The 45,782-nt window shown below is 37.7% G+C and carries 34 protein-coding genes and 2 pseudogenes (1 of these 36 cut by a window edge); 21 read left to right on the top strand and 15 right to left on the bottom strand.

Annotated elements, in window-relative coordinates; genetic code table 11:
- Positions 1–190: pseudogene (locus tag AC1M84_RS10540) on the bottom strand (NAD(P)(+) transhydrogenase (Re/Si-specific) subunit alpha); the annotation flags it as partial.
- A 46-nt stretch (positions 191–236) separates the two neighbouring features.
- On the bottom strand, positions 237–1,979 hold the full coding sequence (locus AC1M84_RS10535) for an FAD-dependent monooxygenase (protein ID WP_481594964.1): 1,743 nt from the start codon (positions 1,977–1,979) through the stop codon (positions 237–239).
- A gap of 198 nt (positions 1,980–2,177) precedes the next feature.
- Here AC1M84_RS10535 and AC1M84_RS10530 point away from each other — a divergent pair, with 198 nt between their 5' ends.
- From AC1M84_RS10530 to AC1M84_RS10500, 7 genes and pseudogenes are all read left to right on the top strand, one after another.
- Entirely contained in the window at positions 2,178–3,122 is a 945-nt protein-coding gene (locus tag AC1M84_RS10530; protein WP_481594963.1) for a 3-carboxyethylcatechol 2,3-dioxygenase, read from the top strand.
- 85 nt (positions 3,123–3,207) lie between these two features.
- A complete protein-coding gene (locus AC1M84_RS10525) occupies positions 3,208–4,089 on the top strand; it encodes a LysR family transcriptional regulator (RefSeq protein WP_481594962.1) in 882 nt (293 codons plus the stop codon).
- 127 nt (positions 4,090–4,216) lie between these two features.
- Positions 4,217–5,347, top strand: a complete 1,131-nt coding sequence (locus AC1M84_RS10520) for an alcohol dehydrogenase catalytic domain-containing protein (RefSeq protein WP_481594961.1) — start codon at positions 4,217–4,219, stop codon at positions 5,345–5,347.
- 8 nt (positions 5,348–5,355) lie between these two features.
- On the top strand, positions 5,356–5,877 hold the full coding sequence (locus AC1M84_RS10515; protein ID WP_481594960.1) for a cupin domain-containing protein: 522 nt from the start codon (positions 5,356–5,358) through the stop codon (positions 5,875–5,877).
- A 43-nt stretch (positions 5,878–5,920) separates the two neighbouring features.
- The gene (locus AC1M84_RS10510; RefSeq protein WP_481594959.1) at positions 5,921–6,562 is read left to right on the top strand and encodes an OmpW/AlkL family protein; all 642 of its coding nucleotides are present in this window, start codon (positions 5,921–5,923) and stop codon (positions 6,560–6,562) included.
- 414 nt (positions 6,563–6,976) lie between these two features.
- A pseudogene (locus AC1M84_RS10505) lies at positions 6,977–7,907 on the top strand (IS5-like element IS17 family transposase).
- A 276-nt stretch (positions 7,908–8,183) separates the two neighbouring features.
- Positions 8,184–8,471 carry a pyocin activator PrtN family protein gene (locus AC1M84_RS10500; RefSeq protein ID WP_481594958.1) on the top strand — a complete coding sequence of 96 codons (288 nt, stop codon included), beginning with the start codon at positions 8,184–8,186 and terminating at the stop codon, positions 8,469–8,471.
- On the opposite strand, the gene AC1M84_RS10495 is transcribed toward AC1M84_RS10500, so the two are convergent.
- The gene (locus tag AC1M84_RS10495; protein ID WP_481594957.1) at positions 8,468–9,649 is read right to left on the bottom strand and encodes a tyrosine-type recombinase/integrase; all 1,182 of its coding nucleotides are present in this window, start codon (positions 9,647–9,649) and stop codon (positions 8,468–8,470) included. The two genes, AC1M84_RS10500 and AC1M84_RS10495, sit on opposite strands and share 4 nt — an antisense overlap.
- Positions 9,650–9,768: 119 nt before the next feature.
- Between AC1M84_RS10495 and dusA the strand changes: the two genes are divergently transcribed.
- Complete coding sequence (gene dusA, locus AC1M84_RS10490) at positions 9,769–10,794, top strand: tRNA dihydrouridine(20/20a) synthase DusA (RefSeq protein WP_481594956.1); 1,026 nt, start codon at positions 9,769–9,771, stop codon at positions 10,792–10,794.
- A gap of 55 nt (positions 10,795–10,849) precedes the next feature.
- Here dusA and AC1M84_RS10485 read toward each other — a convergent pair whose 3' ends face one another.
- The 7 genes from AC1M84_RS10485 to AC1M84_RS10455 all read right to left on the bottom strand — a co-directional run bounded on the left by AC1M84_RS10485 (position 10,850) and on the right by AC1M84_RS10455 (position 20,695).
- Positions 10,850–11,623: a tRNA threonylcarbamoyladenosine dehydratase gene (locus tag AC1M84_RS10485; protein ID WP_481593314.1), complete on the bottom strand. Its 774-nt coding sequence runs from the start codon at positions 11,621–11,623 to the stop codon at positions 10,850–10,852.
- A gap of 67 nt (positions 11,624–11,690) precedes the next feature.
- The gene (locus tag AC1M84_RS10480) at positions 11,691–12,524 is read right to left on the bottom strand and encodes a TatD family hydrolase (RefSeq protein WP_481590402.1); all 834 of its coding nucleotides are present in this window, start codon (positions 12,522–12,524) and stop codon (positions 11,691–11,693) included.
- Positions 12,525–12,531: 7 nt separating this feature from the next.
- Positions 12,532–13,479: an RsiV family protein gene (locus tag AC1M84_RS10475; protein WP_035265380.1), complete on the bottom strand. Its 948-nt coding sequence runs from the start codon at positions 13,477–13,479 to the stop codon at positions 12,532–12,534.
- A gap of 130 nt (positions 13,480–13,609) precedes the next feature.
- Positions 13,610–14,434, bottom strand: coding sequence for a hypothetical protein (locus AC1M84_RS10470; protein ID WP_481593312.1), 825 nt, complete (start codon positions 14,432–14,434; stop codon positions 13,610–13,612).
- Between the two features lie 83 nt (positions 14,435–14,517).
- Complete coding sequence (locus AC1M84_RS10465) at positions 14,518–16,110, bottom strand: peptide chain release factor 3 (protein WP_035265298.1); 1,593 nt, start codon at positions 16,108–16,110, stop codon at positions 14,518–14,520.
- Between the two features lie 120 nt (positions 16,111–16,230).
- Positions 16,231–18,297: a putative bifunctional diguanylate cyclase/phosphodiesterase gene (locus AC1M84_RS10460; RefSeq protein WP_481590365.1), complete on the bottom strand. Its 2,067-nt coding sequence runs from the start codon at positions 18,295–18,297 to the stop codon at positions 16,231–16,233.
- 214 nt (positions 18,298–18,511) lie between these two features.
- On the bottom strand, positions 18,512–20,695 hold the full coding sequence (locus AC1M84_RS10455; protein WP_481594955.1) for a carboxy terminal-processing peptidase: 2,184 nt from the start codon (positions 20,693–20,695) through the stop codon (positions 18,512–18,514).
- Positions 20,696–20,891: 196 nt separating this feature from the next.
- On the opposite strand from AC1M84_RS10455, the gene nagZ reads away from it, so the two are divergent.
- On the top strand, positions 20,892–21,911 hold the full coding sequence (nagZ, locus tag AC1M84_RS10450; protein WP_481594954.1) for a beta-N-acetylhexosaminidase: 1,020 nt from the start codon (positions 20,892–20,894) through the stop codon (positions 21,909–21,911).
- Between the two features lie 70 nt (positions 21,912–21,981).
- A complete protein-coding gene (locus AC1M84_RS10445) occupies positions 21,982–22,827 on the top strand; it encodes a class I SAM-dependent methyltransferase (RefSeq protein ID WP_481594953.1) in 846 nt (281 codons plus the stop codon).
- Between the two features lie 63 nt (positions 22,828–22,890).
- Here the strand turns inward: AC1M84_RS10445 and AC1M84_RS10440 are convergent, their stop codons facing one another.
- Positions 22,891–24,213, bottom strand: coding sequence for an alpha/beta fold hydrolase (locus tag AC1M84_RS10440; RefSeq protein WP_481594952.1), 1,323 nt, complete (start codon positions 24,211–24,213; stop codon positions 22,891–22,893).
- 287 nt (positions 24,214–24,500) lie between these two features.
- Between AC1M84_RS10440 and AC1M84_RS10435 the strand changes: the two genes are divergently transcribed.
- The 6 genes from AC1M84_RS10435 (at position 24,501) to AC1M84_RS10410 (ending at position 32,747) form a co-directional block, all read left to right on the top strand.
- Positions 24,501–25,766, top strand: coding sequence for a glutamate-5-semialdehyde dehydrogenase (locus AC1M84_RS10435; protein ID WP_481594951.1), 1,266 nt, complete (start codon positions 24,501–24,503; stop codon positions 25,764–25,766).
- A 384-nt stretch (positions 25,767–26,150) separates the two neighbouring features.
- The gene (locus AC1M84_RS10430; protein ID WP_481591557.1) at positions 26,151–27,374 is read left to right on the top strand and encodes an acetate/propionate family kinase; all 1,224 of its coding nucleotides are present in this window, start codon (positions 26,151–26,153) and stop codon (positions 27,372–27,374) included.
- Between the two features lie 64 nt (positions 27,375–27,438).
- Positions 27,439–29,583 (top strand): phosphate acetyltransferase, encoded by a 2,145-nt coding sequence (pta, locus tag AC1M84_RS10425; protein WP_481593309.1) that lies wholly within the window; start codon positions 27,439–27,441, stop codon positions 29,581–29,583.
- Positions 29,584–29,944: 361 nt separating this feature from the next.
- Complete coding sequence (locus AC1M84_RS10420) at positions 29,945–30,286, top strand: hypothetical protein (RefSeq protein ID WP_481593308.1); 342 nt, start codon at positions 29,945–29,947, stop codon at positions 30,284–30,286.
- 320 nt (positions 30,287–30,606) lie between these two features.
- On the top strand, positions 30,607–32,133 hold the full coding sequence (locus tag AC1M84_RS10415) for a fumarate hydratase (protein ID WP_035265279.1): 1,527 nt from the start codon (positions 30,607–30,609) through the stop codon (positions 32,131–32,133).
- 71 nt (positions 32,134–32,204) lie between these two features.
- Positions 32,205–32,747, top strand: a complete 543-nt coding sequence (locus AC1M84_RS10410) for a DUF2059 domain-containing protein (protein WP_035265277.1) — start codon at positions 32,205–32,207, stop codon at positions 32,745–32,747.
- Between the two features lie 27 nt (positions 32,748–32,774).
- Here the strand turns inward: AC1M84_RS10410 and AC1M84_RS10405 are convergent, their stop codons facing one another.
- The 4 genes from AC1M84_RS10405 to tig form a co-directional block, all read right to left on the bottom strand.
- Positions 32,775–33,527, bottom strand: coding sequence for a DUF2846 domain-containing protein (locus AC1M84_RS10405; RefSeq protein WP_481593307.1), 753 nt, complete (start codon positions 33,525–33,527; stop codon positions 32,775–32,777).
- 138 nt (positions 33,528–33,665) lie between these two features.
- Positions 33,666–34,976: an ATP-dependent protease ATP-binding subunit ClpX gene (gene clpX, locus AC1M84_RS10400; RefSeq protein ID WP_179998657.1), complete on the bottom strand. Its 1,311-nt coding sequence runs from the start codon at positions 34,974–34,976 to the stop codon at positions 33,666–33,668.
- A gap of 33 nt (positions 34,977–35,009) precedes the next feature.
- Complete coding sequence (gene clpP, locus AC1M84_RS10395) at positions 35,010–35,621, bottom strand: ATP-dependent Clp endopeptidase proteolytic subunit ClpP (RefSeq protein WP_035265270.1); 612 nt, start codon at positions 35,619–35,621, stop codon at positions 35,010–35,012.
- Positions 35,622–35,813: 192 nt separating this feature from the next.
- Positions 35,814–37,145, bottom strand: coding sequence for a trigger factor (tig, locus tag AC1M84_RS10390; protein WP_481587580.1), 1,332 nt, complete (start codon positions 37,143–37,145; stop codon positions 35,814–35,816).
- Positions 37,146–37,411: 266 nt separating this feature from the next.
- Here tig and AC1M84_RS10385 point away from each other — a divergent pair, with 266 nt between their 5' ends.
- The 5 genes from AC1M84_RS10385 to metX form a co-directional block, all read left to right on the top strand.
- Positions 37,412–39,670, top strand: a complete 2,259-nt coding sequence (locus AC1M84_RS10385) for a TonB-dependent receptor domain-containing protein (protein ID WP_481594950.1) — start codon at positions 37,412–37,414, stop codon at positions 39,668–39,670.
- Between the two features lie 272 nt (positions 39,671–39,942).
- Positions 39,943–42,234, top strand: coding sequence for a TonB-dependent receptor (locus AC1M84_RS10380; protein WP_481594949.1), 2,292 nt, complete (start codon positions 39,943–39,945; stop codon positions 42,232–42,234).
- A gap of 64 nt (positions 42,235–42,298) precedes the next feature.
- Complete coding sequence (locus AC1M84_RS10375) at positions 42,299–42,982, top strand: Fe2+-dependent dioxygenase (protein WP_481594966.1); 684 nt, start codon at positions 42,299–42,301, stop codon at positions 42,980–42,982.
- A gap of 317 nt (positions 42,983–43,299) precedes the next feature.
- Entirely contained in the window at positions 43,300–44,997 is a 1,698-nt protein-coding gene (gene leuA / locus AC1M84_RS10370; RefSeq protein ID WP_481594948.1) for a 2-isopropylmalate synthase, read from the top strand.
- A 101-nt stretch (positions 44,998–45,098) separates the two neighbouring features.
- Positions 45,099–45,782, top strand: the 5' portion of a protein-coding gene (gene metX / locus AC1M84_RS10365; RefSeq protein WP_035265259.1) for a homoserine O-succinyltransferase MetX. Its footprint extends 477 nt past the window's final position; 684 of the gene's 1,161 nt are visible here — the first part of the coding sequence; its start codon is at positions 45,099–45,101; its stop codon lies off the right edge, out of view.

Here is a 45,782-nt window from a genome sequence, read left to right as displayed (position 1 = left end):
CGGTATAAGCATCATCAACAATTTTTGCACCAACCTGTTCATAGGCACTATCAATATAAGCAGCTTTAACACCTGCATTACGTTGGATAACAACACTGTGACCAGCACCAATTAACTTCTTTACTGTTTCTGGTGTCGCAGCTACACGACTTTCACCAACTACAGTTTCGGTAGGGATTCCGATCTGCATAACTAAAAATCCTTGTTTTAATAATCCATATTTCAATACGCATGTACTACTTAAGATTTAATTTTGAAATAACTGCATTTAGAGTCTCTTTCGGAGATATGCAAGAATCTATATCAAATTGACGCCATGCTATATATCCATCTGGTCTTACAAGCAAAATTCCTGAATCATGAATTTGAGACTTTTTAAACCAGCTCCCATAAATATCTCTAAATTCCTTTGAACCTATTTGAACACATCGTATATAACTTTTATTGATGGCTCTAGCAGCATCAATCCAAGCCTGACCAGATAAACCTGTAATCACTGTAAATTTGCCTTTACCTACAGCATCTAATGTAGAAAATTTGTAGCCTTTAGAATCAATTAGCCAAGCATGTGGAATTTTTGAACCTGGTCTCGTTGTTTCATTAAGGTACAATGAGGGATCTTTAAAAAAATGTTCATCTAATTTTTCATTAATCACTGCATTTGAGTAATACCGCTGATTTAATTCAATACCTTGTGCATTGAATTCGTAATTTTTTATATTGAGAGCTTCGAAAAGTTTTGCTCTAATTGCTGCACTAGATTTATCACAAGAGAAGATGTGGCTTAGTAATTTATCCTGATTTGAAATTCCTTGATCGAAACCAAATACTTCTTTTAAATGTCTATAGTCAAATCTCGATTGATTTGCTCTTTCAACGATTTGCTTTCCAATCGGTGCTCTTTCGAATGTATATGAATCTAAAATAACAGTATTAGCCCAATTTTTTATAACAAAAGCTAATTTCCACGCCAAGTTAAATGCGTCTTGTATACATGTATTAGAACCTAAACCACTGGATGGAGGGTGTCTATGGACTGCATCACCCCCACAAAAAACACGACCCAATGAGTATTCTTTGGCATATAACTGGTTTACATACCAAGTTGAAACCTTAAGAATCTCAATTTCAACATCCTCCTCCCCAATAAATTGTTTAATTCTATTTAATATCTCCTCGTTTGTGTATTTAGGCTCCCCTTGTGATATATCAAACCCCCATCCTGCAATCCATTGATCCCATGGTTCTATAGCCCTCAACAAACCCATGCCAATTTCACCAAAACCAGCTTGCGGATTAACTATCCAATTTAAAATGCTTGGTCTATGAGTAACATACTTAGAAAGATCAGCTTTAAAGTTAACATAAACAGTACCAGCTCTAGCTAGCTCACCCTCCAATGGTAAATTCAATTGCTCTACTATTTTTGATCTAGCTCCATCCATTCCAATAAGATATTTAGCTCTAACTTCAAAAAAATTACCATTTAAAAGATTCTTTAATTTAACTGTAACTCCACTTTCATCTTGTGTATGAGAAATATATTCTGTATTAAAGTTATAGACAGCCCCCCTCTCTGCTGCATTAGTCACTAATAATTTTTCCATTTTAGGCTGTATTAGATCAACTAACGGACAAGGGCTACCTGTAAGATAATCCGATTTACGCTCTTCACCTGTTCCCCATGAGCGTATACGTGCAATTTCTTCTCCAGCCAAGCTAGTTGTAATTAAAGAATCTCCCATTAAGTCCCAAGGAGTAGCAATCTCATGAACTTGAGACTCAATCCCTAAATCCCTTAGAACCTCCATAGCTCGTTGATTTGTAATATGAGCACGAGGACTGTTAGCCAACCAATTAAATTGTGAAAATAGATTTACTCTGATTCCATAAGATGCTAAAGCAAGACCCAATGTCGACCCTGCGGGACCTGTTCCTATAACAACAACATCAGTATCAAATTCATTTTTATCAGACATACTTACACCTTAACACTATAAAATTCTGTTTAGAAATAATGTACGCAAGATGAGTAAAAGAACAAATAATAATAATCTATAGAATGATATGAAATAGAATATAAAAATTAGAAATCTATCAAACGATAGAAAATAATTATTTTATAATTATGTTAAGCAGCAATAATATTTATACACTCTACCAAAGGATATAAGACTGTGAAAACAAAATTATTATGCATGTCACATACACCCTTATTAAATTATGCTGTAACCAATGAAAAAATCAGTAAAAAGTTCTATAAATCGATAGAAAACATATCAAATGAAATAAAATCATTTGATCCAACATTAATACTCATATATGGACCAGATCATTTTAATAGTTTTTTTTATGACAATATGCCTTCAATATGTATTGGACTAAATGCTCATTCAATAGGTGACTGGAACTATACCACCAAAAAAATTAATGTTCCGGAGCATACTAGTTTGAGCATATTAAAACATTGTTTAGAAAATGATATTGATATTTCATTTTCGTACAAGATGCCATTAGACCATGCATTCATACAACCATTAAGTTTATTATTGAAGGATAATTTATGTAATATTCCTGTTATACCAATTTTTATAAACTGTGCCGCAGAACCTTTACCTAAAATGTCTCGAATAATAAATGTTGGAAAAATAATAGGAGATTATTTAAAAAAATTAGATGAGAGAATACTAATAATAGGTTCAGGAGGATTATCTCATGATCCACCTACACCTCAGATAAATAGTGCAACAACTAAAGTACGTGAATTTTTAATATCAGGTAGAAATCCTACACAAATAGAAAGAGAAAATCGTGAAAAAAAAGTGATAAAAGTAGGTCAGGATATTGCTAATGGAAATAGTGACATCTCAATGAATCTTAATCCAAGCTGGGATAAATTAATAATTGAAAACTATATAAATCAAGATTTCTCTTTTTTTGAAAAAATGGGAGATAAATTCATTTCTGAATATGGTGGAAAAGGAGGGCATGAAATTAGAACATGGTCTGCTGCATTAGCATCAATGTCGACTATAGGTAATTTTGAAGTGGAATTAATCCAGTATGATCCAGCACCAGAATGGCTAGTTGCTATGGGAATACTTAAAGGACAATTAAAATAGTCTAAGGCCAGTTATAGACTGGCCTTATTTTATGGTAATGTTCTAGCATAAATTTCTGATCTGTTGATAAAAAAGGATGATAAAAATGGAATTAAGACATCTAAGATATTTTCTTGCAGTAGCCGAAGAACTTAATTTTACAAGAGCTGCCGAGAAGCTTTTTACAGTACAACCCTCATTAAGCCAACAAATAAGAGATCTGGAATATGAAGTAGGTGTACAGCTATTAGTAAGAGACAATAAAAGAAAAGTATATCTTACCCCTGAAGGAGAGGAATTTTTAAAATATGCAAAATTAGCTTTAGAAAATGCTAAAACTGCTATTTCTGCTGCACGTCAAGTTGCAAACAATAAGAATGATCAGATTTATATAAGTTTTTTGAATGTAGCAGAAATACAATTTATGCCTATGATTATTGAAAATATTAAAATTGAATTCCCTAACTATAAAATTAACATCCAAAGCTTAAATGATAGCGAACAAATAAACAAATTAAAAAACAATGAAATAGATTTATCATTCACTCGATTTCAATTCGAGACCGAGGATTTTAAAAGTCTAAAAGTAATGCACGAAAATATAGTATTAGTAGGTTCACAATATTTTTTGGATTATGAAAAAACCATTAAATCTCATGATTTAAACAACTTACCTATAGTACTTTGCGATCAAAACTCTTCACCTGTTTTTTTTGATAAAATTGATAATTTTTTAAACTCGCACAATATCATGCCTGAAAACATTATTTCAGCATCCAATTTACTCCAACATATTAATCTCATTAATAATGGCATTGGTGTAGGATTTATACCGGAATATGCTACTAAATACCTTAACAGTAACATTAAAATTTTTAAAAATGATTTAAAAATTCCATCACTTCCGTTATATGCCAACTATAAATCCACAAACACTAACAAAGCCTTAAACTTTATAATAAATAAGTTAAGAAATTACTCTAGATGATTAACACATTGATATAATTTTAATATTAAATAATACATTAATACTATCTATAAAATATTTTGTTATAAAACATATACTTAGTGGAGATCGCACATTTTATTATTTCCCCAAATTTATATATGATTCTATGGCAACTAAAGCATATAAAGGATTATTCATAATGAAAGCTGCAAGACTACATGAAGTTGGTTCAAGTTTAAAAATTGATGAAGTTGAGAAGCCTCAAATAGGACCTCATGATGTTCTAATAAAAGTTAAGAGCTGTAATTTAGTTCCAAATCTCAATAACGTAATGAATTTTTATCCCCAATGGTTTCCTTATTTGCCATTACCAAAATTACCTGCAATTTATGGTTTAGATGCAGCTGGGGAAATTTCAGAAGTAGGTAGTAAAGTTTACAATCTTAAGGTGGGTGATAAAGTATACGTCAATCCAGGGAGAAGCTGTGGATCATGTACTGCTTGTAGATCAAATCAACCTATAAACTGTAAATCTTTTACGTTTCAAGGCTACTTTGGTTTTGGGCAAGATTCCCAAAATATTTTTAATGATTATCCATATGGTGGGTTATCTGAATTTATGAGTGCCCCAGCAGATGGTCTAGTTAGATTAGGTTCAAACATCAGTTTTGACGAAGCGTGCCGATTTGGTTATATCGGAACAGCGTATTCTGCTTTGAAAAAAGCTAAAGTAACTTCTGGTACATCAGTTTTAATTACAGGTGCAACTGGTACTCTTGGTCTTGGAGCTGTTTTATGTGCTTTAGCAATGGGAGCTACTAAGATTTTTGCAGTTGCAAGAAATCAAGATTTATTAAATAAACTTAAAGATATTGATCAAAAACGTATAAACATTCTCTCTCATGGAGAAAAAGACCTAGTTAGTTGGATTGAAGAACACACTGACAACTTAGGTGCAGATGTATTTATTGACTGTCTTGGACCTGGTGCACCAGCTCAAGTTACTCTCGACGGATTAAAGTCCTTAAGAAGAGGTGGTTCAATGGTAAGTATCGGAGGTATGGAAGAAGACTTACCAGTACCAATGTTCCACATAATGACACAACAAAAAAATATACTTAGCTCACTCTGGTTTACAGTTTCCGAAGGTGAAGAACTATCCAAAATGGTTGAATCCGGAACATTAGATTTGTCAGTTTTAGAACATCTAAAATACTCTTTATTGGATGTAAATAAAGCGCTTGAAGAAATAAATCACAGAACTGGTGGTTTTACAAACGTGGTAATAAATCTATGAGTGTAATTATGCCAATTAAAAAAATTGTGACTATAGAAGACGAGAATGGTAAGTCCACACTTTCATCTGACAGATTTGTAAAACAATATAAATATCAACATATTCCGGGTTTTGCTACATATTTGGTATGGTCAGAGAAACTAGGGGAAAATGACACTAAACATCAAGATTTACATACAGTTAATTCGTTATTAGCAGATAAAAATGAATGTAAATTATTAGTTGTAGACTTTCCACCAGACTCTATTTATTCAGAAGAAAATTTTAATCCTGATTTAGCTAATAAGGAGCAGTTAGAAAATCTTTCAGGATTAATCGACCATTTTGAAATAGATAATCCTGGTATGCATAAAACTTATACGCTTGACTTTGGTATTGTGCTGAATGGTGAAATCACATTGGAACTTGACGATGGTTTATTTCAAGTGATTAAACAAGGTGAAATAGTTATTCAACAAAGTACAAGACATGCTTGGAGAAATCATACAAATAGTATTACTAGAATTGCTTTTGTTATGATTGGTAAATAATTAATTCAATTTCTTGTACAAGGATTATGTATTGGAAAACTCAATGTTTAAAATATATATCTTAATATCATTATGTTTAATTGGTTTAAAAACTAATTCTAGTGAAATTAATGATTATAAATGGGAAGCTTATACTGGTATTGGTTATGTTGATTTACCAACATCCGCTACTGTTAATGATAAATCTGGAATGATTCACGGTGCTAATGCGAGTTCTTCTAACAGTACAACTTTACTAGTCGGTATAAATTATAATTTAAACTCTAAATTAAGTGTTGAATATGCTGCTGGATACCCGCCAACAACGACAGTATCAGGCAAAGGAACTTTAAAAAGTTCAGGAGCAATAGGTGAAATTACTTATGCACCATCAGTCATTACTGCTAAATATACTGTTCTAGATAACATGTATTTGCAACCTTATGTCGGTGTTGGTGCTAGTTGGACACATGTTCTCAATACTAAGGATCACACAATAAAAAATTTGGAAGTTAAAGACTCTTTTGGTCCTGTATTACAAATAGGATTAAAAAAACCTTTAAATGAAAAACTGAATTTTTTAGTAGATGTTAAAAAAATTTGGCTTAAAACCAAAGCAAATGGTGAATTTCAAGGAGAACCTGTAGAGGCTAATATTAAATTTTCCCCTTTGGTAACTATGATTGGTCTAGGATATAAATTTTAGAATCAAAGAGCAGATTTCGATCTGCTCTACTTTTCAAAACATACTTCTTATACCTAAATAAATTTAATAAAATTTTTGATCTATCGCCATTATTCTAAATAAGAAACAATCCAATTATTTATAAATTCATCATAATAATTTACCCATATAAATTTTATACTATCTTATATTAAATTCTAATAAAAAATTAATAATAATTACAATAAAATATAAAAACAATTATTAAATGAGACAAAACAAATAGGAAAATTTTTATGAAAAAACGACATATACCACCTGTAAATATAATACTTATTTTTTGTTTAACTAATCTTTATTCAATTACTACTCATGCAAATTTTATAAATGATAGTAATTAAGGGCTTTGTTGCACAAACCTATCTGTAAAGGCTTTTTCAGCGATATAATTTCCAAATGAATAAGCCTACACAGAAAATCTACCGCACAACCAATTGGCCCGCATATAACCGAGCACTCATGAGTCGCGGAAATATTGCCCTTTGGTTTGATCCTGCTACGCAATGGTATGCGCCATCAAAAGGCAAACAAGGGCGAAATCAAACCTACTCCGACGCAGCTATCCAATGCTGCTTAATGATTAAATCCTTATTCCGTCTATCTTTACGTATGGTCACTGGCTTTGTGCAAAGTCTGATTAAACTTTGCGGATTAAATTGGACCGCACCAGATTACAGTACGCTTTGTAGAAGACAAAAGCATATTGATATTGCAATCAGCTACCAAAAAAGTAGCGATGGGCTGCATCTACTCGTAGACTCTACAGGCATGAAGTTTCTAGGTGAGGGCGAATGGAAACGCAAGACATGGACCTGAATATCGTCGCCAATGGCGTAAACTACATATTGGTATAGATGCCAAAACCCTACAAATACGCGCTATTCAGCTCACAACCAATAATGTCAGTGATTCACAGGTGCTTGGTGATTTACTTAATCAGATTCCACAAGATGAGCAGATTGACTCTGTTTATACCGATGGAGCTTATGACACCAAGCAATGCCGTCAGGTTATTGCAGATCGGCAAGCACATGCGGTGATTCCACCTAGAAAAAATGCGAAACCATGGAAAGATACAAAAAGTAGCTCGCTAGAGCGAAATGAATTACTTCGAACAGTTAAACGTTTAGGCAGGACATTATGGAAAAAATGGTCAGGCTATCATCGCCGCAGTTTGGTGGAAACCAAGATGCATTGCATCAAATTATTAGGCGATAAATTAATGGAAAGAAGCTTTCCTAGTCAGGTGAATGAAATTCATGCACGTGTAGCAGTCCTCAACAGATTTACGGAATTAGGTCGACCACTTACCCAAGTTACGCCTTAAATTTGGCTCAATTAGGGGCGCTTTGCATTTCAAATCTTTGTGCAACAAAGCCCTTTTAAACATAAAACTCAATTTATTTATGTAACTAATGAAATAGTCAAAGATCATCTGAGACCATATTTCTAAATTCTTACATAAATTCACCGGCTTATTTTATTTAATTAAAATCTTTAGCATTAATAAAAAGAACTTTTTTTCTGAAATCATCATCAAACTAATTTCAAAAAAAAAATATTTGGTAACTTTCAGCTACCAAAGTAATAAAATTTTTCTTTCATGGCTAATATTTCTAGAAATTCAATCATGTATGTTGAACTTTATAATCAATACAAGCAACCTTTAGTACCATTATCACTCGTTATTAAAGACTATTTCCCACATCTTTCAACGCAAATAGCAAAACGTAAAGCATCAAAGCAAGAGCTCCCATTCCCTGTTGTAAAATTCTGTGAAAGTCAAAAAGGTGAGTATTTTGTTAGTCTCATAGAGTTAGCACATTTTTTCGAATCAAGATCAGAAATGGCTACTCGTGAATTTAAAGTGTTGAATGATTATAAACGTTAAAGAAGATTTTGAATGGATGATTGTTTTACAAATTGCATAGCATCCTCGAATTCAAGAACTTTACTTCTTATACCGTTAAGATTTACATAGCGTTTCAGACTATTCCAATCGCTGTGAAGCGTATACTGTTGCATCTGGGGGATACTCATGCCACTTTCAGCTAACCGTGTTGCAGCCTCATGCCTTAGGTCATGAAATCTCAAATGTTCAATATTTTCAATTTTTTTAATTTTTTGCCAGCTTCTATCAATTGTGTCGGCATTTATTGGAATAAGCAATCCAGGATCCCCACCACGTAAAAGCATTTTTGTTCTAATAGGCTCATCAAGTAATTTATTTATAATATGAACCGCCTTATCTGTTAACTTAAACCATTTGTTATTCCCTTCGCTACCGTTTGGGTTTTTAATATTGGTTAGGAACCATTTTTTATTATTTTTATCATAGTCAGCAAGTCTTAATCGTGTTAGTTCATTCAAGCGTCTTCCCGTATATATTGCTAACCATACAATTAGGTAAATAGGTGTATTAGTATAATTTTTAAGATGAAACTCTACATATGATCTTCTGGTTATTTTCTGAAGTTCCTCACAAGTTGGTAATATTTCCCTCTTCCTTGACTCATTAATTATCCTCGCCTTTCTTAACCCTTTTAAAGCTTTTTCATACTCATCGAAATTTATAGCATATCCCCATGCAAGTTCAGCATGATCCAATACACTCTTTATGTATCGTAGCTCATATAAAATTGTACTAGGTTGGACTGATGGTAAATTTAACGAACAATTTTCATATCCTCTGAATCTTTTTTGAGCATGAACAGTGATATCCATGCGAGTCAGTTTTGTTATGTCTATTTGGGCTATATCGAATTTTTGAATTAATTTTAGTGTTGCAATTTTACTTCTTCCAAAATTTTTCACCTCATCTAAATATCTTTCGATTGCCCTTTCAAGAGTCAAATAACCAGTATTATTAAATTTAGAACTAGTTGACATTAGAATCGGATTCTTTTCTAATTTCTCTTCTTCTTTTTTTAGCCACTCTTTAGCTAAACTTTTACTACTAAAAGTTTCGGAGTCATAGTAATTTATTCCATCTTTTTTACGTCGGATGTTTATTACAGCTCTATACCTAGTACCCTTAGTTTTTGATTTTAATTGAGTGATCGTTCCCATAATTTGATACTTTTTTATACTATTAAAATTATAGTAGCAAATTTAGTATCAAATAGTTTTGAAATAGTGCAGAAAAGTACAATATATGTACAAATCTTACGTGACGGCTGAGAATTCATATGACTGATATATTTAATAATTTCAAACAAAACAAGCCTCCCCGAATTTCCGTCGCACCCATGATGGATTGGACGACCCGTGATTACCGCTTTTTTGCACGTCTATTCAATCCAAATATCATCATGTACACCGAGATGGTAACCACAGGCGCAATTTTATTTGGCGATGCACCCCGTCATTTAGATTACAGCAAAGAAGAACACCCTATTGTGTTACAGCTTGGTGGATCAAATCCTAAAGACCTCGCAACCTGCTCTAAAATGGCTCAAGATTGGGGCTATGATGAAATCAATTTGAATGTTGGTTGTCCTAGTGATCGCGTTCAAAACAATAAAATTGGTGCTTGCCTCATGGCTGAGCCTGAGCTGGTTGCTGAATGTATTGCTGAAATGCAAAATGCAGTTGATATTCCCGTCACGGTAAAACACCGAATCGGCATCGATGATATGCAATCTTATGAGGAGATGCTGCATTTTGTCGATACCGTTGCAAAAACGGGATGTCAAAATTTTATCGTGCATGCACGCATTGCTTTACTACAAGGTTTGTCACCGAAAGAAAATCGGGACATTCCGCCTTTACGTTATGAAGATGTTTATCGCTTAAAGCAAGATCGCCCAGAACTATTGATCGAAATCAACGGTGGGATCAAAACATTTGCTGAAACTCAACAACACTTACAGCATGTGGATGGTGTCATGATTGGTCGCGAGGCTTATCACAATCCTTATCTACTGGCTGAACTAGGACAATTATGGAGTTTGTCAGCACCTGATCGTTTTGAGATCATGCAGGAGATGATGCCATATATTGCAAAACGTTTAGCTGATGGTGCGCCACTTTCAGTGATTACACGTCATATTTTAGGCTTATTTCAAAACCTTCCTGGTGCACGAAAATGGCGACAAGCCCTGAGTGGGGGTAACGCGAAAACATTAAAAGATATTGAAAATGCCTTAATCGGTATGCAACAAGCCATTCAAAGACATGCTGAACAAGAAAGCTTAAAAATCAATGCTGAATAAACCAATTTCATCATTAAAAAGGTCTCTTGATAGAGACCTTTTTTGATAATCACTTTTAGGCTTGTTTTGCTTGAATCGAATCTAATCGTTTTAACACTTCAGCCACTGCTACCATTGCAAAACTTGATGTCACCACCACGGCTGAACCATAACCACCACATCTTAACCCAGCACTCGCACAAATATCAGCATTCGAAAAAGGATTATCCACCGAATAAATACAGGTGATACCGAACTTCTCTTTCGGCTTTTTACAGATACCTTTTGAGCGTAACTGACTTCTTAATTTTGCCAGCATCGGGTCGTATTCTGTTTTTGACAAATCTGCGACCCGAATTTTGAGTGGATCTAATTTACCACCAGCACCACCAGATACAATCAAAGGGACTTTATTGAAACGACAATGTAGCATCAATGCGAGTTTTGCTTTGACATCATCAATGCAATCCAACACAACATCTGGATTTGAACTCAAAATCTCCGTTACATTTTCAGGCGTTAGATAATCATCAATTAAATTGATTTTTATACGTGGATTAATTTGGCGACAACGCTCTGCCATCACTTCAATTTTTTCATGACCTAATGTTGATGTCATCGCAGGTAACTGACGATTAATATTTGACGCTGCAACAGAATCCATATCAACTAGTGTTAACTCGCCCAAACCTGTTCTAGCCAAAGCTTCGACAGCCCAAGAGCCAACACCGCCAATACCAATCACCATGACATGACTGTTTTCATAATGCTGAAAATTTTCTTCACCATAAATTTTGGCTACACCGGTAAAACGGCGTTCATATTCATCATCATGAACTAAGTCAGTCATATTGCTCTAACACTATTTGGAAAAGGCGTATTTTAGCAAAACTTCGGAGGAATAGAGAGTTTTGAACTCACGACAATTTCAGTTCATTTTTTAGGTTGAGTGCAGACACACTATTCTCCCAAACACGTTGCGCAATGTCTTCGACTTTTGTATTTAAACTATGTGCCAAACCTTCTAAAACATAAATTAAATTCTGTGGGGTATTACGGGTACGGTGTTCAGTTGAAGCTTGACAACATAATGGCGTCATATCAGGACAGTCTGTTTCAATGACCAGATGTTCAATACCAACATACTGAACTGTTTGGTGTAATTTTTTAGCATTGGGATTGGTAATCTGTCCCGTGACCCCTAACTTAAATCCAAGTTGAATAAATGCCTTCGCTTCTTCTATCCCTCCACTGAATGCGTGGGCGATACCACCGTGAACAAATTGCTTTGCTTTTAACAGCCTTAATGCTTCAGCATGAGATTTACGAATATGTAACAGCACAGGAAGCTTAAATTGTTGAGCCAAATCGACTTGTTGCGCAAAAAAATCCTGTTGCTTAGCGAAAACTTCCGACTGCTTATGTTGCTTGAGAAAAGTATCTAAACCAATTTCTCCAACGGCGATGCATTGTTGTACTTCAAGAATTTTTTTTAGATCGTCTAGATGATGAGGCTGATGTTGTTCGATATAAAAAGGATGTAGACCAGGAGCGAGATAACTCCTCGGTGCCTGATCTAAACCATTTAACCAATGGTGTGTTTCAATCAATGTATGAAAGCGTTGGTGTTGAAACCCAATCAGTACAAGGGCATCCACTCCCTTCTGTTTAGCCTGATACGCAAGTTGCTCACGATCGAAGTCAAAATCTTCTACATCAAAGTGCGTATGCGTATCAAACAAACGTGGCATGGACATGTTATTTTGCTTCACCTGCAGCTTGAGGTACAGCAACTTGAACCGAAGGATGAACAGCCTCCAGCATTTCAGGTTTAATCACACCCTGTAGCTTTTCATAAGGAATCGTAAGTCTTGGCAAACCCACCACATAAGGACCAATTTCATATTCACCGTATTGAAGAATTAAACCCTTCTTACCCAAATAATAATTATCAGTGAGTTTAAATTTCCAAGCCTCTTCATACTCTTCAACGTTATCTGCTAACTGCGAATCTATGACCCATTTTTTAAATTCATCATGGGCCAATTGATTTAATTTATTCTTTTGGTCTTTCACTAAAATTTGATCTAGTGACACTTGTTTCTGCTGTTTCAAATCAAAATTAAAGTAAGTTTGTGAAGAAGAACCATGTGCACCTCCTAAATAGTTACTCGTATTCAATACGACGGTTGCAAGTGGTCCTTGTGAATTTAAAATTTTAGGACTAATACTCAAACTAATTTGATGTCCAACCCCCAAGTGCTTTAACTCTTTATCTAAACCCACAAAGTTATCAATATAGGGCTGAATCTGCTCTGCAAGTAACTGCGCTGCAGTTTTATATTCAACAACTTCACTTGCGGCTTGAGTATCTTTGTCTTTAGGCAGCGTCTGCTCAGGTTCGAACAACTCTAGCGTTTCTTGTAAATTTTTGATAATCGCTTGATCAATTAAGCCATCTAACACAAATTGATTCGTTCTCAATCGATCAATTGAAATTTCTGGACAATTGTTACCATCACATTCTACCAACCGAACAGGCACTTTTTCAGTTTCACCCTGAAGCACGAGTATCTGAACTTCCGATGCTGCTTGAGTTTGAGTGTCAGGTGACTCTTTAGGCCCGTCCCCTTTTGGCTGACATGCGCTCAGCGTAATTGCGGCAGTAAGTACAGATACAGTCCAAACTATTTTATTTTTTAACATCTCACAACCTTGAGGAGAAACTGTCATTTATCATTGATTTAAGCCTAACCCGATGAAATTGATAGCTCAAGCTTCGTTTGTATGGGTTTAACTGCAATTGTATATGCTACATTACAATATTTGTAATATTTCAAAACATCTTTTGAAAGATCTGCGGTACAACCACCTGCTTGGTTTGAGCATGATTCAAATAGATATCCAATTGCTCACCACCTTTGACAATTTCGTTCGCACGAATATGAACACCAATCCCTTCACCATCAAAGAACCATTCCTGATTTTGCCAGCTGAGATTCACTGGAGCGATACTTCTCACTTCACCACTCTGGGCCTTTAACCATTTTTGATAGGACACTTGAAGTATTCTTTCAAAATCATTTATTTGGTTCTTTTGAATCACATCCTGCAACTGTAAAACTTTTTTCTGCTTTCGATCCAATACCATAAAGTAACCACGATCTTTAACGATCACTTCAGCTTGTTTTGTGTTAACAATGAATTGGATCAACACATATTGATTTCGTTGGGTGGCGACTTGCGTCAGTATATCCAACTCATAAGGCTGATTCAGTGAAAACTCCTTCATCCATGATTCAGAGCGACTTATATAGGTTTCGATGGATTGATCCAAACTCAATTGTTCTTTTTCATTGATTTGATCTTGAATCACAAAAGCCAAATGGTTGTTAAGTTGTTGATTGACCCACTGATCTGCGGTTTTTAAACTTAAAATTTCAATTTTTTCACAGACCGATTTTGTGCAATTTTCGCTCTTTATTTCAACTTGAAACGCGTCATCATTTAAGTCTGGTAACACATCAGCGTTTTTAACTTGGGCAGACTGCCCTGACTTTTGTGTCTTAGACTCTGGTTGTTTTTCACAAGATGCCATCCCAATGACTAAGGTAGCAAGAAGAATACGCAATCGTTTTTTTTGTAAGTTTAGAGTAATCACAAAAATCAACCAAAATTAAAGCATTGGTTATTCTGATACAAAAACAGCTTCACGAGGAAGCTGTTTTACATTTTCAAGCAAAATTAATGTTCACGTGTATTACGGAAAACAATATCAGGATAACGCTCTTGCATTAATTGTAAATTGACACGGCTAGGTGCTAAGTACGTTAAATGCCCACCACCATCAACTGAAAGTTGGTCATGTGCTTTTTTCTTAAATTCGTTAAATTTTTTCTCATCTGGACATGAAACCCAACGAACAGTGTTAATGCTCACAGGCTCGTAAATACAATCTACTTTGTATTCTTCTTTTAAACGATAAGCAACAACTTCAAATTGAAGAACACCCACAGCACCGACAATAAGATCATTACTGTTTTGTGGCATAAATACCTGAGTTGCACCTTCCTCTGAAAGCTCTTTTAAACCTTTTTGGAGTTGCTTCGATTTCAAAGGATCTTTTAAACGAACACGGCGGAACATTTCAGGAGCGAAGTGAGGAATACCTGTGAATTGCAAATTTTCACCCGAAGTGAAAGTATCGCCAATTTGAATCGTACCATGGTTATGTAAACCAATAATGTCACCTGGCCATGCCTCTTCTAAATGCTGACGATCACCCGCCAAGAACGTTAATGCATCTGAAATACGCACATCTTTCCCAATACGCACATGCTTCATTTTCAAGCCTTTTTCATATTTGCCTGAGCAGATACGCATGAAAGCAATACGATCGCGGTGTTTAGGGTCCATATTGGCTTGAATTTTAAAGACAAAACCAGAGAAACCCTCTTCAGTCGCTTCAACTTTACGGTCTTGGGTAGGATGTGCTTTTGGTGGTGGTGCATATTCACTAAATGCATTTAAGACATGGTCTACACCAAAGTTACCCAACGCTGTACCAAACAATACTGGAGTTTGACGCCCTGCTAAGAATTCTTCACGATCAAGCGGTTCATTTGCCATTTGAACTAATTCTAGTGACTCTTCAAATGCAGCCCAAGCTAATTCACCGACTTTTTCACGAAGGTCAGCATGGTCATAACCGTCACGAATTTCGATATCGGTAATGGTTGAACCAAAACCTGCTTTATAGACATAGAATTTTTCTTCGATCAGATTAAAAACACCCGCGAAGTCACGGCCTGTACCTAAAGGCCAAGTTAAAGGTACGCATTTAATCTTAAGTACGTTTTCAATTTCATCGAGTAGTTCAAGTGGCTCGCGAATTTCACGGTCCATTTTGTTAACGAAAGAAATAATCGGTGTGTCACGCATACGACACACGTCCATCAATTTAATCGTACGATCTTCGACACCTTTCGCACCATCAATCACCATCAACGCTGAGTCTACGGCTGTAAGGGTACGATATGTATCTTCAGAGAAATCTTCATGCCCCGGTGTATCGAGCAGGTTGATCATTTTGTCTTTATAAGGGAACTGCATCACAGAGGTCGTGATCGAGATACCACGCTCTTTTTCCATTTCCATCCAATCTGATGTCGCAGCACGGTCAGATTTACGGCTTTTTACCATACCTGCAACTTGGATCGCTTGCCCCCACAACAATAACTTTTCCGTCATTGTGGTTTTACCCGCATCGGGGTGGGAAATAATGGCAAATGTACGTCGCTGAGCAACTTGCTCCGCTAACTCTTGCTTAAAGCTCATGAATAACACCTACTGCAGACATGCAGTTTAGAAGATCAAAAAAGATCAAAATAAAAATTGGCGATATTGTAGCAGATCAATACCGAATGTGAATGTGATGAATCAGAAACTGACCAGAAGTTAATAGTTCTTAAATGTGCTTTCTAAACGATCCACAGGTAATGGCATACCCAATAAATAGCCTTGTAATTGCTGACAACCTAAACGTTTTAAGATATCGGCTTGTTTTTGAGTTTCAACGCCTTCAGCTGTCACCACCAAACCTAAACGTTTAGCCAATACAATAATACTTTCTAAGATAATTTCATCTTTAGTATTGGGTGAAAGATTTCGAATAAATTCACGGTCAATTTTAAGCTCATCTACCGGGAGATTCTTTAAATATAAGAAGCTAGAATGACCAGTTCCAAAATCATCAATCGCAAGCCCAATCCCCAGGTTTCGCAGGCTCTCAAAAGTACGAATACTGACATCGATATGATGCATTGCTGTCGATTCAGTAATCTCAATAATTAAATGGGCTGGATCGATCTGGTATTGCGTGATTAAACATCTTAATGTATCTACCAGCGCTTTATGTTCAAATTGTACAGCTGATAAATTTACAGCGATCGGACAGAAAGGCAATTTCTTTTTTTGCCAAGCTTGAATCTGTATACACGCTTGTTCAAGGGCCCAGTAGCCCATTTTAATAATAAGACCTGTTTGCTCCGCACCCTCAATAAACATATTTGGTGCTAGAAGTCCTAGACTTGGATGCTTCCAACGAATTAAAGCTTCAACGCCACAAATTTTAAAATCTGCTGTGAATTTCGGCTGATAAAATAAAATGAATTGTTGTTCTTCAACAGCACGATACAAATCATTAATAAGTTTTGATTGGCTACGTGCGATTTCTTGTTGATCTAATGAATAGTTAAACACACTGTAAGTATTGCGACCTTGCTCTTTGGACATCAGCATTGCAGCATCAGCATTCACCAACAAATCATGTAAATCAGCACCATGATCTGGATAATAGACCACACCTAAACTTGCTGAGATATTGATTTCCTTCCCAGAAATCACAAAGCCTTCTTGGATTTTACTCAATACTAGATTGGCAACTTGATCAATTTGGTCTGTAGAAAAGTCTTCAACAACCAATAAAAACTCATCACCACCAATACGAATTAATTTTTGGTTTTTTTCGAGTAATGCATGAAGTCGATGTGCTAAATTCACTAAAAGCTGATCACCAATATGATGTCCAAAAGCATCATTTACTGCCTTGAAACGATCCAAATCAATATAAATGAATGCAACTTTATGATCTTTAGATTGGTGAAGTGAAAATAATGAAGTGGTGTAATCAAGCAAAAAAAGTCGATTTGGAAGTTTGGTCAAATTATCTTGAAGGGCAAGGCTTTCCAATTCCTTATTCATTTTGATTAGTTGTTGATTTCTCTCTTCAAGTCGTAATTCTAAAATAGCGACAAAAAAACTGACCACCAAGACTAAGCATGTGACAAATATAATGACAAAAAGTAATAAACCTTGACCTTCATGGAGTTGATTCAATGCTGCATATTTGGCATCCACGGGTTGGAAAGTCGCAGCCGCCATACCAATATAATGCATTCCCACAATACTAAAAGCGATCATGAATGCCACGGCAAGCTTGAATGCCAATTTATTGTGATAGGTACGCTTATATTTAAACATCAGCCAGAATGACAATCCTGAACCACATACAGCAATCAGTACAGAAAAAATCACCAAAATGGTGTCATAACGAATAATGTAGTTGGGAACGATCAATCCCGCCATTCCAGTATAGTGCATACCTGAAATACCGAAACCCATCAGAAGTGCACCCAAAACCAATCTAGCTAAAGGAAGTGTAGATCTAGTCGTGAGCCATATGGCAAAAATTGAAGCGAGAGCTGCGATCACATAAGAAAATAGCGTCAAACCTACATCGAAACTATGATCTTCGGGCAAATGACAAGCCAGCATTCCAACAAAATGCATGACCCAAATCGCAAGACCAAATATCATGCCACTTACACCGAGCAGCACTTTTTGACCAACTGGGTTTTTGTGGGTACTAATGAGTTGTTCAAATGAAATAGCAATAAAGCAGACGATCACTGCCGCCACAGCAGAACCCGCCACCATTGCATAATCGTAACTCATATGAATCATATAGAGACTTATCCGTACCTGAACCTGTTTTTATTTTATTTAAACCCCAAAAGTACAGCAAATAAATGTAAGAAGGTTCAACTTTTTAATGAGCATTTGTCGCCTACAACAATATCACCATCTCATTGAACGTCAAGTTGTTTTTCGGCGAGATCCATAAAAAATGGCGTATCGAAATACGCCATTTTTAAGTAAAACTTAACAATAAATATTTTTATTTTTGCAAGACAATGTAATCGAGCAAGATATGAGCTGATTCAGTGACAAATGCCTCTTCTTCAGGTAAAGGTGGGCGTTGATTAGTTTTCATCTTAGCACGCGATTCAGCCAAAGCTTCCATCGACGCCTGATAACTTTCCCAATTTGGATAAGCAGTTTTACCCATTGCTATACGGCGTTTGTTTTCTTCTGCCAACGTTTCTTTTTCCAAAGCGATGAGTTCAGCTTTACGTTGATCGATATCCAACACGATTTGTTTTTTCTCTTTAGCTTTCTGCGAAATCGCTTTACGCGCTTCTAGATACTTAAATTGAATATCATTCGCAACACGCTGTTTTGAATGAGCAGCTAATTTTGGTACAAATGCTTGCACTTCTCCCTCACGTTTGAAAGGAGCTGTAGGGATGGTATCCCACTCTAAAGCATTCTTAGCTTTACGCTCCCCAAACTCTTCATCGTAGATATCAACCAATTGAATATCAGGCACAACCCCTTTATTTTGTGTGCTTCCACCAGTAACACGGTAAAACTTTCGTTGCGTCAATGTCGCTTGACCATACGCTAAGCTGTCCAATTGAACTTGAGCTGTACCCTTACCTGTCGTAGTACTTCCAATCACAATTCCACGACCATAATCCTGCACAGCAGCTGAATAGATTTCACTTGCTGATGCAGAAGCCAGATTCACCATGACAGCCAATGGACCTGCGTAGGTTTGAGCGCCTCCATCACGATCTTCGAAGACACTGACGTTACCATTCCCATCCCGAATTTGAACCACTGGACCAGATTTAATCACTTGCCCAATCATTTTTGCCACTTCTTCGAGTGAACCGCCAGGGTTATTACGAAGATCGACGATAATGCCATCGACATTTTGCGCAGCTAAACTTTTCAATGCATTATTGGTATCTTCAGATACTGAACGATAGCTTTCACCAGCACGACGGGCACGGTAGTTGTAATAGAACGATGGAATTTCGACTACCCCAACTTTATGTTTCTTGCCATCTCGTACAATTTCTACTGTTCTTGAACGTACACCTGCATCCTCTTCTTGAATCACATCACGTACGATAGTTACGGTACGTGCCTGACTCATAGATGCTCCAGGTCCGAGCAATTTAATGGTGACTTTAGTCCCACGCTTACCTCGGATCAATCCAACGATTTCAGAACTGGTCCATCCAATGACGTCGACCATTTTGTCACCGTCTTGCGCGACACCAATAATACGATCACCAGACTTAACCTGTCCTGTCTTAAACGCAGGACCACCATCTACGATCGTCTCGATACGCGTATAGTCTTCATTCCCGCGTTCTGGGCGGATCGACACACCAATCCCCTCAAGCTGCAATGTGGTCTGACGATTTAACTCAATCGCATCGATTGGTGGGAAATAATTACTGTGCGGGTCATAAGTCGCTAACATAGCATTGAGCGTTTTTTCTAAAACGTCATCGCTTTTTGTACGCTTCATACGTTCTAATTGACGCATATAGCGCTTGGTCAAAGTCTGAACTGGCGTTAAATCTTCAGCTGAAGTGAGATCTTGCCCTGCTGCTAAAGAAGGATCATCTTTCAGCGCTTTTTGCTTAGCCAAATCTTCTTCTTTAGCAATCGTTAAATTGATTAACTGAGACACCAGCATTTTGCGCCATTGATTTTCTTGCTCAGCTTTATTTTTGAAAAATGGAGCCTTTTCACGATCAGACTCGATAAACACATTAGGTTGATTTAGGTTTTGCGGTTTTTTTAACTCCGCCAACATAAACTCATAGAATGACTTTAAACGATCACGATATTGAGCGTGAATGGCATAAGGTCCTTCAAGGTTACCCGCTTTGAGCGCCGCTCCAAAAGTTGGTCCGTATTTTTTCTTATAGTTTGCCACTTCATCTGCCAAGAAAAGGCTATGGTCAGGATCAAGACTATCAATATACATATCAAAAATACGTTGTGAGGTCGTAGCATCTAAACGCATATTTAAATAGTGCTGACGATCCACCAAAGTTGCTAATTGTCTTGAAACTAAAGCTTGTTCTTGTGTGGGCTTTATATTCTGAACCTGTTGAACCGCTGGTTCATTCGCTGCGATCGCAACATTAATTGTATGACCAAAAAATAAACCACCAGTGGCAATGGCTACCGCGCAAGCGATTGTTTGAAGTTTCATAACGAATTTGTCTTTCCTTGGATAAACCAAATTTACACTATTGTTTTCAGATAGAAATATTAATATTCAAAACCTTAAACAACTTTTTTATTTCTGCCGTATAGTTTTATCATAATCTGTACGGAGAAAATGTAGCAAATCATTGCAAAATTCGGGTATTGTTTTCTCTTTTAAAATTAGAATCACGGATTCCACTATGATTGGCGCATTGATGCTTGATATTGAGGGCACAACACTTAATCAAGAAGATATTCAACTCCTTCAATCTCCACAAGTCGGTGGAGTCATTTTGTTTGGAAGAAATATTGAATCACCTCAACAAGTTCGCGCCTTAACGGATCATATGCGCCAAGTTCGCCCCGATATTTTAATTGCAGTCGATCAAGAAGGTGGACGCGTACAACGTTTAAAACAAGGCTTCACTCTCCTTCCTGCTATGGGACGTTTCGGTGAGCTCTATCTAAGACAGCCAGAACGCGCAATTGAATTGGCTGAGCAATGCGGTTGGCTCATGGCTACCGAAGTTCTTGCAGTCGGGATCGATTTCAGCTTTGCACCTGTATTAGACCTTAACGACATCAGCGATGTTATTGGTGACCGTGCTTTTGCTAAAAATATCTCAGATATCATCCCTTTAGCCCAAGCCTTTATGCAAGGTATGAAACGCGCTGGTATGGCAACCACGGGGAAACACTTCCCTGGCCATGGCTCGGTTAAAGCAGATTCACATATTGCTGCAGCTGTGGATACACGAAGTTATGCTGAAATTGAAGCTCAAGATATGCAAAGCTTTATTCAACTCCAACCTCAACTTGACGCACTCATGCCAGCACATGTGATTTATGAAAAAGTAGATCCAAATCCTGCTGGTTTTTCTCAGTATTGGGTTCAAAAAGTACTTCGTGAAACACTTGAGTTCGATGGTGTCTTGTTTTCTGATGACTTAAGTATGCAAGCAGCTTGTGTTGCAGGTGGTGCAGATGCTCGCATCAAAGCCGCGCTTGAAGCTGGCTGTGATATGGGCTTAGTCTGCAATAATCGGGAATCTGCATGTGTCGCGCTCAGTGCCATAGAGAATTATCCATTGCCGAACCAAGAACGCTTAGAGCGTATGCGCGGTAAGATTCAAGAGATTCGCATTGGTGAACAACTTGACTTAGGCAACGAATGGAAATCTGTCAAAAAGGTCATTGAAGATTTTAGACAATCATTTTAATAATAAAGGGAGCATCTAAATGCTCCCTTTATCTTGACCAATCCAATAATAATCATAGCTAAGGATGTGTATGTCTCAATCAAAACAATCAAAGCACCGTCATATTTCGTTTACTGCTCACTACACTGGCTATATTTGGTACCAAATGGGTATCTCTCACGAAGCATTTGCGACTTCGAAAGGTAAAGCGTTGGCGCAATTCGCTCACCCTTTTGAAAGTATGGCTGAGAAGTTTATCGGTGGAAGTATGCGTTCAACTCTGAAGACACGACATACATTATTAGACGACCATTTAAAATTATTAATCAAACAATATCCAAACCTGCAAATTTTAGAAATTGCAGCGGGACTTTCACCTCGTGGTTGGTGGTTTAGATCTCATTATCCCGAAATAGATTATCGCGAATTAGATTTACCAGACATGGCTACCACAAAACAATCCGCTTTGAATAAAATCGATCCCGAAAGCCCTAAAGTTTTATCAGCAGACTTATTCACGGATGATTTCAAAACAGCTTTTGACGAATTCGACCCAACACGACCGCTAGTGATTATCAGTGAAGGATTAATCAATTATTTTAATCAAGATTTACTCAAACAATTGCTGAATTCAATTGTACGTTTTGGTCAACCATTCCAAACGCTTCATTATTTAACTGACCTTTATCCCGAACCTGTCCAACATAAACTGGCTAACTTAATTTGGTCGAGCAGCAAATTACTCAAATACGCTTCAAGAAGTGCATTTACCTTCCACTTTAAAGACCCTTTAGAGGTACAGCACTTTTTTAAACTGTCAGGTTTTACTGAAGTTGAAGTCATTCAACCTCAACTGTATTTTGAAAAAAATAATCAAAATATGGATACAGATCAGCATCTTGGTGATCTAGTATGGATGATTCATGCAATAAAATAATGATTCGTTTATCTAAATATTAAGAAGAGTCTATTTTCTGATTCAATTGAATTCAATGACAGCCTAATCCACGCTGTCATTGTGTTTATGGGTATCTATAAATTGAAGTAAGCGATCAGCTACTTCAAAATAACCATGCTTGAATAATGCTCTTACTTCATTTCCAATAAAATCGAACAATAAACATTCGACAGCAAAATGTCCTTGCTCATCCTCAAATTCAATTGCAAAACTTCGAGCATTTGCCTGTAAGACTTCAACTTGAGATGGGTCATCCAAAAAGAATGATACACCAAAGTAATTCAGGTCTTTAATTTCAACTTCAAAACGTTGTGCATTTGTTTGATGAATTAAAACAGAATGCGCATTTTTAAGGGCAAATCGAACTTCCCCCCTTCGATCCAAAGATTGCATTTGGTCTTTATCTAAATAAATGATCCCATCTAGATTGTGAATCGATTCGCCTTTTAAGAAACTGGTAAAAAGATTCATGGTTTCTTTTCGGCGTTGCAGTTGAGGCACATGATCCGCATTTGCAATCATTGCAAACTCAACATCAGGACATTGCAAGGCAAAATTCGCATTCTCAAATGGCAAAGTAAAACTATCGAATTGACCACATGCGACCAATGTTTTACACATCGGTATTGGAACATGGGAAAGACGCAATAAACGATTACAGTTGATTTCATATCGCTCACGCTCAGCGATATCAAACTCAGACATCTGCTTATAAAAAAGTCGTTTAGCTGTTGGAGACATACGCGTTTGATCTAATTTTGCATGATTCACCAAGTACAAAATGACAGCCTGACCAAACTCATCCATACGTTGCTCTTGCATCAATATTAATGACTCTTCAAGCAACATACGCCAGCTTTTCCGCGTCTTCTGCATGACGCCCATCAGAATCAATTGATCTACCAGTTCTGGGCGATAATGAGCAAAACAGGAAGCAACCACAGAGCCTAATGACATCCCCATGACAGAGACTTTCTTAATCTCCACCAAATCCAACCATTGACCTAACATTTTTGAAAGCTCTGGTAGCTCTAGAGTACCAGCAGAAATTCCAGTATCACGATTGTGGATTTGTTGATTTGAACCTAAAGATGGTAAGTCGATTAAAATAACAGGTCCTTTCTCGAAGAGCTGTTCAACGCAATATTTATATGAATTAAAATTTTGAAATGCGCCTCCGACAATCAGCGTTGGCGTCTGGTACAGTGTTTCTGGCGATGCGATCGCCATATATTCAATTTTCCAGCCATCAATCCATGTGGTTCGTGGCGGCTCTTTAAAACTATTTTTATGGTACAGATCAAAAAAATGAGTGCTGTCTTCAGCTGAATAATCTTCAAGCTCCATTTTTATCATGGAATTCATTCCCTTATCTCCATTTGGCTTTATTGTTTTGTTTTCACAGCCGTTAATTTGATCATACTCTCAATTCGTTATGATTATGCAACATAATTAACATTCATTTCATTTTATACAGATGCATGAAATCTGCGCAATGCAAGAATTCACCTTTTATCTTTTTTAACTGCCGTTAGGTTCTAAAAATAGTTACAAGTTTTATCAACTTAGCTTTTTTCGCTGATAAACATAGATTGTTGTCATCTGCGCTGCTACTATTTGAATGAGATTTTAAAATGATCAGTTAAACTGCTATGCAAGACTCCATCGAACAGTACATGCAAGTCGTCGGTCAGAATGCGCGTGAAGCTTCACGCTTTTTGGCTGGCTCTTCGACTTTTGAACGAAATAATGCTTTGACGGCAATCCATATCGCTTTGGAAGACCATCAAGCTCAAATTCTAGCTGCGAATAAACTAGACATGACTCGTGGTCATGAAAACAATTTAGACAGCGCATTACTCGATCGTTTGGAACTTACACCCACACGCTTCAGTGGAATGTTACAAGGTCTTAAAGATGTCATCAGTTTAATTGATCCCATTGGTGAAATTACTGACCTAGCTTATCGCCCGTCTGGTATTCAGCTTGGAAAAATGCGAGTGCCTTTAGGTGTCGTAGGTATGATTTATGAATCACGTCCTAACGTCACTCTAGAAGCAGCCTCTTTAGCGATTAAGTCTGGCAATGCCATCATTCTTCGCGGTGGTTCAGAAGCATTAGAGTCAAACAAAGCCATTGCTACCGCAATTCAAAAAGGTTTAGAGCAAGCTGGTGTACCAGTTAACGCAGTCCAAGTTGTCAATACAGCAGATCGTGCTGCAGTTGGGCAATTGATTACCCTCTCTGAGTATGTTGACGTTATTGTTCCACGTGGTGGCAAAGGCTTAATTGAACGTATTACACGTGAAGCGACTATTCCTGTAATCAAACACCTTGATGGTAACTGTCACGTCTTCGTTGAGGCCCAAGCAGATCTACAAAAAGCATTGCCAATTGCGTTAAATGCAAAAACTCATCGCTATGGCGTATGTAATGCCATGGAAACGCTGCTGGTTGATGAAAAAGTTGCTGATGACTTTCTGCCTCGCATTGCTGAACTTTATGCTGAAAAACAAGTTGAGTTGCGTGGTTGCTTGAAAGTCAAAGCAATTTTAGGTGAACAGATTAAAACTGCGACCGAAGAAGACTGGTATGAGGAATATCTAGGACCTATTTTAGCGGTTAAAGTAGTCAGTGGCGTTGAAGAAGCAATTTTGCATATCAATAAATACGGATCGCATCACACTGATTCGATTATTACTGAAAACTTTAGCACGGCCCGAAAATTCCTTACTCGCGTCGATTCAAGTTCGGTCATGGTTAATGCCTCTACTCGTTTTGCTGATGGTTTTGAATATGGTTTAGGTGCTGAAATCGGCATTTCAACAGATAAAATTCATGCCAGAGGTCCAGTCGGATTAGAAGGACTCACCTCACAAAAATGGATTGTTTTAGGCGATGGCCAAATCCGTCAATAAATCTAACTTAAAAAAACAAAGCCCTTTGAGTAAAGGGCTTTGTTTTTGAGTGATTCAACTCTTCATAACGAAATAAAAAACGTATAAATTAAATCAATTACAAACCAGAAGTGGTATATAAAAAATACAATACATGCTATGTTTTACGCATACAATTTAATTAAAACATAACCATCATTTATTTAATAAATGAATAAAGAAAGACTATAAATTTTAATTATTATCGCCTTAGTGGTCGATAGTGCTTAAGTCTAATCACCTAAAGTCTATCTAGGACAATAAAAAAACGCATGATACAAATGCTTCACGATCAAGAAATAACATTTTTTGTTCATTTGGAAGAAAACAAACGAAATATTAAAATTGCCAGTAAAGGAACACACCATGCCCCATTCAGTTCTTATCATCAATTGCGGTTCTTCTTCGATCAAGTTTGCATTATTACTTAAAGATCAAGATTTCCGAATTCATGGTCTTGCTGAAAACTTAGGTACGCCAGAAGCGCGCATCAAAGGCGTGACTATAGGCAACGAACCAGTTGATATTCGTATTCCAAATGCAGACCACAAAGAAGCTCTTGAAGTTGGATTATCTCGCTTAGCGAATCACAAGCCTGATGCCATTGGTCATCGTATTGTACATGGTGGTTCTTTAACTCAAGCAGAGTTAATCACCGATGAAATTATTGAAAAAATCCGTGAAGCAACACCTTTAGCTCCATTACATAATCCTGCACATCTCGTTGGGATCGAAGCGACTAAACGTTTGTTCCCAGACTTACCGCAAGTTGCAGTGTTTGATACAGCGTTCCATCAAACAATGCCAGCGCATGCCTATCGTTATGCGGTACCAAAATTTTTATACACTGAACATAATGTTCGCCGCTATGGATTCCACGGCACAAGCCATGCCTATGTATCAGATCGTGGCTCTGAGCTTGCTGGTAGTTTCCGTGAAGGTGGTTGGCTCACCGCTCATTTAGGCAATGGTAGTTCTACTTGTGCAATTTGGAATGGTAAAAGTGTTGATACCTCTATGGGATTAACGCCACTCGAAGGTTTAGTGATGGGTACCCGTAGTGGTGATGTAGATCCAAGTTTACATAATTTTTTAGCCAAAAACCTAGGATGGGACATTTACAAAATTGACAGAATGCTCAATAGCCAATCTGGTTTATTAGGACTTTCAAACCTGTCAAACGATATGCGAACACTTATCGAAGCTTCAGAAGAAGGCAATGAAGATGCTGCTCTTGCTATTGAAGTATTCTGCTATCGTCTTGCTAAATCATTAGCAGCACTCAGCTGTGGTTTACCTCGTCTTGATGGCTTATTCTTCACAGGTGGTATTGGTGAAAACTCAGCATTTATTCGTGAAAAAACATTATCTTATTTGCCACATTTTGGTTTTAACTTTAGCAAAGAAAAAAATAACCAATTAGCTCGCGGTACTGAAGGTCGTATTGATAATGGTACTGGTCCGCAAATTTGGGTCATTCCTACAGATGAAGAAGGACGTATTGCACAAGAAACAGAACATGTGGTGAATCAAATCGGAGATGTGAATTCATCTGAAAAAAAGTCTGAACTTGAAACCGCGACTGCTTAAGTAGTCGCCCGCTCAGACATATTTACATATTTCTTTTTTATTTTTAGATATAGATTTTGATGATATGAAAACAATTGTACTTGTTCCAACTGGTGAAGGTGTAGGTCTGACATCAGCGTGTTTAGGCTTAATTTATGCACTTGAGTGTCAAGGTGTAAAAGCTGGTTTTGTGAAGCCATTTTCACAAGAAGTACATGCTGAAAATTTCGATCGCACCACAGCGTTATTCCGCCATGTTTCTCAGAACGAAACAGTTGAACCAATCTCATATCAAAATGTAGTTCAGCAATTAAATGCTGGTGAAAGTGATGAGTTATTAGAAGAAGCTGTTCGTCTACATCGTCAAATTGCTAAAAAACATGATCTTATTATTGTGGAAGGGTTAGTTCCAAACAGTCGTGATAGTTTTGCATCTGAACTGAATGCTCAACTTGCTCAAGCACTAGATGCGAAAGTCATCATTGTGAGCAATGCTGATATCAAACAACCAGCCTATACAGCAGAAAAAGTAGAAACCCAATTACGTAATTTTGGTGGAGCAAACAGCAACCGAACAGCTGGTGTGCTTTTCATGCGAACCAAAGGTCTGTCCGAGGAGTCTGCACAGATTCCAGTGACCATTGATCCAAATCTTCGTCTGACACAAGAGACTCAACAATTTGTTGGGGAAATTCAAAAAACACATCCACTGATTGGTTCCGAACAACTTCCTGTTATTGCATTAGTACCATTTAGTAATACTTTAAGTGTGCCGCGAATGTCTGATATCGCGCAACATATTCAAGCAGAATGGATTAACTTAGGTGAGGCTGCACAACGACGTGTTCTGCATAGTAGCTTGATCGCTTCAAATATCGAGCGCGAACTGCACAAATTCACGGCAGGTGAACTGATTATTAGCGCATCAGATCGTATTGATGTCTTACTTGCAAGTAGTTTAGCAAGCAGCAATGGTATTCCTCTTGCAGGTTTAGTACTGACTGAACATTATGCGCCTAATCAACAAGTACTGGCTTTCTGCCAAGCTGCGATAAAACAGGGCTTACCTATTTTACACACACCACTGAGTACCTTTGAAACGGCAACCCAACTGGCTAATTTAAGCAATGAAATTCCTGTAGATGATACTGCTCGCGCTGAACAAGTCACTCGATTTGTATCTAGCCATATTGATGCGGATTGGGTAACGCAGTTGCTGAATGGCTCATACCAACCACGTCTTTCTCCATCTGCATTCCGTCATGAGTTGGTACAAAAATCAATTGCAGCGAAGAAAAGAATTGTTCTTCCTGAAGGTGATGAACCTCGTACGATTCAAGCAGCCGCGATCTGCCAATCACGTGGTATTGCTCACTGTATCTTACTGGCAAAACCAGAAGCAGTTTTAGATGTAGCCAAAGCTCGAGGGATTGAATTACCTGATGATTTAGAAATCATTGATCCAGACCTCATCCGCGACAACTATATTGCGCCAATGGTAGAGTTGCGTAAAGGCAAGTTAAATGCACTGCAAGCGAAAGAACAGTTACAAGATACAGTGGTTCTTGGAACGATGATGTTAGCACTAGATCAAGTGGATGGATTAGTTTCAGGTGCAGTTCATACCACAGCCAATACAGTTCGCCCTGCATTTCAGTTGATTAAAACGGCACCTGATTACTCTTTAGTTTCGTCTGTTTTCTTTATGTTATTACCAGATGAAGTGTATGTTTATGGTGACTGTGCAATCAATCCAGATCCTAATGCAGAGCAACTTGCTGAAATCGCGATTCAATCTGCCGATTCAGCCAAAGCGTTTGGTATTGATCCACGTATTGCCATGATTTCATATTCAACCGGTACATCTGGCACAGGTGCTGATGTTGAAAAAGTTGCTGAAGCAACACGCATCGCAAAAGAACGTCGTCCAGATTTATTGATCGATGGCCCCCTTCAATATGATGCTGCATCTGTCGAAAGTGTGGGACGTTCTAAGGCTCCTGACTCTCAAGTGGCTGGACGTGCCAATGTCTTTATTTTCCCAGATCTTAATACAGGTAATACCACTTATAAAGCTGTTCAGCGCTCTGCCAATGTGGTGAGTGTTGGACCAATGTTGCAAGGTTTGAATAAGCCAGTCAATGACTTATCTCGAGGAGCTTTGGTCGATGACATTGTATTCACCATTGCATTGACTGCCATTCAAGCAGATCAACAATTGGCATCTTAAGCTTCTAACAATTGATGTCTCCGCGTTACCTACCCTTTCGAAAGATGGGGTGGTTTTTTATTTTGAGACATCAATAAAATCAAATAGATTTGTTTTTTCTGTATATTAAAATGATAGTCATATGCCCTTAACATTGAAAAGTCATTCAGAAATATTTAAACAAATCTTTGAAATCGCAAATCAATTTAACAAAGATCAGGAAAACTATTTACTTGCTTATTCTTATTTTTTGAACTTTTTCAAAAGTAGCGAAACCCTAACTTTAGATGACATTGTGATCGGGATCAGCTTCACCTATTCATGGATGCCTACGATTTAAAAAAAAATTGATTTAACTTCAGCAGATGATCTAATCCTTATTTTGAATAAATTCAAACAGGGTCATCGCATCACAGTTGAAGAGCTTAAAATTCTCAAAAGTGCGTTCAATAATTCACTGGTGAGCGTATCTAAACTATTGCACTTTATTCACCCCGAACAATATGCAATTTGGGATAGTCGAGTATTCAGATTTTTAAGCGAGAGTAAGCCCCATCATCAAATTTTTAAACAACCAGAAACGTATTTAGCATATTTGACACTTCTTGATCAGTTGAAAAATGAGATGATGTTTGAAAAATTTTACTACTTAATGCAAAACAAAGTCGGGTATCAGATTTCTGAATATCGTGCTTTAGAACTTGCCTTCTTTAAAGGTGGATAAATGAAGAGGTAAATTAACTTGATAGGTCGATGATTTTTAGACACCTCTACACAAAAAAGCGAATATAAAGCTTACAACTCGATCTTATTGTAGAGCATAGATAGCAGCTACAGTAATACCCCCAAAATATCAACAGTGGAAGCAAATAGCCCAATCTGGAAAGTTCACTCCAGATATGATGAATATATCAAGCAAAACCTTTAGAACAGCCCACCTTTCTCGTAAACTTTCGGTCAAATCCTCAGCAAAACAGCCACAATTGAATCATTTTGTCTTATAATTTAGCCCGCTAGCTATCAGCCCGCTCAAGAGATATTTGTATGACAACTATTATCAAGCAAGACGACTTGATCACATCCGTTAAAGATGCGCTTCAGTTCATTTCTTACTATCATCCACAAGACTTCATCCAAGCAATGAGTCGTGCGTATGACCGTGAAGAAAACAAAGCTGCCAAAGATGCGATCGCACAAATCTTAATCAATTCACGTATGTGTGCCGAAGGTCACCGTCCGATCTGTCAAGATACTGGTATCGTCAACGTATTCGTTGAAGTGGGCATGGACGTTAAATTTGATTTAACAATGAGCTTAGACGACGCGATTAACGAAGGTGTTCGCCAAGGTTACTTAGAAAACTCTAACGTACTTCGTGCATCTGTACTTGCTGATCCTGCTTTTGGCCGTAAGAATACGAAAGACAACACCCCTGCTGTGATCTACCATAAACTTGTTCCAGGTAACAAAGTAGATATCACTGTTGCAGCAAAAGGCGGTGGTTCAGAAAATAAATCTAAACTTGCAATGTTAAACCCATCTGATTCAATCGTGGACTGGGTACTGAAAACTGTACCAACCATGGGTGCAGGCTGGTGTCCTCCTGGTATGCTCGGTATTGGTATCGGTGGTACAGCTGAAAAAGCCATGATGCTTGCTAAAGAAGCATTGATGGAAGAGATCAACATGGACGAGCTTCTTCGTCGTGGTCCACAAAATAAACTTGAAGAACTTCGTATCGAAATCTTCGAGAAAGTAAACGCGCTGGGTATTGGTGCACAAGGTCTTGGCGGTTTAACGACTGTTCTAGACATCAAAATTAAAGACTACCCTTGTCACGCTGCGGGTAAACCAGTCGGTATGATCCCGAACTGTGCTGCGACTCGTCACGCACACTTCACACTAGACGGTACAGGTGTTGCGAATATTATTGCACCTAAACTTGAAGACTATCCTGAAGTCACTTGGGACTCATCTTCTTCTAAACGTGTTGACTTAGATAACATCACACAAGAAGAAATGAACTCTTGGAAACCAGGTGATACGCTTCTTCTTAACGGTACAATCTATACAGGTCGTGACGCTGCGCACAAACGTATGGTTGATATGTTAAACAACGGTGAAGAGCTTCCTGTAGACCTTAAAGGTAAGTTCATTTACTACGTTGGTCCTGTTGATCCAGTGGGTGACGAAGTTGTAGGTCCTGCAGGTCCAACAACTGCAACACGTATGGATAAGTTCACACGTCAAGTTTTAGAAGCAACTGGTCTTTTCGGTATGATCGGTAAAGCGGACCGCGGTCCTGCTGCGATTGAAGCAATCAAAGACAATAAAGCAACTTACCTCATGGCTGTAGGCGGTGCTGCATATCTCGTATCTAAAGCAATTCGTGAAGCGGAAGTTGTCGCTTTTGAAGATTTAGGTATGGAAGCAATCTATAAGTTCGTGGTTAAAGATATGCCTGTATCTGTTGCAGTAGACGTTAACGGCACATCAGTTCACGCAACTGCACCAAAAATTTGGCAGGCTAAAATTGGTAAAATTCCAGTTGTAGATGCAGCTGCACAATAAATAATATTCGACTTGTCTCAAGTTCAAAAAGCACTCTATCATTAGGGTGCTTTTTTATACCGAGAATACTCATGAAAATTTTAAGAACATTATTTTTGAGCGGATGCATGATCTGCTCACCTGCGGTTATGGCAGCTCAAGCGACTGATCAACAAATCGAAAAACTCATACAAGTATTGAATTTAGATCAGCTCTTACAAAGTACGCTTAAACAAATCCGACCTCAAATTGATCAACAGGCCTATAGCATTGTTCAAAATATTGTTAAGGCCGAAAAATTAACACCACAACAACAAGTTATTGCCAATGAACTGGCTGATAAAATTCACCAAGAAAATATTAAGCAAACTTCTTGGGAAAAACTTAAACCGATCTATCTCAAAATTTATAAAGATGTCTATGATGCCCAAGAAGTTCAAGCCCAGATCGACTTTTATTCCTCTCCAACAGGTCAATCCATTTTAAATAAAGGTCCACTTGTTGCTCAAGAATCCATGAAAATCCTGAATCAACAACTTGCAGGCTCTTTACAATCTACAGAAAAGAATTTTGCTGAAGTCCAAAAGAAATTAGAACAACTACAAAAACAAAGTATTCATACTGACTCGAAATAAGCTAAAAACCATTCTGCTGAATCAGAGTTACCATGTGCGTGGATCATATATCTTAAAAGGTTCTGTTAAGCGCACATCATCACTGGCTTTATATTCTTTATTTTTAATTTTTTCTTTTGATTTTTGCAATGTTCCGTTCGGTTGAATAACGGCAACATAGTTAAGCCCAGGCGTTTTCAACTGAGTCATGCCAATTTCTCTTAATGCCTGTTTTGTTGGCATTTGCATCAATGGTCCAACTCTGAGGAGATCTTCACTACCATTTGGTCCACCTCGAAACTGTTCTTCTTCATATTTTAAGAAATACTGCTGCCCCGCTTTAACACTAAAACTTGCAACCAAAGGTTTTTGAAAATGCATCACAGTTAAAGGTCGACTAATACTAAGTTGATAATCCCCTTCAGCCAGCTCTATCCAATAATAATGATTGCTGATTAAACTCGGAATGCGCTTACCATTTAGAAAAAAACTCGGTGCAATAATTTCCTGACGATTCCACTTACTATCAGGACGGTACAGATACAACACTGCGGCTTGCTGATGTTGAGGTTTTACACGGCTGAAAAACTGTCCTGGTTTTTGATTTACCCATGAGCCCAGATCAAATCCTGCAACTTTATATTGATCTAGCTTCTGAGATATAAAAGTTTTTTTCTCACTAAAATCTACCGGTTTTAACGTTGAAACCACATGAGTTTGATTATTTTCGTTAAGCCCTTTATGTGTCTGACATGCCACAAGAAACAGACTCAAAGCACACACTGCTACGGTTGATCGCATGATTATCCCTCATCACGAATACTTTTTATTCTATGTCATGTTTTTGTTATCGTTAGATTATCATCTCAATCCGAGATTAAAAACAAAAAACGCGCAAAAAGTGGGACTTTTTACGCGTTTCAGATGAATTACAATCAATTAAGCAGATTTAGTATCTAAAATCTTTAAATCGACCTTTTCTTCAACTTGTTGTTCTTGTTTAGGTTGGCGCTCAGCTCGATATTCTGGTTCAGCATTTTCATTGATCACAGCTTCATTGATCACAACAGTACCAATATCAGAGCGACTTGGTAAATCGTACATCGTATCGAGTAAGACGTTTTCAAGAATTGAACGTAAACCACGTGCACCTGTATTACGCTCAAGTGCTTTTTTCGCAACAGCTCGCAATGCTGAATCTTCAAATAATAGATCAACATCTTCCATTTCGAACAAGTATTGATACTGACGGGTTAATGCATTTTTTGGTTCAGTCAAAATTTGCATTAATGCTTCTTCGTCCAATTCTTCGAGCGTTGCAATCACTGGCAGACGACCAATGAATTCAGGGATTAAACCAAATTTCACAAGATCGGCAGCTTCTACCTGACTAAATAATTCAGATAACTTCTTAGAGTCATCTTTAGTCTTCACGTCAGCAGTGAAACCAATTCCACCTTTTTCTTGACGCTGTTGCACGACACGCTCCAAACCAGAGAATGCACCACCGCAGATGAACAGGATATTAGACGTATCAATTTGAATGAACTCTTGCTGTGGATGCTTACGACCACCTTGAGGTGGAATTGAAGCTACCGTGCCTTCGATCATTTTTAAAAGCGCTTGTTGAACACCTTCACCTGAAACATCACGTGTTATTGAAGGATTTTCAGACTTACGGGTAATCTTATCGATCTCGTCGATATAAATGATACCCTTCTGTGCTTTCTCAACATCGTAATCTGCTTTTTGTAGCAATTTTTGAACGATATTCTCAACATCTTCACCAACATAACCAGCTTCAGTTAATGTCGTTGCATCAGCCATCGCAAATGGCACATCTAATAAGCGCGCTAAAGTTTGCGCCAACAAAGTCTTACCCGAACCTGTTGGTCCTATGAGTAAGATATTGCTTTTAGCAAGTTCTACACGATCTTCTGACTTTGCAGTTGATTGAGTCACTTTAAGACGTTTATAGTGGTTATATACCGCAACAGAGAGCGTTTTTTTCGCAGTGTCTTGACCAATCACATATTGATCTAAAGCTGCACGAATTTCATGCGGCTTAGGTAATGGACGAGTTGCCCATTCACCAGTTTCGACTTGCTGGCTCGTCTGAACTAAATCTAAGCATACATCTACACATTCATTACAAATGTAAGCGTCCTCGCCTGCAATGAGTTTACCCACTTCAGACTGCGTTTTACCGCAAAATGAACAATGCTTTTGTCCTTGAGGATTTTCAGACATCTTCACTCCAAATAAATTTCTATGCTTTACAGCTTAAAGTTGCGGACGTTTCGTTAAAACTTCATCGACCAAACCATATTCTTTTGCAGCTTGAGCGGTCATAAAGTTATCACGGTCTGTATCACGTGCAACAGTTTCATAATCTTGGCCACTGTGTTCAGCCATTAGACGGTTCAAACGCTCTTTAATAAATAGAATTTCACGTGCATGAATTTCAATATCTGAAGCTTGACCACGGAAACCACCCAATGGTTGGTGAATCATAACACGAGCGTTTTCTAAGCAGTAACGTTTACCCTTAGCACCAGCATTCAATAAAAAAGCGCCCATTGAGGCTGCTTGGCCCATACAATATGTCACGACATCTGGTTTGATGAATTGCATCGTATCGTAAATTGCCATACCCGCAGTCACTGAACCACCAGGTGAGTTAATGTACAAATGAATATCTTTTTCTGGGTTCTCAGCTTCTAAGAACAACATTTGCGCAACGATTAAGTTCGCCATATTGTCTTCAACTTCACCCGTTAAGAAAATTACACGTTCGCGCAAAAGACGCGAGAAAATATCAAAAGAACGCTCACCACGAGATGATTGCTCTACGACAACTGGAACCAAAGCATTATCAATTGTTGGAACATACATACGTTATTTATTCCTGAATTTTTTGTCACTCAATACATTTTCACAATATGAGGGATAATTGTCGAAAATGCAAAATATTCACCATTAAATATCAGATATTTTTTAATTAGGCTTTGTGAATACAGGACAAGTTGATCCATATTTTTTACAAGAAAAAAGGCGCGTTAAGCGCCTCTTCCTTCGGATAACCGATTAGCCTTGTTGACGAGCTTGTTGTTCTTTCAACAATTCTTCATAGCTAACAGCTTTATCAGTTACTTTAGCAGACGCTAAGATGTGATCTACAACTTGGTCTTCTAAAACAACAGCTTCGATTTGTGCACGTTGTTGCTTATCATTTTTGAAGTATTCAATAACTTCTGTAGGATCTTCATAAGAAGTCGCCATATCTTCGATATAAGCTTCTACACGTGCTTGATCAACTTCGATTTTTGCTTCAGCAAGAATACTGCTCACCAAAACACCTAATTTTACTGATTTTTCAGCTTGCTCTTTGAATAATTCATCTGGAAGCATGCTTGAATCAAATGCTTTAGCGCCTTGAGCACCAAACTGTTGAGTAAACTGTTGGATCATTTGTTGACGTTGACGGTCAATTTCTTGAGACAACATAGATGCAGGTACTTCAATTTCATTTGCAGCTACAAGCGCATCAAAAGTTGCACCTTTCACTTGATTGCGAAGACCGTTTTTCACTTCACGTTCCATATTTTTGCGAACGTCAGCTTTTAACTTCTCAACACCTTCTTCTTCAGTTAAACCAAAGATTTTTAGGAATTCAGCATCTACCTCAGGAAGCTTTTGTTTTTCAACAAGCTTAACTGTGATTTTGAATTGAGCTGATTTACCTGCAAGGTTTTCTGCTTGGTAATCTTCAGGGAAAGTTACATCAATTACTTTCTCTTCGCCTTTCTTCATACCAACGATACCGTCTTCGAAGCCAGGGATCATACGACCAGAACCTAATACAAGTTTGAAGTCTTCAGCAGAACCACCTTCAAATTTTTCGCCGTCAATAGAACCTTCGAAATCAAAAGTAACTTGCATGTCTTTTTTAGCCATGCCTTTTGTTTCAGTCCAAGTCGCGCGTTGCTTTTGAAGATTTTCGATCATTTGATCTACATCTTTATCATTTACTTCAGTAGATTTACGTTCAACTTCTAAACCGTCAAACTTAACTGAAACTTCTGGGTAAACTTCAACAGTTGCTTCATAAACTAAAGCATCTTCTTTGTTTTCAACTTTTTCAATGTTAGGCATGCCTACAGCATTGATTTTCTCTTGTTGAATTGCTTCGAATACTGTGTCACGAATAACATCATTTACCACTTCTTGGTAAATGCTCGCGCCGTATTCACGACGAACAACATTTAAAGGCACTTTACCTGGACGGAAGCCGTTGATCTTAACTGTTTTAGCAGTACGTTTTAAACGAGCTTCGAATTGCTCATTAACACGGCTCGTCGGTACAGATACATTTAAACGACGGGCTACGCCCGAAACCGCTTCAGAAGTTACTTGCATGGCTTCCTCGATATAGAAATAGTAATTGCAATTTTTAAAGTGCCACATTATATGACAACAATCAAAGATATACAAAATACCTTTTTCAAACCATCTTTTTTATAAAGCTGAGAATATTTTTTTTGCTCACAAGGTTTGACCATATTCAATTCATTTTTCTTAATTATTGTTTGTTTTTTATTGCAAATGATAAAGTTTATCATTAATATTTGCATCAAATTTGATCATGCCCTCAAGCATCACTCATACCAGCGGAAGAACATAATATGAGTAAGTTTAAGCTTCAACCTCTTACAGTTGCATTATTCGCTTTATCTAGCGGTGTAACATTTGCAAATACGACAAATGAAAATAGTGCTCATCAACTTTCTACAATTGTAGTTTCTGCAGCTGGTTACGAACAGAAAATCAAAGATGCTCCTGCATCAATTACAGTTTTAACAAGCGAAGATTTCAAAACCAAACGTGTAACCTCTCTTGCTGATGCACTTAAAGGAGTTGAAGGTGTTGATATTAGTCCAGCAGCTGGTAAAACAGGTACACTTAATATCCGTATGCGTGGTATGCCAGCAGAATACACCTTAGTGTTAATTGATGGAAAACGGCAAAACTCTGTAGGTAGCATCACCCCTAATGGCTTCGGCGAATCAAATAATAATTTTATTCCACCAATTTCTGCAATTGAACGAATAGAAGTTATTCGTGGTCCAATGTCAACCCTTTATGGTTCAGATGCTATGGGTGGGGTAATTAATATTATCACCAAAAAAGTCTCAGATGTATGGACAGGATCATTAACACTTAATGGTACCATTCTCCCGAATAGTTCTGACTTTGGGAATCAATATTCAGCTGAAGTGTTTGCTTCTGGCCCTATAATTAAAGATTTAGTTGGCGTGCAATTACGTGGCCGTAAAGCCGAGCGTCAACAATCTTATCTGAGTGATCCAAATGGTGCTTTAACACAAGGTAATAGCCCGACTAAGTCTGACATTGAAACTTTAGGTGCACGTATTACTTTAACACCACATGCTGACCATACAATTGCATTAGATGTTGAAAATACACAACAATGGTTCGATAACAGCCGCGGTCAATTAGGTACTTACCTTGATAACTCTGGTAAACCATTAGCCCCATCAGCAACACAGGGTTATGGCCCAAGCCAAGAATATGAACGTACTAAAGGATATATCTCACATGAATGGGATGCCGACTTTGGTAAGCTTGAGAGCAGCATTTCACATGTTGAAACTGAAACTATTGGTCGTCTAATCCCTGCAGGCATGTTAAGTGCTGCTGAAAAAAATAATTTCAATGATCGCAAACTAACAAGTGAAGACACCTATTTCGATACTAAATTTAGCACCCAAAAATTTGAAAATCATAGCTTAACCGTTGGTGCTCAGTGGTGGGAATCAAGCGTTAAGGATGGCATCCGCCGTGCCAACCCTGAACTGTCTTTTGACCAATATGGCTTATTTATTGAAGATACTTGGAGCATCTTACCAAACTTAAACTTAACTTTAGGGGGGCGTTTTGACGACCACAGCAGCTTTGGTGATTTCTTCACACCACGTGCATATGTCGTATGGAATGTGAATGAACAATGGACTGCAAAAGGTGGATATTCTGAAGGCTATAAAGTGCCACGTTTAGAGCAATTAACTCAAGGTCTATCAAACGTTGCGAGCCAAGGTCGTGCACCGGTATTAGGTAGCGCTAACTTAGAGCCTGAAACAAGTGAAAACTACGAACTTGGTGTTTATTTCGATAACCAAGCTGGCTTTAATGCCAACTTAACATTCTTCCAAAACAAGACTAAAGATAAAATCACAACAGTTGGTGCTGGTTACTCTTTAGTACATATTCAGGATAAAGATATTGCTGATTTAGTTGCGAAAGGTACTTATGTGCCTGGGGTGAGTTATAACGGTCGTCCAATTGAATTCGATTGTTCTGGTGCAGTAGATGCATGTAATGCCAAGTTTGCAGAATGGGGCATAGATTGGAATACCGCATCAAATCGTAACTTAACCCTTGCTCGCCCTTATAATGCGGATGAAGCAGAATCTCATGGTATTGAAGTAGGTGCAGGTTATCAGTTAAATGACCAGTGGAAGTTATCGGCGAACTATACATGGACTAAAGGTGAACTTACCGATGCTTTGGGTAATACAACCGATGACATAGATAATGCAGAACATGTGGCAAACCTTTTAGTTAACTATGTGCCTGCTGATAACATGAGCTTATGGTTGCGTGGTGAATATCGTAGTAGCCAATTACGTGAAGAAGGCAATGTTAAAAATGCGTTAGGTGATTTCAAAGGTTACACCCAATGGCACCTTGGTACAAACTATACTGTGAATGATAATATAGATGTCGGCGTTGCTATCTACAACATTTTTGATAAAGATTTTGTTGATCTTCAATATGTTACTTTAGATGATCAGTACTACAACCGTTATACCAACACTCAAGAAGGTCGTCGTGTACAATTAAGTACAACTTTTAAGTTCTAAGCAAAATTTTTTAAAGACCCTGCGCTAGCAGGGTTTTTTATTTTATTAAAATAAAAAACCCTATTAAAAATAGCCATACAAAAATGTAGAAACTTTAATTTTTCCAATATTATTTAAATTCATTTACTTATACATAAAATATTACATTATTACATTTAAGCTTCCGTTATTGAGTTTAACTTAAATCGCAAATATCAATTTTAAGACCCGTTAAAGCTAAAAAAGAATCATTATTATTCTCAACCTGAAAACAAATTCATATCAGGTTAAACATGGCCTTTATCACGACACGTAAAAAAATCGTTTCATCTGCAATAGCAACGTCATTGGCTGTTATTTCAGGTCAAACTTTTGCACAAGAAGATACAGTGCATTTAGAAACAATTAAATCCGAGGCTCAATCAGAGCAGTCATTTAAAGTCGACAAATCCTCAAACGCTAAATACGTTGCTCCCTTACTCGATACCCCAAAATCAATCTCTGTTATTTCTCAAAAACAGATACAAGATACTCAAGTGACTACGCTTTCTGATGCTCTAAGAACTGTTCCAGGAATTACGCTTGGTGCGGGCGAAGGTGGCAACCCAAATGGTGACCGTCCATTTATCCGTGGTTATAACTCTGAAAGTTCAATGTACGTTGACGGTGTGAGGAACTCTACTTCTCAAAACCGAGAAATGTTTGCCGTTGAACAGGTTGAAGTCACCAAAGGCTCCGCCTCTACTTTAGGTGGTGGAGGTTCCACGGGTGGTAGTATTAACCTAATTTCCAAATTAGCCAAATCTGGAGATGCTTTCCAAGGCTCTGTTGCTGGCGGTACTGATGCTTATGCACGTATCACATTAGATGCAAATAAAGATTTTGGGAATGGTATTGCGACTCGTGTCGTGGCAATGGGTCACCAGAATGAAAAAGCGGGACAACATAATGGCGCTGAATATGAACGTGCTGGTATTGCACCAAGTATTAGCTTTGGGTTAGACACGCCCACTCGAGCGACACTAGCCTACTACTACCTAAAGTCTGATGATAAGCCAGATTCAGGTATTCCATATAAATACGACACTGACAGAAAAGCGACCGTCGGCTCACCCGTTGATGTTCAACAGGGTACATACTACGGTTGGTTAAATCGTGATTTTCAAAAGCAAGAAAATCAAATTGGGACCCTTAAGCTAGAGCACGATTTTACCGAAAATCTAAGCTTGACGAATACTGCTGTCTATAGCAAATCAAAAAATAATTACTTATGGACTCAACCAGATGACAGTCAGGGCAACGTCGCAAATGGAAAAGTTTGGCGTCGTCTAAATACCAACCTAACAACCACTGACAGTTTTACAGATCAACTCGCATTAACAGGTAAATTCCAAACAGGCATCATAAAACATAATTTCAATTTGGGTGCTGAATACAGTAAACAAGATTCTGAACGCGGCACAAACATTGTAACCGACCCTAATACCACGTTAATAGGCGGTAGTGGTGCTAATAATGCATGCTCATTAAATATTTCAAATGGTTGGTGTACTGATCTTTATAACCCCAATTCGAATGATGCTTGGCTAGGTAAAGCTCAAGCGAATCCAAATGTCATGATGATCAAATCTGAAACACAATCAGTATATGCCCTAAATAATATTGAGCTTAATCCTCTGTGGCTCCTTGACCTTGGTATTCGCTGGGATGAATTCAAAACTGAAATGAAATACAATCAAGATACTGGTTCAGGCACTTCAGCAATTCAAGCAGGAACAAAATATAATTCAAAACACGATTTCTTCAATTATCAAGCTGGATTAACTTTTAAACCAAGAGAAAATGGATCAATTTATGCAAGCTATGCGACTTCAGCTAATCCCGTTGGAATCGATGCTGGTAATGGTTCAGAAGGGTTAAGTGTCCCAGGACGAAATACGACTGATGCACAAGCAAGAGCAATTAACAACCTCAAACCTGAAGAAGTCAAAACCTATGAAATCGGAACCAAATGGGACCTTTTGAATAACAGAATTAATCTTACAGCTGCTATTTTCCGTACAGAAAAAGAAAATACTCGCGCTTTAGATAGTGATGGATTTACAAGAAATATTGGTGAGACACGTGTTGATGGCCTTGAATTAGGCTTAAACGGCAATATCACAAATAAATGGGCTTTATCTGCAGGATACACATATTTAGATAGTGAAATTGTTGATGCAGGTTATGTCAAAAATAGCGATGGAAGTTATTCGGCTAGCCCAACTAATGGTAACCAAGTCCAAAATGTCGCAAAACACTCTGCCACTTTGTGGACAACTTACCAAGTTCTCCCTAAATTACAATTAGGTGCTGGTGTTTTAGCTATGGATCGAGTGTATGGAGATGCTGCAAATACCAAATTTGTACCAGGCTATGTGCGTTATGACGCCATGGCTCGCTATCAAGTAAATTCAGATATTGATCTTCAATTGAACGTCAATAATCTCTCAGATACACGTTATTTCACGAAAGCTTATGCTTCGCATTATGCAACTGAAGCTGAAGGTCGAAATGCTGTATTGTCTTTAAATTTCAAGTTTTAATTTCATTTCAGCATAGCTCTATACAAGCTATGCTTTTCATCACCTAAAGCAGTGAGTGATCGTAGTGATTCATCATATTCCAAATATTCTAAGCCCCGAACAAGTTCGATATTTTCGTGAAGAAATGTCTAAAGTAGATTGGGTCAATGGAAAGGTAACAGCTGGAACACTCTCTGCAACAGTGAAACATAATCATCAACTTTCCAATGATCATCCCCTAACCAAACATCTAGGTGATATTATTTTAGAATCCCTAGGTCAACATCCTTTATTCTTATCAGCAGCAATTCCACTAGATATCATTCCCCCTCTGTTTAATCGCTATGAACAGCATCAATCATTCGGTTTTCATGTCGACAATTCGATTCGTAGAGTTCAAGGCTCACAAGAACGCTTGAGAACAGATTTATCTTGTACCTTATTCTTGAGTGATCCGCACGAATATGACGGCGGTGAATTAGTCATTGAAGATACTTATGGATATCACGAAGTCAAACTCCCTGCAGGAGATTTGATACTTTATCCATCTACTAGCTTACATGAGGTCACTTCTATCCAATCGGGTTGTCGCTTGGCATCATTTTTTTGGGTACAAAGTATGATTCGAGATGATTCAAATCGACATATGTTATTTACTTTAGATCAATCTATTCAGCAACTTCGTATGGAATTAGGAGATCAACATGAGCAAGTCATCAAACTCACGAGCCTCTATCACAATTTAATTCGAAAATGGGCAGAACTATAATTTATTTTTCACACTTGTTTTTTATAATGAAAAATTTTATTAAAAAAAAATATATTGTGAAAAAAAATTTCACATTCATCATACTTTGATCTAAATCAGGGAATAATTCTCTTGAAGATCGCACTATAATAAAAGAAAGAATTTACAAGCACTGTGACGGTATAGCTAAGCTCTATATATTCAAAAGATTTTTAGAGAATTCAGCAAAATGATGCAGTAAGCCACTTGTAAATTGATAGAATAGACACAATCGATATAAATAGCGCAGTGCCTTTACACAAGACCCAAGCATGTTGTGCTATGAAAGGAGTTATCTCATGATGTTGGCTGATCCAAGCAAAAAATACCGTCGCATGTACCAACGTGTAGACTTACCTGACCGTCAATGGCCAAATAACGAAATTAATAAAGCGCCTATCTGGATGAGCACCGACCTTCGTGACGGTAACCAAGCTATTTTCGAACCAATGAACATTGAACAAAAATTCAAGATGTTCCAAATGTTGGTGAAAATTGGTTTCAAACATATTGAAATTGGCTTTCCATCTGCCTCACAGATTGATTTTGACTTTACCCGTAAATTAATCGAAGAAAATCATATTCCAGATGATGTCTATATCGAAGTATTAGTTCAAGCTCGTGATCACTTGATTCAACGTACATTTGAATCATTACAAGGTGCAAAACGTGCAATTGTGCATATCTATAATTCAAACTCACCAACATTCCGTCAAAAAGTATTGAATGTTGATGTAGCGGGTGCGAAAGCCTTAGCGGTGAATGCGGCTCAAAAAGTGAAAGAATATGCAGCACAATATCCTGAAACTGAATGGGTGTTCCAATACTCTCCTGAATGCTTTACCGCAACTGAATTAGAAGTTGCAAAAGATGTCTGTGATGCTGTCACTGAAATTTGGGACGCTCGTCCAGATAATAAGGTTATTTTGAATTTACCAGCGACTGTAGAAGTTTCTGGACCTCATATTTACGCTGACCAAGTTGAATGGATGCATCGCAACTTACAACGCCGCGATGGTGTTATTATTTCTGTACACTGTCACAATGACCGTGGATGCGGTATTGCAGCATCCGAGTTAGCGATCATGGCTGGTGCTGATCGTGTGGAAGGTTGTGTATTTGGTAATGGTGAACGTACAGGTAACGTTGACGTTGCAGCGATTGCATTAAATATGTATACCCAAGGTGTCGCTCCAAATCTAGATTTTTCAAATATTAATGAAATCATTTCTACTATTGAAGAATGTACAGGTATACCCGTTCATCCACGTCATCCATATGCGGGTGATTTAGTATTTACTGCATTTTCTGGCTCACACCAAGATGCGATTAAAAAAGGCTTTGAGTTCCAGAAAAACGAAGAAATTTGGGACATGCCTTACTTACCAATTGATCCTAAAGATTTGGGACGTGATTATGACGCAGTCATTCGTGTCAATTCACAATCAGGTAAAGGTGGTATCGCATACTTGTTAGAGTCGAACTACAACGTCGTATTACCACGTCGCTTACAAATTGAGTTCTCGCAAGTCGTGCAACAGGTAGCTGACGAAGAAGGCGTAGAAGTTTCTGCTGAGCAAATTTGGAGTTTATTCCAAAGTACATATGTGAATCAGAAAGATAAACATTATGTCGCGAAAAACTATCGATTATCTGATGAAAATGGCAATCAAGTCATTGAATTAGATATTGAAGTCGGTGGTCAAGTTCAACATCTACGTGGTGAAGGCAACGGACCAATCTCTGCAATTTTAGATGCTTTACAGTTGCCAATCGATGTTGTGAACTATGAAGAACGTAGCATTGGTTCTGGTGCAAATGCTAAAGCGTTGGCACTAATTGAACTTCAAGTCAAAGGTACAGGTAAATCAGCATTCGGTGCTGGTGTACATGACAACATCGTGACTTCATCTATTGAAGGAATTATTGCATGTACAAATCGTTTAATTGATCAAGGTGTTTTGAGCACAGATCAAGTGATCGCTGCGGCAGTATAAATATTAGCAATAATATTTAGCACGAAAATGGCTTTAGAAGGATACCCTCAAGTGGTATCCTTTTATTTATTCATACTTAAGATTTTAGGCGAATTTATCCTGTGTCTTTTCCAGCTGACTCAGTGGGCATTGTTGTTCCACAAAAGTTCCAATTTGAAGAACCACTCGCATTAGAATGTGGCCGCGTTTTACCACGTTTCGAATTGATGGTCGAAACTTATGGCACACTCAATGCAGATAAATCTAATGCAATTTTGATCTGCCATGCGCTTTCTGGTCATCATCATGCTGCTGGTTATCACCATGAAGATGATAAAAAAGCAGGTTGGTGGGATGCTTGTATTGGGCCAGGCAAAGCAATTGATACCAATACATTTTTTGTGGTGGCATTAAACAATATTGGTGGTTGTAACGGCTCAACAGGACCAACCTCCCCAAATCCTGAAAATGAAAATCGTCCTTATGGTCCAGATTTTCCATTAGTGACCGTGCGCGATTGGGTTAAAACTCAAGCAATGCTGTCTGATCGTCTTGGTATCACTGTTTGGCACTCTATTATTGGTGGCTCTTTGGGAGGCATGCAGGCACTTCAGTGGTCTGTAGATTATCCTGACCGATTAAATAATTGTGTCATTATTGCCAGTGCACCTAAACTTTCAGCGCAAAATATCGCGTTTAATGAGGTCGCGCGCCAATCCATTTTGTCTGATCCTGATTTTCATCATGGTCGCTATTTAGAAAAAGACAGCTATCCTAAACGTGGCCTTATTCTAGCGCGGATGGTA

Source organism: Acinetobacter sp. 24-47-66 (assembly GCF_056779755.1).
This window is presented reverse-complemented; position numbering and strand designations above follow the sequence as displayed.

Bases quoted from the DNA above. Each gene is read 5' to 3' on its own strand.
- AC1M84_RS10535 (WP_481594964.1), bottom strand. From the start codon at position 1,979: ATGTCTGATAAAAATGAATTTGATACTGATGTTGTTGTTATAGGAACA.
- AC1M84_RS10525 (WP_481594962.1), top strand. From the start codon at position 3,208: ATGGAATTAAGACATCTAAGATATTTTCTTGCAGTAGCCGAAGAACTT.
- AC1M84_RS10520 (WP_481594961.1), top strand. From the start codon at position 4,217: ATGGCAACTAAAGCATATAAAGGATTATTCATAATGAAAGCTGCAAGA.
- AC1M84_RS10515 (WP_481594960.1), top strand. From the start codon at position 5,356: ATGCCAATTAAAAAAATTGTGACTATAGAAGACGAGAATGGTAAGTCC.
- AC1M84_RS10510 (WP_481594959.1), top strand. From the start codon at position 5,921: ATGTTTAAAATATATATCTTAATATCATTATGTTTAATTGGTTTAAAA.
- AC1M84_RS10500 (WP_481594958.1), top strand. From the start codon at position 8,184: ATGGCTAATATTTCTAGAAATTCAATCATGTATGTTGAACTTTATAAT.
- AC1M84_RS10495 (WP_481594957.1), bottom strand. From the start codon at position 9,649: ATGGGAACGATCACTCAATTAAAATCAAAAACTAAGGGTACTAGGTAT.
- dusA (WP_481594956.1), top strand. From the start codon at position 9,769: ATGACTGATATATTTAATAATTTCAAACAAAACAAGCCTCCCCGAATT.
- AC1M84_RS10485 (WP_481593314.1), bottom strand. From the start codon at position 11,623: ATGACTGACTTAGTTCATGATGATGAATATGAACGCCGTTTTACCGGT.
- AC1M84_RS10480 (WP_481590402.1), bottom strand. From the start codon at position 12,524: ATGCCACGTTTGTTTGATACGCATACGCACTTTGATGTAGAAGATTTT.
- AC1M84_RS10475 (WP_035265380.1), bottom strand. From the start codon at position 13,479: ATGTTAAAAAATAAAATAGTTTGGACTGTATCTGTACTTACTGCCGCA.
- AC1M84_RS10465 (WP_035265298.1), bottom strand. From the start codon at position 16,110: ATGAGCTTTAAGCAAGAGTTAGCGGAGCAAGTTGCTCAGCGACGTACA.
- AC1M84_RS10460 (WP_481590365.1), bottom strand. From the start codon at position 18,297: ATGATTCATATGAGTTACGATTATGCAATGGTGGCGGGTTCTGCTGTG.
- AC1M84_RS10455 (WP_481594955.1), bottom strand. From the start codon at position 20,695: ATGAAACTTCAAACAATCGCTTGCGCGGTAGCCATTGCCACTGGTGGT.
- nagZ (WP_481594954.1), top strand. From the start codon at position 20,892: ATGATTGGCGCATTGATGCTTGATATTGAGGGCACAACACTTAATCAA.
- AC1M84_RS10445 (WP_481594953.1), top strand. From the start codon at position 21,982: ATGTCTCAATCAAAACAATCAAAGCACCGTCATATTTCGTTTACTGCT.
- AC1M84_RS10440 (WP_481594952.1), bottom strand. From the start codon at position 24,213: ATGAATTCCATGATAAAAATGGAGCTTGAAGATTATTCAGCTGAAGAC.
- AC1M84_RS10435 (WP_481594951.1), top strand. From the start codon at position 24,501: ATGCAAGACTCCATCGAACAGTACATGCAAGTCGTCGGTCAGAATGCG.
- AC1M84_RS10430 (WP_481591557.1), top strand. From the start codon at position 26,151: ATGCCCCATTCAGTTCTTATCATCAATTGCGGTTCTTCTTCGATCAAG.
- pta (WP_481593309.1), top strand. From the start codon at position 27,439: ATGAAAACAATTGTACTTGTTCCAACTGGTGAAGGTGTAGGTCTGACA.
- AC1M84_RS10415 (WP_035265279.1), top strand. From the start codon at position 30,607: ATGACAACTATTATCAAGCAAGACGACTTGATCACATCCGTTAAAGAT.
- AC1M84_RS10410 (WP_035265277.1), top strand. From the start codon at position 32,205: ATGAAAATTTTAAGAACATTATTTTTGAGCGGATGCATGATCTGCTCA.
- AC1M84_RS10405 (WP_481593307.1), bottom strand. From the start codon at position 33,527: ATGCGATCAACCGTAGCAGTGTGTGCTTTGAGTCTGTTTCTTGTGGCA.
- clpX (WP_179998657.1), bottom strand. From the start codon at position 34,976: ATGTCTGAAAATCCTCAAGGACAAAAGCATTGTTCATTTTGCGGTAAA.
- clpP (WP_035265270.1), bottom strand. From the start codon at position 35,621: ATGTATGTTCCAACAATTGATAATGCTTTGGTTCCAGTTGTCGTAGAG.
- tig (WP_481587580.1), bottom strand. From the start codon at position 37,145: ATGCAAGTAACTTCTGAAGCGGTTTCGGGCGTAGCCCGTCGTTTAAAT.
- AC1M84_RS10385 (WP_481594950.1), top strand. From the start codon at position 37,412: ATGAGTAAGTTTAAGCTTCAACCTCTTACAGTTGCATTATTCGCTTTA.
- AC1M84_RS10380 (WP_481594949.1), top strand. From the start codon at position 39,943: ATGGCCTTTATCACGACACGTAAAAAAATCGTTTCATCTGCAATAGCA.
- leuA (WP_481594948.1), top strand. From the start codon at position 43,300: ATGATGTTGGCTGATCCAAGCAAAAAATACCGTCGCATGTACCAACGT.